61 protein-coding genes and 1 tRNA gene (2 of these 62 only partly in view) are annotated in these 57,671 nt (G+C 42.6%); 35 read left to right on the top strand and 27 right to left on the bottom strand.

The window, feature by feature from the left end; translation table 11 throughout:
• Together rpl12p and KEJ24_07370 are read left to right on the top strand one after the other, a co-directional pair.
• Positions 1-155, top strand: the end of a protein-coding gene (gene rpl12p, locus KEJ24_07375) for a 50S ribosomal protein P1 (protein MBS7647641.1). It extends 169 nt beyond the left edge of the window; 155 of the gene's 324 nt are visible here — the last part of the coding sequence; its start codon lies off the left edge, out of view; it ends in the stop codon at positions 153-155.
• 100 nt (positions 156-255) lie between these two features.
• Positions 256-669, top strand: a complete 414-nt coding sequence (locus KEJ24_07370) for a DUF523 domain-containing protein (protein ID MBS7647640.1) — start codon at positions 256-258, stop codon at positions 667-669.
• Here the strand turns inward: KEJ24_07370 and KEJ24_07365 are convergent.
• Positions 650-1,690, bottom strand: a complete 1,041-nt coding sequence (locus tag KEJ24_07365; protein ID MBS7647639.1) for a hypothetical protein — start codon at positions 1,688-1,690, stop codon at positions 650-652. The genes KEJ24_07370 and KEJ24_07365 overlap by 20 nt on opposite strands.
• Before the next feature lie 42 nt (positions 1,691-1,732).
• Entirely contained in the window at positions 1,733-2,578 is an 846-nt protein-coding gene (locus KEJ24_07360) for an RNA-binding protein (protein MBS7647638.1), read from the bottom strand.
• 117 nt (positions 2,579-2,695) lie between these two features.
• Between KEJ24_07360 and KEJ24_07355 the strand changes: the two genes are divergently transcribed.
• On the top strand, positions 2,696-3,805 hold the full coding sequence (locus tag KEJ24_07355) for a bifunctional phosphoglucose/phosphomannose isomerase (protein MBS7647637.1): 1,110 nt from the start codon (positions 2,696-2,698) through the stop codon (positions 3,803-3,805).
• 8 nt (positions 3,806-3,813) lie between these two features.
• Here the strand turns inward: KEJ24_07355 and KEJ24_07350 are convergent, their stop codons facing one another.
• Positions 3,814-4,875 carry an inositol-3-phosphate synthase gene (locus KEJ24_07350; GenBank protein MBS7647636.1) on the bottom strand — a complete coding sequence of 354 codons (1,062 nt, stop codon included), beginning with the start codon at positions 4,873-4,875 and terminating at the stop codon, positions 3,814-3,816.
• A 431-nt stretch (positions 4,876-5,306) separates the two neighbouring features.
• Here KEJ24_07350 and glyS point away from each other — a divergent pair, with 431 nt between their 5' ends.
• The 3 genes from glyS (at position 5,307) to endA (ending at position 8,364) form a co-directional block, all read left to right on the top strand.
• Positions 5,307-7,064, top strand: coding sequence for a glycine--tRNA ligase (gene glyS, locus KEJ24_07345; GenBank protein ID MBS7647635.1), 1,758 nt, complete (start codon positions 5,307-5,309; stop codon positions 7,062-7,064).
• A gap of 76 nt (positions 7,065-7,140) precedes the next feature.
• On the top strand, positions 7,141-7,800 hold the full coding sequence (locus tag KEJ24_07340; GenBank protein MBS7647634.1) for a DUF47 family protein: 660 nt from the start codon (positions 7,141-7,143) through the stop codon (positions 7,798-7,800).
• Between the two features lie 18 nt (positions 7,801-7,818).
• On the top strand, positions 7,819-8,364 hold the full coding sequence (gene endA, locus KEJ24_07335; GenBank protein MBS7647633.1) for a tRNA-intron lyase: 546 nt from the start codon (positions 7,819-7,821) through the stop codon (positions 8,362-8,364).
• A gap of 64 nt (positions 8,365-8,428) precedes the next feature.
• On the opposite strand, the gene KEJ24_07330 is transcribed toward endA, so the two are convergent.
• Entirely contained in the window at positions 8,429-9,700 is a 1,272-nt protein-coding gene (locus KEJ24_07330; GenBank protein MBS7647632.1) for an NDP-sugar synthase, read from the bottom strand.
• A 99-nt stretch (positions 9,701-9,799) separates the two neighbouring features.
• Between KEJ24_07330 and KEJ24_07325 the strand changes: the two genes are divergently transcribed.
• Positions 9,800-10,666: a geranylgeranylglycerol-phosphate geranylgeranyltransferase gene (locus KEJ24_07325; protein ID MBS7647631.1), complete on the top strand. Its 867-nt coding sequence runs from the start codon at positions 9,800-9,802 to the stop codon at positions 10,664-10,666.
• Between the two features lies 1 nt (position 10,667).
• Here KEJ24_07325 and KEJ24_07320 read toward each other — a convergent pair whose 3' ends face one another.
• Positions 10,668-12,089, bottom strand: a complete 1,422-nt coding sequence (locus tag KEJ24_07320; protein MBS7647630.1) for a cation-efflux pump — start codon at positions 12,087-12,089, stop codon at positions 10,668-10,670.
• Between the two features lie 141 nt (positions 12,090-12,230).
• Between KEJ24_07320 and asnS the strand changes: the two genes are divergently transcribed.
• The gene (gene asnS / locus KEJ24_07315; protein MBS7647629.1) at positions 12,231-13,523 is read left to right on the top strand and encodes an asparagine--tRNA ligase; all 1,293 of its coding nucleotides are present in this window, start codon (positions 12,231-12,233) and stop codon (positions 13,521-13,523) included.
• A gap of 15 nt (positions 13,524-13,538) precedes the next feature.
• On the opposite strand, the gene KEJ24_07310 is transcribed toward asnS, so the two are convergent.
• From KEJ24_07310 to KEJ24_07290, 5 genes are all read right to left on the bottom strand, one after another.
• Complete coding sequence (locus tag KEJ24_07310) at positions 13,539-16,364, bottom strand: cation-translocating P-type ATPase (GenBank protein ID MBS7647628.1); 2,826 nt, start codon at positions 16,362-16,364, stop codon at positions 13,539-13,541.
• 116 nt (positions 16,365-16,480) lie between these two features.
• Positions 16,481-18,547, bottom strand: coding sequence for a sodium-translocating pyrophosphatase (locus KEJ24_07305; protein ID MBS7647627.1), 2,067 nt, complete (start codon positions 18,545-18,547; stop codon positions 16,481-16,483).
• Positions 18,548-18,685: 138 nt separating this feature from the next.
• A tRNA-Ser gene (locus KEJ24_07300) sits at positions 18,686-18,808 on the bottom strand.
• 106 nt (positions 18,809-18,914) lie between these two features.
• Positions 18,915-19,193 (bottom strand): hypothetical protein, encoded by a 279-nt coding sequence (locus tag KEJ24_07295; GenBank protein ID MBS7647626.1) that lies wholly within the window; start codon positions 19,191-19,193, stop codon positions 18,915-18,917.
• Positions 19,193-20,179, bottom strand: a complete 987-nt coding sequence (locus KEJ24_07290; protein ID MBS7647625.1) for a phosphate uptake regulator PhoU — start codon at positions 20,177-20,179, stop codon at positions 19,193-19,195. Before KEJ24_07290 ends, KEJ24_07295 begins: the two co-directional genes overlap by 1 nt.
• Positions 20,180-20,253: 74 nt before the next feature.
• Here KEJ24_07290 and KEJ24_07285 point away from each other — a divergent pair, with 74 nt between their 5' ends.
• Entirely contained in the window at positions 20,254-20,850 is a 597-nt protein-coding gene (locus KEJ24_07285) for a DUF429 domain-containing protein (protein MBS7647624.1), read from the top strand.
• Positions 20,832-22,421: a DNA-directed DNA polymerase II small subunit gene (locus KEJ24_07280; protein ID MBS7647623.1), complete on the top strand. Its 1,590-nt coding sequence runs from the start codon at positions 20,832-20,834 to the stop codon at positions 22,419-22,421. Before KEJ24_07285 ends, KEJ24_07280 begins: the two co-directional genes overlap by 19 nt.
• Before the next feature lie 20 nt (positions 22,422-22,441).
• Here the strand turns inward: KEJ24_07280 and KEJ24_07275 are convergent, their stop codons facing one another.
• Positions 22,442-23,692: an ORC1-type DNA replication protein gene (locus tag KEJ24_07275; GenBank protein ID MBS7647622.1), complete on the bottom strand. Its 1,251-nt coding sequence runs from the start codon at positions 23,690-23,692 to the stop codon at positions 22,442-22,444.
• A 745-nt stretch (positions 23,693-24,437) separates the two neighbouring features.
• Between KEJ24_07275 and KEJ24_07270 the strand changes: the two genes are divergently transcribed.
• Positions 24,438-24,860 (top strand): hypothetical protein, encoded by a 423-nt coding sequence (locus KEJ24_07270; GenBank protein ID MBS7647621.1) that lies wholly within the window; start codon positions 24,438-24,440, stop codon positions 24,858-24,860.
• Here the strand turns inward: KEJ24_07270 and KEJ24_07265 are convergent, their stop codons facing one another.
• From KEJ24_07265 to KEJ24_07250, 4 genes are all read right to left on the bottom strand, one after another.
• Positions 24,861-25,577 (bottom strand): MarR family transcriptional regulator, encoded by a 717-nt coding sequence (locus KEJ24_07265; GenBank protein MBS7647620.1) that lies wholly within the window; start codon positions 25,575-25,577, stop codon positions 24,861-24,863. It lies immediately after the preceding gene.
• A gap of 209 nt (positions 25,578-25,786) precedes the next feature.
• A complete protein-coding gene (locus KEJ24_07260; protein ID MBS7647619.1) occupies positions 25,787-26,266 on the bottom strand; it encodes a hypothetical protein in 480 nt (159 codons plus the stop codon).
• A gap of 536 nt (positions 26,267-26,802) precedes the next feature.
• Positions 26,803-27,636, bottom strand: coding sequence for a carbon-nitrogen hydrolase family protein (locus KEJ24_07255; GenBank protein MBS7647618.1), 834 nt, complete (start codon positions 27,634-27,636; stop codon positions 26,803-26,805).
• A gap of 12 nt (positions 27,637-27,648) precedes the next feature.
• The gene (locus KEJ24_07250; protein MBS7647617.1) at positions 27,649-28,512 is read right to left on the bottom strand and encodes an NAD+ synthase; all 864 of its coding nucleotides are present in this window, start codon (positions 28,510-28,512) and stop codon (positions 27,649-27,651) included.
• A gap of 79 nt (positions 28,513-28,591) precedes the next feature.
• Between KEJ24_07250 and KEJ24_07245 the strand changes: the two genes are divergently transcribed.
• From KEJ24_07245 to KEJ24_07230, 4 genes are all read left to right on the top strand, one after another.
• Complete coding sequence (locus tag KEJ24_07245) at positions 28,592-28,849, top strand: hypothetical protein (protein ID MBS7647616.1); 258 nt, start codon at positions 28,592-28,594, stop codon at positions 28,847-28,849.
• Between the two features lie 24 nt (positions 28,850-28,873).
• Positions 28,874-29,632: a geranylgeranylglyceryl/heptaprenylglyceryl phosphate synthase gene (locus KEJ24_07240; GenBank protein ID MBS7647615.1), complete on the top strand. Its 759-nt coding sequence runs from the start codon at positions 28,874-28,876 to the stop codon at positions 29,630-29,632.
• Between the two features lie 139 nt (positions 29,633-29,771).
• A complete protein-coding gene (locus tag KEJ24_07235) occupies positions 29,772-33,176 on the top strand; it encodes a DNA polymerase II large subunit (protein ID MBS7647614.1) in 3,405 nt (1,134 codons plus the stop codon).
• Positions 33,177-33,223: 47 nt separating this feature from the next.
• Complete coding sequence (locus KEJ24_07230) at positions 33,224-33,487, top strand: winged helix-turn-helix transcriptional regulator (protein ID MBS7647613.1); 264 nt, start codon at positions 33,224-33,226, stop codon at positions 33,485-33,487.
• On the opposite strand, the gene KEJ24_07225 is transcribed toward KEJ24_07230, so the two are convergent.
• Genes KEJ24_07225 through KEJ24_07215 form a run of 3 tightly spaced genes read right to left on the bottom strand, consistent with a single transcriptional unit; the run spans position 33,479 to position 35,613 of the window.
• Positions 33,479-33,784 (bottom strand): nucleotide pyrophosphohydrolase, encoded by a 306-nt coding sequence (locus KEJ24_07225; protein ID MBS7647612.1) that lies wholly within the window; start codon positions 33,782-33,784, stop codon positions 33,479-33,481. The genes KEJ24_07230 and KEJ24_07225 overlap by 9 nt on opposite strands.
• 40 nt (positions 33,785-33,824) lie before the next feature.
• On the bottom strand, positions 33,825-34,268 hold the full coding sequence (locus KEJ24_07220; GenBank protein MBS7647611.1) for a DUF488 domain-containing protein: 444 nt from the start codon (positions 34,266-34,268) through the stop codon (positions 33,825-33,827).
• Positions 34,269-34,278: 10 nt separating this feature from the next.
• Positions 34,279-35,613: a serine hydroxymethyltransferase gene (locus tag KEJ24_07215; GenBank protein MBS7647610.1), complete on the bottom strand. Its 1,335-nt coding sequence runs from the start codon at positions 35,611-35,613 to the stop codon at positions 34,279-34,281.
• A gap of 94 nt (positions 35,614-35,707) precedes the next feature.
• On the opposite strand from KEJ24_07215, the gene KEJ24_07210 reads away from it, so the two are divergent.
• The gene (locus KEJ24_07210) at positions 35,708-35,875 is read left to right on the top strand and encodes a preprotein translocase subunit Sec61beta (protein ID MBS7647609.1); all 168 of its coding nucleotides are present in this window, start codon (positions 35,708-35,710) and stop codon (positions 35,873-35,875) included.
• A 3-nt stretch (positions 35,876-35,878) separates the two neighbouring features.
• Here the strand turns inward: KEJ24_07210 and KEJ24_07205 are convergent, their stop codons facing one another.
• Positions 35,879-36,166, bottom strand: coding sequence for a hypothetical protein (locus KEJ24_07205; GenBank protein ID MBS7647608.1), 288 nt, complete (start codon positions 36,164-36,166; stop codon positions 35,879-35,881).
• 202 nt (positions 36,167-36,368) lie between these two features.
• Between KEJ24_07205 and KEJ24_07200 the strand changes: the two genes are divergently transcribed.
• The 7 genes from KEJ24_07200 to KEJ24_07170 all read left to right on the top strand — a co-directional run bounded on the left by KEJ24_07200 (position 36,369) and on the right by KEJ24_07170 (position 43,066).
• Positions 36,369-38,189, top strand: coding sequence for a DUF2070 family protein (locus tag KEJ24_07200; protein MBS7647607.1), 1,821 nt, complete (start codon positions 36,369-36,371; stop codon positions 38,187-38,189).
• Positions 38,190-38,247: 58 nt separating this feature from the next.
• Positions 38,248-38,805 (top strand): pyruvate ferredoxin oxidoreductase subunit gamma, encoded by a 558-nt coding sequence (locus KEJ24_07195; protein ID MBS7647606.1) that lies wholly within the window; start codon positions 38,248-38,250, stop codon positions 38,803-38,805.
• A 6-nt stretch (positions 38,806-38,811) separates the two neighbouring features.
• Entirely contained in the window at positions 38,812-39,093 is a 282-nt protein-coding gene (locus tag KEJ24_07190) for a 4Fe-4S binding protein (protein ID MBS7647605.1), read from the top strand.
• On the top strand, positions 39,094-40,281 hold the full coding sequence (gene porA / locus KEJ24_07185) for a pyruvate ferredoxin oxidoreductase (protein MBS7647604.1): 1,188 nt from the start codon (positions 39,094-39,096) through the stop codon (positions 40,279-40,281).
• Entirely contained in the window at positions 40,278-41,183 is a 906-nt protein-coding gene (locus KEJ24_07180; GenBank protein MBS7647603.1) for a pyruvate synthase subunit beta, read from the top strand. The genes porA and KEJ24_07180 overlap by 4 nt, the downstream gene beginning before the upstream one ends.
• Positions 41,184-41,273: 90 nt before the next feature.
• Positions 41,274-41,591, top strand: a complete 318-nt coding sequence (gene albA / locus KEJ24_07175) for a DNA-binding protein Alba (protein ID MBS7647602.1) — start codon at positions 41,274-41,276, stop codon at positions 41,589-41,591.
• A 134-nt stretch (positions 41,592-41,725) separates the two neighbouring features.
• Positions 41,726-43,066 (top strand): acetyl ornithine aminotransferase family protein, encoded by a 1,341-nt coding sequence (locus KEJ24_07170; protein MBS7647601.1) that lies wholly within the window; start codon positions 41,726-41,728, stop codon positions 43,064-43,066.
• Positions 43,067-43,087: 21 nt separating this feature from the next.
• Here the strand turns inward: KEJ24_07170 and KEJ24_07165 are convergent, their stop codons facing one another.
• From KEJ24_07165 to KEJ24_07145, 5 genes are all read right to left on the bottom strand, one after another.
• Positions 43,088-43,261 carry a hypothetical protein gene (locus KEJ24_07165; protein ID MBS7647600.1) on the bottom strand — a complete coding sequence of 58 codons (174 nt, stop codon included), beginning with the start codon at positions 43,259-43,261 and terminating at the stop codon, positions 43,088-43,090.
• Positions 43,262-43,269: 8 nt separating this feature from the next.
• Positions 43,270-43,794, bottom strand: coding sequence for a hypothetical protein (locus KEJ24_07160; GenBank protein MBS7647599.1), 525 nt, complete (start codon positions 43,792-43,794; stop codon positions 43,270-43,272).
• A gap of 91 nt (positions 43,795-43,885) precedes the next feature.
• A complete protein-coding gene (locus KEJ24_07155; protein ID MBS7647598.1) occupies positions 43,886-44,461 on the bottom strand; it encodes a hypothetical protein in 576 nt (191 codons plus the stop codon).
• A 28-nt stretch (positions 44,462-44,489) separates the two neighbouring features.
• Positions 44,490-44,987 (bottom strand): ribonuclease VapC, encoded by a 498-nt coding sequence (locus KEJ24_07150; protein ID MBS7647597.1) that lies wholly within the window; start codon positions 44,985-44,987, stop codon positions 44,490-44,492.
• Between the two features lie 29 nt (positions 44,988-45,016).
• On the bottom strand, positions 45,017-45,868 hold the full coding sequence (locus KEJ24_07145) for an NAD(+)/NADH kinase (GenBank protein MBS7647596.1): 852 nt from the start codon (positions 45,866-45,868) through the stop codon (positions 45,017-45,019).
• On the opposite strand from KEJ24_07145, the gene KEJ24_07140 reads away from it, so the two are divergent.
• Entirely contained in the window at positions 45,849-46,364 is a 516-nt protein-coding gene (locus KEJ24_07140; protein MBS7647595.1) for a translation initiation factor IF-5A, read from the top strand. The two genes, KEJ24_07145 and KEJ24_07140, sit on opposite strands and share 20 nt — an antisense overlap.
• 257 nt (positions 46,365-46,621) lie before the next feature.
• Here KEJ24_07140 and KEJ24_07135 read toward each other — a convergent pair whose 3' ends face one another.
• The 3 genes from KEJ24_07135 to KEJ24_07125 all read right to left on the bottom strand — a co-directional run bounded on the left by KEJ24_07135 (position 46,622) and on the right by KEJ24_07125 (position 50,020).
• Positions 46,622-47,074 (bottom strand): Hsp20/alpha crystallin family protein, encoded by a 453-nt coding sequence (locus KEJ24_07135; protein MBS7647594.1) that lies wholly within the window; start codon positions 47,072-47,074, stop codon positions 46,622-46,624.
• An 11-nt stretch (positions 47,075-47,085) separates the two neighbouring features.
• A complete protein-coding gene (locus tag KEJ24_07130; protein ID MBS7647593.1) occupies positions 47,086-47,832 on the bottom strand; it encodes a proteasome assembly chaperone family protein in 747 nt (248 codons plus the stop codon).
• Positions 47,833-47,908: 76 nt separating this feature from the next.
• On the bottom strand, positions 47,909-50,020 hold the full coding sequence (locus tag KEJ24_07125) for a hypothetical protein (protein ID MBS7647592.1): 2,112 nt from the start codon (positions 50,018-50,020) through the stop codon (positions 47,909-47,911).
• Positions 50,021-50,112: 92 nt separating this feature from the next.
• On the opposite strand from KEJ24_07125, the gene KEJ24_07120 reads away from it, so the two are divergent.
• The 11 genes from KEJ24_07120 to ppsA form a co-directional block, all read left to right on the top strand.
• Positions 50,113-50,778 (top strand): hypothetical protein, encoded by a 666-nt coding sequence (locus KEJ24_07120; GenBank protein ID MBS7647591.1) that lies wholly within the window; start codon positions 50,113-50,115, stop codon positions 50,776-50,778.
• A gap of 68 nt (positions 50,779-50,846) precedes the next feature.
• On the top strand, positions 50,847-52,181 hold the full coding sequence (locus tag KEJ24_07115; GenBank protein MBS7647590.1) for a signal recognition particle protein Srp54: 1,335 nt from the start codon (positions 50,847-50,849) through the stop codon (positions 52,179-52,181).
• Between the two features lie 31 nt (positions 52,182-52,212).
• A complete protein-coding gene (locus tag KEJ24_07110; protein MBS7647589.1) occupies positions 52,213-53,541 on the top strand; it encodes a tRNA pseudouridine(54/55) synthase Pus10 in 1,329 nt (442 codons plus the stop codon).
• 17 nt (positions 53,542-53,558) lie between these two features.
• Positions 53,559-53,855 (top strand): 50S ribosomal protein L21e, encoded by a 297-nt coding sequence (locus KEJ24_07105; GenBank protein ID MBS7647588.1) that lies wholly within the window; start codon positions 53,559-53,561, stop codon positions 53,853-53,855.
• On the top strand, positions 53,852-54,205 hold the full coding sequence (locus tag KEJ24_07100) for an RNA polymerase Rpb4 (protein MBS7647587.1): 354 nt from the start codon (positions 53,852-53,854) through the stop codon (positions 54,203-54,205). The genes KEJ24_07105 and KEJ24_07100 overlap by 4 nt, the downstream gene beginning before the upstream one ends.
• A 58-nt stretch (positions 54,206-54,263) precedes the next feature.
• Positions 54,264-54,830, top strand: coding sequence for a DUF655 domain-containing protein (locus KEJ24_07095; GenBank protein ID MBS7647586.1), 567 nt, complete (start codon positions 54,264-54,266; stop codon positions 54,828-54,830).
• 29 nt (positions 54,831-54,859) lie between these two features.
• The gene (gene rsmA, locus KEJ24_07090) at positions 54,860-55,672 is read left to right on the top strand and encodes a ribosomal RNA small subunit methyltransferase A (GenBank protein MBS7647585.1); all 813 of its coding nucleotides are present in this window, start codon (positions 54,860-54,862) and stop codon (positions 55,670-55,672) included.
• A complete protein-coding gene (locus tag KEJ24_07085; protein MBS7647584.1) occupies positions 55,656-56,276 on the top strand; it encodes a methyltransferase in 621 nt (206 codons plus the stop codon). Before rsmA ends, KEJ24_07085 begins: the two co-directional genes overlap by 17 nt.
• Positions 56,277-56,385: 109 nt before the next feature.
• Complete coding sequence (locus KEJ24_07080; GenBank protein ID MBS7647583.1) at positions 56,386-56,907, top strand: hypothetical protein; 522 nt, start codon at positions 56,386-56,388, stop codon at positions 56,905-56,907.
• A gap of 127 nt (positions 56,908-57,034) precedes the next feature.
• Complete coding sequence (locus KEJ24_07075) at positions 57,035-57,550, top strand: 50S ribosomal protein L16 (GenBank protein ID MBS7647582.1); 516 nt, start codon at positions 57,035-57,037, stop codon at positions 57,548-57,550.
• Positions 57,547-57,671, top strand: the 5' end (the start) of a protein-coding gene (ppsA, locus tag KEJ24_07070) for a phosphoenolpyruvate synthase (GenBank protein MBS7647581.1). 2,347 nt of this gene lie beyond the right edge of the window; 125 of the gene's 2,472 nt are visible here — the first part of the coding sequence; the start codon lies at positions 57,547-57,549; its stop codon lies beyond the right edge, outside the window. The genes KEJ24_07075 and ppsA overlap by 4 nt, the downstream gene beginning before the upstream one ends.

The raw sequence follows: 57,671 nt of genomic DNA, 5'->3' as shown, positions 1-57,671 counted from the left end.
CTCCAACAATGATGGCTGCGCCAGCGGCAGCAGCAACTACAGCAGCTCCAGCAGCAGAGGCTAAACCGAAAGAGGAAGAAAAGAAAAAGAAGGAAGAAGAGGAGAGAGCCAGGGAAGAAGCAGCGCTTGAGGGGCTTGGAGCACTTTTCGGCTGAAACCCTAAGATTTCATTAAATCAATTTCTGTTTCTGTTCAGTAACTATTTTTAGTAAAATGTTTAAATAACGTGCTTATTGTTGGGCTTAATTGATGAACATGAAACTTTGCAGCGCATGCTTGTTGGGAGTTAGATGTCGCTACAATGGTAAAGACGCCTTAAACAAAAAAGTTGTCAGGCTTTTAAGGACGGAAGTTTTGATTCCGGTTTGTCCCGAACAGCTCGGAGGGTTACCAACACCAAGAGAACCAGCGGAAATTATTAGAAAAAAAGTGGTGACAAAGTCAGGACATGATGTTACAGAAAATTTTACACGCGGAGCAAGAGAGACCCTAAAAATAGCCAAGCTGTTCGGTGTTAAAGAGGCTATTTTAAAACAGGGAAGCCCTTCATGCGGATGTGGGAAAATTCATGACGGAACTTTTTCAGGTAGAATTATTGAAGGTGATGGTGTAACAGCAGCCCTATTAAAAAAACACGGGATTAAAGTAATCACAGAAGAGAACCTGTAGGATTAGTAGCTTGTTTTGCAGCTGTGCTGTTTTTTAAGGATTCAAGAAACATTATGGGCAACCAACCGCAGATGATCATTAAGGTTCCAGGAAATGCTCTTATCCTAAAATTCAATATGAATGCTTCAAAAATGAGGAAGGAGAATGACATTGCGGCAGCCGACAAAAATGCGATGGTTCTACCAAATTTTTTGTACATTTGCACAGCTAAAAGCCCGGCGAAAAAGAGGTCTCCTAAACCCAAGGACATAAAAAGTGTACTTCCATTAATCGTGATTTGCGGAAGCGTTGGCAATACGACAAGCATCGGCAGTCTCAGTCCGGATACATGAGTTGCCGCGGAGACCATGGTTCGAGTTACCAGCACCAAAACTATGTCTACGAAGGTGAGAAGACCAGCGAAAACTAACGTAGATTTCCACGTGAAAAGGCTTCCGATATAGAGCGTTATTAATACGGCAAAGATCAATCCGAACATGCTTAACAGATATGGAAACCATATTGGCGTCATGTTAAAGAAAACGTAAAGGGCTAAAAATAGAACTGGGGGCATGGTGGCTAAATACCAACGTGCCCCAGAGCCTCTTCTATTTTCCTCGTAAACGAGGGCTATAAAAGAAAGGCCGCATAGAGAGTATAATGCGGCAGCACCATAGGCAAGTAAAACATCAGAGAACATCGAAGAAAAGAGACAAACGGTCGCTGCTGTGAAGCTGACGACAGAAAAAGCTATGCAAAAAAGTTTAGCGTGGGCCTTTTTGACGTCTGAAAAAAGGTACGTGAATATAAAGAGAAGCAGAGAATAGGCAAACAAGAAAAAGATCATAAGAGCCAGCTGCGGTATAAACACTATAACTGAGACTGCCACACTTATTGCTGCTACGAGTAGAATGGCATCCTTAACTTTAAACTCCCTTTCTTCAAAAGTCCTTTTCAACTTACTCTCAGTCTTATCATGTAGGAGTATAACTACCACCGTAACTACAAAAAGGGTCAACGGCATTGCCAAGTCAAAGTACATGAGTCAACTTAAGAATAAACAAACATTTAAACCTTTAAAGTCTCAAAAACAATTAAAAACGGCGAGAGAGGCAATAAGCGCCTCTTCGGTTCTCACGGTTTCTGTACATTGTCCCGGAATAGTGTTGACCACAAAATCCACAACATCAGGCAAGTTCAAGCCTTCTTGTTTAACAATTTCGAAAAGTCCTGCCGTTGGAGCCCCAAAACCAATCAACACAGATTTAGCGGTACGCCACCGTTCAGCGATCTCGTCTTTAATTTCCGAGAAAAGTGCGCCATGTTTAGATGTGGCGATTTTAAGGTCAAACCGTCCACTTGTTGCGAGACTGCCAAATGATCCTTTCCAAACCGTTACCCGGTAACCCCAATAATGGGGGATTTCATTAATGTTTGCAAGACTTGCTAAAACTTGCTCGCCGACACTTACGATTTTTATTGTTATTCTTTCACCTAGGGGCAAATTAGCTTCGGGTATTAACACTGGTTTTTCAACACCAACATCTACGAAGATGCCTGTTTTTGTTTTTGCAACGGTCACGCCTTCCCTGTATTCACCAATTTTCAAGTCAGCTACTTTTTTGCTGAGAGGGTGATGCGGCGTTCTTAACGGTGGCAAAATTCCAGCATAACGCAGTTCAGGCTTCAGTCTAAACAATTTTCTCCGAAGATATTGGGGTGTCTCCATATAGCGAAGCAGTGTAGTTATCAAATCTACCTCGGCTTTTTGGTTTACCGCGAGAACATCCCGATAAATTATTATTTCTTTGATTCCAAAGATTGCAGCAGCCCTGCCTATCAAGCCTACCTTTGACGTTTTTTCCCGTAAATGTGGAACATCAGAAACTACAGAGGCAGGAATCGCTATTGAAATTTTTCTATAATCCAACACTTCACCAACACAAAAGGTGTAAAGGTTAAGTCTTGTAAAAAGTTAACTCTACCAGTTTCACACATTCTTAAAAACTAAAAAGCCTCGGCAAAACAAAATAGACGAGGGAACAGGATGTCGAAAACATCGCTTCTAGATAATTTAGCCAAAATCAAGGAAATAGATAAAGACGGAATGCTTCACTTTTACGTCAACGCACCGGAACATTATAAAAAAGCCTTTGAAATAGCCCAAAAAATTAAGGTGGACTATTCCAAGCCTAAAGCAATTATCGTGGCGGGAATGGGAGGCTCAGCTATAGGTGGGGAAATCCTCAAAGATTGGGGTCGAGACGTTTTGACAATACCTATAGAAGTCTGCCGAGAATACACGCTTCCAGCATATGCAAACAGAGAGACGATGACTTTTGTGATAAGCTATTCTGGAGAAACAGAAGAAACGCTAGGCTGTTTTTTAGACGCAATTAAGAAAGAATGCCAGATTTTTTGTATATGCTCTGGTGGGACTCTTTTGAAGGCAGCGGAAGAATTTGGAATACCGGCTCTACGAATACCTGCAGGAATTCCTCCGAGAGCCGCGCTTCCTTATCTTTTTGCGCCAATGCTGATTCTTCTGGAGAAACTTGGTTTAATTTCAACGGTAAGAGAGGGAATATCTGAAGCAATTTCAGCGTTAAAACAGATTTGCGATGAAAATGCTCCTGAAAAACCTGTAAAGGAAAACCTTTCAAAGACGCTTGCCGTTAAAGTCAACGGTACAATTCCAGTTATCTATGGTTTTGGATTTTACCGCTCTGTTGCCCAGCGTTTTAAGCAGCAATTTAATGAAAACAGCAAAGTTCCAGCTTTTTGGAATGCATTCCCTGAACTGAACCATAATGAAATTGTCGGTTGGGAAAGCGTAGAAAAACCAGCAAAATTCTTTTCTGCAGTGTTTATAAGAGACGAAAACGAGTCCCCAGAGGAAAAATGCCGCATAGAAGCAACTAAGGACTTGATAAGTGGTGCTACAAAAGGGGTTTACGAAGTTTGGGGCAGAGGCCGAGGAAAACTGGCGAAAATTTTGTCCTCAATTTTGGTGGGGGATTTCACAAGCGTTTATCTTGCCATACTAAGAGGTATTGATCCAACACCGGTGGAATCAATTTCCACGTTAAAAAAGAAACTTGAAAAAATCGGGACAAAGGACAGGATAACTCGCGAACTGCAGAATCTAACACGGTAGAATTATTGTCAGATTTTTTGAGCGATGAATTCTTCGAACATTTTTTCAGCAATTTCTAACGAGAGAAGTTGTGGTGGACGTTTAAACGCGTATGCACATATTGGAAGAATCGCTCCTTTAAGTTTGCGGTTTAAAGCTATTTTTACTGCTCTTATCACGTCAAGTAGAACTGAACCAGCATTTGGTGCATCAACTGTAGAAAGCCTCATGTCTATCTGCATCGAAACGCCGCAAAAGTATAGTCCCTTAATCCAAAAGAAACTGTCACGTCTATTCTGCAAAAAATCAACATAGTCCGTCGACCCAGCGACAACTTCAGCTTTGTAGGGCAATGCCGCCTTCACAGTCTCTGTTTTAACTGTTCGCTTTAGTTCACGGGTTCTTTCCAGCGTATCAAGAGACTCTGTTCCCCCGCCAACATCAAGCTGGTAAGTTTCGGTTACGCGCACGCCTTGTCTGGAAAGAAGCTGCAGTAGAGTCTTATGAAGAGTTGTAGCGCCTATTTGATCAGTTAAATCATCTCCGACAAGGGGCAAACCAGCATCCTCATAGCGTCTAGACCACTCTAAGTTGCTTGCGATAAAAGTTGGCGACGCATTTACAAAGGCGCATCCAGCCTTCAATGACTGGTTTGCGTACCATTCAGAAGCCTTAACAGCTCCGCTTGGGAGAAGGTTCACAACAATTTCAGCGCCACTATCCCGCAGAACTTGCGCAACATCGACCTCCGGCATGCTGCTTACTTGGATAACGCTTTTTGTGTATTCGCCAACACCATCAAGAACCGGCCCTTTGCGGACAATAACACCAGTAGGAGCTACCTCCATCAACTTGGGAGCATTATTTGGAGGAGCGAAAATGGCTTCTGCCAAATCCTTCCCAACTTTTCTACTGTCAACATCGAACGCAGCTACAATTTTGATGTCTCTAGGGTGATATCCTCCAAGAGTTAAATTCCGCAAACCCACGCATTCATCGCAATTTCCAGCATTTCTATAATATTTGAGCCCTTGTATCAAAGCAGATGCACAGTTTCCAACACCGATCAAAGCCACTTTTATGTCCGGCAAGGTATGCACCACTTTTGTTTCCACATATTACATACTGCTTTATAAAGCTCTACGCAAGCCAGTAAGTGAAGTTGTTGAAAACGTGGTTGGTTGTCGCAGTCAGTGGAAACATTATTACACGCTATTGAGATGGAATCAGATATCAAACGTTGTGAATGTCGCAAGGAGTTCAATGGTAGAGAGAGAACATGTTGAATAAAGCCTATTAGAAATTCGATTGGACCCAAAATGGCAAATTCAAAACATGTAGTGTTGCCTAAATATCTAACATTAAGTCAATAAAAACGCCAACTCAAAAACCCCTCCATAGCTGAAGATAACCGTTCTCGTTAACAGTTTCAAGCAGAAATCTCCTTTTAGAGAAACCTTTTAACCCTTTAAGGCTTATTATTAAGAAGCCTTTAGTCACTTGAGAAAAATAGGTGACAAAAGTGGACAATAAAACACCAGATAAGTTTACTTTGATAAGTGAGCTAGCGCGCCGTAGGGGTTTCTTCTGGCAGTCTTATGAAATGTATGGCGGTGTCAGTGGCTTTGTAACTTACGGTTTTCTTGGTAAGAGATTAAAACATAACATCGAAAACAAGCTCAGAGAATTCTTCGTAAATAAGCTTGGAATTATGGAGATAGAGGCTCCAATAATAGCACCAGCTAAAGTCTTTGAAGCTTCTGGCCATGTTGAACACTTTAAGGAACCTATGGTGGAATGTCTAAAATGCGGAAGACGATATAGAGCGGATCATTTGCTTCGAGAAAGAACGAAGCTAAGTGAGGCGGAAGCTGAAAAACTAAGCTTGAAAGAGTTGAAGGAAGCCATCGAAAGCCATGGGGTCCAGTGTCCAGAGTGCGGCGGAAAATTTGGAGAGCCCAACTATTTCCTGACAATGTTTAAAACCACGATAGGCCCTTATTCGGAGGCTGTTGGCTATGGAAGGCCAGAGGCTGCTCAGAACATATTCGTGGAGTTCAAACGACTATATGAAAATGCACGAGAAAAACTTCCATTTGGCGTAATGCAAATAGGCCACGCACTGCGAAATGAAATCTCACCTAGGCAGGGCCTGATAAGGCTAAGAGAGTTCACGATAGCTGACGTTGAATTCTTCTTTGATCCGGAAGAACCCAACTGCTTTCTCTTAAAAGATTTTGGAGATGAAACTTTACGGCTGGTTTTAGCTGAAAACAAACTTCGCGGTTCAGAAGACATAGTTGAGGTTACGGTTAAAGAGGCTTTAGAAAAAGGCTACATAAAGATTCCGTGGCAAGCGGTTTTCATGGCTTTGGCAAAAAGACTGTTAGCCGAATTGGGAATCCCCGCAGATAAACAACGTTTCATTGAAAAGCTTCCATGGGAACGCGCGCATTATTCACTTCAAAGCTTTGACCAGGAGGTTTACATGGAACGCTGGGGCTGGGTTGAGGTTTCTGGACATGCGTATAGAACAGACTACGACCTAAAACAACACATGCAATTTAGTGGAGTAGACATGCGAGTATACAAAGAGCACGAAAAGCCTGTTGAAACTGAGAAGAGGGTGATTAAACCATTAATGACAAAACTTGGACCAGACTTCAAGGGCGACGCTAGAAAAATTGCAGAAATGCTGATGGAAGCAAACCCGAAAGAGGTTGAAGCGTCTTTTAAGGAGAAAGGCTACTACATGCTTGGGGGGTATAAGATTTTGCCGGAGCACGTAGAAATAGCAACCTACCGAACCAAAGAGCGGGGGAAGCGCTTTATACCACACGTGGTTGAACCTAGTTTCGGCATAGACCGACTTGTTCAAGTAGCGCTTGAATACGCTTACCACATCAAAGAAGACAGAATCATCCTAAGTTTCCCAAGAGACATAGCGCCCATACAGATTGGAGTATACCCCTTAGTGAGCAAAGATGGGTTACCGGAGAAGGCTATGCAGGTTTATGAAATGCTGATTGACGAAGGATTCGCTGCGGAATACGACGAAGCAGGCTCTATTGGAAGACGCTACGCAAGAGCGGACGAAGCAGGCATACCATTAGGGATCACCATAGACTATGAAACTCTTCAAAATGACACAGTCACAATCCGCGATCGAGACACTTGGAGACAGGTGCGAAATAGGATCGTCGCTTTGCCGGAACTCTTGCATAAATATTTCCGAAACAAAATAAATTTTGAAGATTTAGGTGAACTCGTTAAGGAGTAGCTTTCGTTACCTTTTTTAACACTTTTAAATTTAATTATGCTTCAGTAGGCAAGACAATAGTTCAGTGGTGGGAAAGTTGGTACTTCCAGCCGAGACGGAGGAACGTGTCAGGCAGAGGGTGTTGAATATTTGCCAAGAACACCTACGAAAAGTTTTGGATTTAACTAGGAAAGTCCCTCAAATGATAGAATGCTTCACAAAAAACGACAAAGAAAAAGCGAAGCAGATCTACAATGAGATCAGAGCCGGGGAAGACGACGTTACCAAGGCTAGACGACTCGTTTCAAGAGAATTGGCGGAAATTGGCGCCATATTATTGAGTAGAGAGGACTTCCTGAGGTTTACGAACTTGGCTAACGAAATAGCAGACTTTTCTGAAGGAATAGCCTTCCGCCTTCTACAGGTGATGGAACATAATTGGAATGTACCTATTGACCTTAAGAAGGACCTTTTAAAACTTTCGGAAGCCGTCCTTGAAACGGTCATAAAACTCAGAGAAACAACAATGGTTCTATCCTACAGTCCAGAAAAAGCTATGGAAAAAGCTAGCGAGGTCGAAGTAGCCGAAAAAGAGGTGGACGAACTATACAGAACCTTGGAAATAAAGCTTCTAAACAGTAAACTTGAAATTCAAGCACTTTTGCTTTTGAGGGACATACTGCAACTTTTAGAAGACTCTGCGGACAAGGCTGAAGATGCTGTTGAAGCAGCTCGTGTCCTATCCTTTATAATGTGATGAATAATGCCGAAAAAAATACCAGTTGAGTTTATAGAAAATTTTTTAGTTGTCTGGAACCCGGTTGAGGGCTCAGAACTATACAAGACGGGGTTTTACGGTAAACCCTTAGGCATCCCAAAACCTAAAGTTCCAGAGTTTAATGTACCGTTGATTCTAGACTTAATGGAAGGATTATACCTCGCAGAAAAGGGAATTATAACCGTATATGAAGGGGCCAACAAACAAAAGGTAAGTTTAAAAAAGCTTCGTCAAAAAGCAAGAACACTTTATGAAGAGTTTGATGAGAAATACGTGGTCTACCGCGATCTGCGCGATAAAGAAATGGTAGTTACTCCAGGCATAAAGTTTGGATGCGACTTCGCAGTCTACAAATATGGACCTGGTTTAGAACATGCACCGTTTATGGTCTCTGTGAAAAAAGCGTCCTCCGAGTTAACTGCAACAGAAATTGTGAAAGCCGGAAGATTGGCGACCACCGTTCGTAAAAGGTTTATAATCGCCGTGCCAGACTTAGAAAGCGGAAGAGTTAGATATCTCATATTCAAATGGTTTAAAGCTTAACCATTTCTGGCACAACACTCAGCCTAGTGTTGTTCCAAGAATTTTGGCAAGCTACTTTTAATCGTCAACTTGACATTATCGTTTGGTATTCAAATTCACCTCTAACTGATTGGTGTGGGTAGACTTTGGTCGCTTTTAAGAGACAACCTTCTGCGATTATGACGTCGTCGGCTATTACCGAAACTGCACTAATCCTCGTTGGCCGTCTAAAACTTGAATGTATTGTTACGTGCCGCCCGATGATGCTATCTCTAATCTCTGCGTTATCTCCTATTATTACTCGATCCATCACGGCGGAATTTTCTATGATTGCATTATGGCCTATTCTTGTATAGTTATCTATACAAGAATTCACAATACGCGCTCCGTCACCTATTTCACAGTGCCGTCCTATCAGGACCGCACCTTTAACCTCTATTTTTCCCTGTTTGATTTTCTTTACGATTTCTTCACGGCGTTTCATAGACTCGAAGCTTTCACCTTGAACCCAAATTTTGGCTTCCTCGTCGATTCTTCCTTCGTAATCAACCACTACAGGGAATCGTCCTTCAAGCATGTCTCTCATGGCTTCTAAGTAACGCTTAGGGGTCCCAACGTCATACCAGCCTCCTTTTAGGACATAGCCATATACTGGTCTTCCAGTCTCTATTACATATGGGATAAAGTCATATCCGAAGTCAAGGCGTTTTCGCTCTCTAATGATTTTCTTAACACCGTTTTCCTTGAAGATTTTTCTTATTTCCGGCGAAACTAGGTAGAGGCCTGTGTTAGCAAGGTTTGAAGGCGCTTCTTTCGGTGAAGGTTTTTCAATGAATTTTTGGATTCTGCAATCCTTGTTTATGTCAGCGATACCGTAGCCCTCAACATCTTTTACCTCTGTCAAGGCGATTGTTATGACAGCTCCTTTTTCCTCATGAAATTCAATGAGCTCCTTTAAGTTTACGTCGAAGATGTTGTCGCCTTGCACTGCAAAAATAGGGTTTTTCAAGTTGTAGTATTCTATGTTTATCCGTGCTGAGTCGGCGCTCCCTAAGTCATCTATGTTTGGTTGATATTTTATATGCACACGTGGGGTTATACCATAACGGGCTGAAAAACCGTAACCAGACTCGAAATAGTCGTATAGATCTCGATAATTAGTGTATCCTTTAACTCCAAAAATAAAGTCTCTAACACCTTGCTGAGCCAGAGATAGAAGCGAAAACTCTATCATTGGCCTGTTCAGGAGACGCAGACAAGCCTTGCTTGTTTCAGCTGTTAAAGGTAAAAGTCGCGTGGCTTTCCCGCCAACTGGAATTATCACAGTCAACTTTTCAGGATCATAGCAGCAAGGCAAGAGATCACCAGCTTCATCCGAAGATATTTATGCCATCGTATTAAACTTTTAGAGGTTAACATCCAGAATATAGAACAACAGTGGGGCAAAGGCTCTGAAATGAAAAAACTTGTTGGTTTAATACGCCTAATGCGACCAATAAATTGCACAATGATGGGTTTCGCGGTGATTGTAGGCGCCGCCCTAGCTGACGCCCACAGTTTATTTATAAGCCCCTTATCGAGCCTTTTTTACGGCTTCTTTACGGGCTTTCTATTAACTGCAGCTTCGATGGCAATAAACGATTATTATGATAAGGAAATAGACGCCATAAACGAGCCTTCACGACCAATTCCCAGCGGTTTAGTAAAACCAAAAGAAGCCATAGCATTTGCAGTAGCGTTAACATTTTTGGGATTTTCCACAGCCATTCTAACAAATAGCAAAGCGCCACTTCAGTGTTTTACAACTGCTTTAATTTTTTGGCTTATCTCAGTAAGCTATGTCACCTTTGGAAAGAAAACAGGGTTCCCGGGAAACCTTCTAGTGAGCGCTTGCGTCTCAGCGCCGTTCATTTATGGAAGTTTAGCAATATCCAATCTTATAAAGGGAAACATTTGGATTTTTGCCGCAATGGTGTTCTTATCAAACACTGGAAGAGAAATAACCAAAGGGATAGCGGACATGCAAGGTGATATGACACGAAATGTTAAAACTATTGCAGTCCTTTATGGTGCGCGCCAAGCTGCAGTTGCTGCCGCGGTTTTTTACCTTCTTGCGGTGATGCTAACGCCAATACCACCATTGCTGAACCTCGTTTCGGTCTGGTTTATCCCAATAGTAGCAGTAACAGATCTAGGCCTTATTACATCTTCAATAATTCTTTTAAAGAACTATTCAAGGAAGAATGCGAAGCGAGTGAAAAATCAAGTTTTAGGCTGGTTTCTTATAGGGTTAATTGCCTTTATTGCAGGAAGCATTAGCTGAATCATCCTTTTGGTTCAATGTGCACAGTTACCACAGTTTCTGTGAACTTTTTCTTGATCATATCTTCAATTTTTGACGAAATATTGTGAGCTTCTTCAACGGAAAATTGCTCCATAAAACAGCAATCTATGTTTATGTAGCGTTTTCTATCGGCTATATATGTTATAATACGCTTCACACTGAGAATCTGCTGATAATACTTAATAGCCTCGAATATTGTCTGCCGGACTTCGGATTCGTCCACCGCTGGTCCTCTCTGGATAGTTGAGTCAAAGGGTTCCATGTGCACAGTTACATTTCCAACGTTTCCAATCGTCTGGGTGAGCGTTCTCTCAATTTTTTCTGCCAATTCATGGGCATCACGAACAGACATTTGGGGGTCTACCAGTGCATGCATTGTTACATAGAGTTTGCCATTGGAAAGCACGGTGTTTACCTCATGAACCGCCTTCACACCGTCGACTTTTTTGGCTAGTTGTTCTATTAACTTGTTTGTCGATGTTTTTTTCTCGGGAGGTTCAACATGCACGGTAACTTCAGCTGAACCCAGAAGACGGGTAAGGTTCTCCTCCACCCTAGAGGATACCATGTGGGATTCTTCTAGACTCATGTAATCCGGAACTTTAATTGTGGCCTCAACAAACGTTTTGGTTCCAGCCTTTCTAACTCGCAGATTCGTAACTTTCAAAACGCCCTCCGTCGCCATAATTTCCTTTCTAACTTTTTCGGCTAGATCTTTAGATACCGCATCACTTAGTTCCATTCCGCTTGATTTAACAAGCTTAATGCTAAGATAGCCTATCGTGACACTCAAGAAAATTGAAGCTAAAACATCGAATATTGGTAATCCAAGTACAGCCATCCCAAACCCAAAGAGGGCTACAAGCGTTGAGCCTAAATCAGCCAGCGAATGGTAAAAGCCAGCCCTAGTGGTTGCACTTTGTTCCTTTACTTTATGGAGAACCTTTAACCGCAAAAGATCAATGCATAAAGTGTAGCCTATGGCAGCAAACCCTGCAAGTTCCCACTCCTGAATAATGAAGATTTTTCCATAGATAATTTTTTGGACGGCCTCCATGATTAGGAAAAGAGTTGTGCCGAAAAGGATTACGCCGCCTATAAGCCCACCCAGCGGTTCAATTTTCTCATGTCCGTACATGTGTTCCTCGTCTGAGGGTTTAAGCGAAGCTTTGGTGGCAATCAAGAGAATAAACATGGACACAGCGTCCAGCATCGCGTGGGCGCCATCGCTGAGTATTGCGAGACTCCCAGCAACCATTCCCAAAACAAATTCTACCATAACAACGCTTGTGATGGCAAGTGTCGAAATGCTTAGAGCCTTGAACCTCTCTTCTCCTACACGCATTATAGTCAAGTAGATTGAAAAGACGGGAGATTTAAGGGTTGTGAAGCTTCCAGCCAAAACATTTAAAACATGAAAAGGTTATGTTATGTGGGTAATAAAGGTGCAAGGTGAACACTTTAACGTGGCTTAAATCTATTGCAGTTTTGCCAAATAGCCTAAGCTTATTTCCTAAGGCAGTTTTAAAGGAGGAAGCAGATAATGAGTGTAAGTGACATTTTGGATGGAAAACTCACTAACCACGAAGTTGAAATTAAAGGTTGGCTTGTAACGAGACGCTCAAGCGGTGGAGTGCAATTCTTAATAGTTAGGGACGGAACGGGCTTTATACAGGCAACAATCCACAGAAATGAAGTCGATGAGAAGGTTTTCAATGACGCAGACGAGCTTACACAGGAATCCTCCATTATCATAAGGGGAACAGTGAAGGAAGACAAAAGAGCACCCGGCGGCTATGAAATTCGAGTCAAAGATTTGCAAATCGTGCACTTAGCTGAACGAGAGTATCCACTTGCCAAAAAGGAGCATGGTATAGACTTTCTCATGAATTATAGGCAGTTATGGATTAGAAGCCCCAGGCAAACTGCCATTCTAAGAATTAGAGCCGAAGTTGTGAAAGCTTGCAGAGATTTTCTAGACAGCCAAGGCTTTGTTTTAACAGACGCCCCTATATTTACACCGGCCGCAGTAGAGGGGACAACAACTCTATTTGAAGTTCCATATTTTGGAGAAAAAGCCTACTTGACTCAAAGTGGCCAGCTTTATGTCGAAGCAACTATAGCGGCTTTCGGGAAAGTTTACTGTTTCGGACCAACCTTCAGAGCAGAGAAATCAAAGACACCACGGCACTTGACGGAATTTTGGATGGTTGAGCCTGAAATGGCCTTCTGCGACTTCGAGGAAAATTTAAAAGTTCAAGAAGAGATGGTAACCTATATTGTCAAAACAATTTTAGAAAAACGCCGAAGAGAACTTGAAACCCTCAAACGAGACATCAAACCATTACAGAAAGTTGAACCGCCTTTTGAGAGGATAAGTTACACAGAAGCGGTGAACATGCTACAAAAGGCAGGCTTTCCTATACAGTGGGGTGAAGACCTTGGAGCACCCCATGAAAGGTACATTTCCCTGCAGTTTGAAAAGCCCGTGTTCGTCCACAGATATCCGGCTAAAGCTAAGGCGTTCTACATGCAGCCAGATCCAGAAAATCCTGAGGTAGTGCTATGCGCAGATTTGATGGCGCCGGAAGGCTACGGCGAAATAATAGGGGGAAGCCAGCGCATTCACGACTTAAAGTTGTTGGAAAAACGCATAGAAGAATTTGGCTTGCCAAAGCAAGCCTACGAATGGTACCTAGACCTACGAAGGTATGGCGCTGTTCCGCATTCTGGCTTTGGATTGGGAATAGAACGGACAGTTATGTGGATTTGCAAGCTAAAGCACATACGGGAGACAATACCTTTTCCGAGAACTATAACACGTATATATCCATGAGGCCCTAAGCGCACCTTATTGCCATTTCCAAACTTTCCGGCCCATGAATATTTCTGGGAACACAAAGAGGCCCCAGCTGGCCACGCCTATTACATACGCAAGATCTCTTAAGCTGAGAGTAGTTAAGTGGAACAATTGCTGCGTTATTGGTATGAAAGCTATTCCGAGGGTTAATGCAACTGACGCCAAGTCAGCTATGACGAAAAATTTGTTTTCAAAGGCTTTTCTGCCCATTCTCCACACGCTTCGCTTTTCTGAACGACAGTTCCATACGACAAAGAGTTCAAACATGGCAGCCTGCACAAAAGCGGTCGTGGTAGCTTCTCTGTAGGTTAGTTGCCTAGCAACCTCATCAATAGTTCCATCTGGACGAATCCACGGGTGAGATGGCCAAACATAGTACTCTAGACAGAACACTAAGAAAGTGCCAGCTGCTTGAAGTAGGAAGGATGCTATGATAAAGGCACCCATCCCATGGAGAATCCCTTCTTCAGGTTTGCGCGGAGGCCGATCCATGACATCAACATCTGGAGGGTCTGTGGCAAGAGCCACAGCCGGAGCCCCATCAGTCACAAGGTTTATCCACAGTATCATAGCTGGCAAAAGCGGAAGCGGAAATAGTTCAGGCGAGAATATTCCACCAAGGATTGCAAACGTCCCTATTACCAACAATTCATCAAAGTTGCATGCCAAAAGGAAACGTGCATATTTGCGTATGTTATCGTAGATTACCCTGCCCTGTTCTACAGCTTTGACAATAGTTGCAAAGTTGTCATCCACTAAGACTAGATCTGCAGCCTCCCTTGTGACGTCTGTTCCACTTATGCCCATGGCAACGCCCACGTCGGCTGCTTTCACTGCCGGTGCATCATTAACGCCATCACCGGTCATCGCCACTATGTGACCTTTCTTTTTTAATGCGTTAACAATTCTGAGTTTATGTTCCGGAGAAACCCTTGCATACACTGTTACTTTTTCAACAATTTCTTCGAATTCTTCGTCGCCCATTGTATCCATTTCAGCGCCTGTTAGAACGAGGTCGCCTTCATTATATATCCCAACTTCTTTCGCAACCGCCACAGCAGTTAGTTTGTGATCGCCTGTTATCATAACCGTTTTTATGCCTGCTTTCTGGCATTTCTTATTGGCTTCTATTGCTTCTTCTCTGGGAGGATCAATCATACCTTGCAGACCGACGAAAACCATTTCATTTTCAACAGTGTCAGCATCATGCTTCTCCAGAGTTGCTGGCAGACGACGATATGCCATTGCAAGAACTCGTAAAGCACGGCTGGCCAATTGCTCATTGATTTCCAAAATCTTCTTTCTTTTCTCTGCAGTGAGTTTCTTCTCTTTATCACCCTCTAGTATGTAGGTGCATGTTTCAAGAACTATTTCCGGAGCCCCTTTCATGTAGGCATGTACCTCACCGTCTGGGGTTTTGTGAATCGTAGTCATGCGTTTCCTTTCGGAGGTAAACGGGATTTCGCCGACTCGTGGAAACGTTTGTTCCAAAACTTCTTTCTGAAGCCCAGCTTTGGCAGCCGCAACAACAAGCGCACCTTCCGTTGGATCTCCAAAAATTTCCCAATTGTTGTTTTGCTCGTTTCGTCTCAGGCTGGCGTTGTTGCACAAAGCGCCTATCCGCAATAGTAGCTCAAGACTTTTTTCAGGCTTTACGGAATCTTCACCTATACGAAATTCTCCCTTTGGTTCATAGCCGACGCCCGTCACTTCTACAAGTTTCCCGTCGACATATAATTCGCGGACAGTCATCTCACCCTTAGTTATTGTCCCAGTTTTGTCTGAACAGATAACAGTCACCGCTCCAAGGCTTTCGGCAGCTGATAACTTCCTAACAATAGCATTGCACTTTGCAAATTCTCGTGCACCCAGAGCCAATGCAATGGTAACTATTGCAGGTAAGCCTTCCGGAACAGCGGAGATCGCCAAAGAAATTGAAGACATAAAAGCTTGAATAAAACCTTCAGCCTCGAAGTGCATCCTCATTATTACTTCGAAGGCTTCAAGGGCAAATATTAAAACACAAACAGCAATTACAACTTTCGCAATTTTACTTGCAAATCTATCCAGCTTCTTCTGTAAGGGTGTTTCTTCCTCCTCAGCGGTCTGCACCATTTCAGCAATTTTACCAAACTCTGTGTTCATACCTGTTGTTACAACAACAGCTTTGCCGCGGCCGTAAACAACATGGGTGGCGGAGAAAACCATGTTTCGTCTCTCAGATATCGGTGTGTCTTCAGGTAGGACGGCTAATTCTTTGTTAACGGGCACAGATTCGCCGGTAAGAACCGCCTCATTTGTCTTGAGCTCTACAACCTCTATGAGGCGAGCATCAGCAGGTATATGATCACCCTCTTCTAATGCCAGAATATCGCCGGGCACAACCTCGCTTGCCGGAATAATGACTTCTTTCCCGTCTCTAATCACTCGGGCCTTTGGAGCAGCCAACTTTTTAAGGGCTTCAACAGCTTTCTCCGCCCTATATTCTTGAACAAAACCAGTTACAGCACACAAGAAGACTATGGCGCTTATAGTTATTGTATCAGCAAATGCCTCCATAAACTCTCCGCCATGAACCATCTCCCAATACCCGATGATAGCAGAGAAAATTGTCGCGGCGATCAAAAGTAGAATGAATATATCTTTGAATTCGTCTAAAAACATCTGAAGAGCGGTTCGCCGCTTAACCTTCCTTATTTCGTTAGGGCCATACTTTTTAAGCCTTTCAAGGGCTTCTTGGGAAGATAAGCCTTCACGGGAAACTTCAAACTCCTTTAGGATTGCATCAGCTTCTAAAGCATGCCAAGGCTTTGACATTTGAACGCCTCTTCTAGACATGCAGAGATTAAAAGACTCATACGGCAACTTGTTTATAAAATTCTCTATTCCCTCAAGCTTTCCTGAAGGCAATTTATCATAAAAAGAAAGGGAGTTTAAGCAATTAACAAGACGATCAGCGGAGCAAAAACTTCGGCTACTAGCGACATTACCGTAATCATCGTGTTGAGTGACGGCCCAGCGGTGTCCTTGAAAGGATCTCCAACTGTGTCGCCGGTCACAGCTGCCTTATGGGCTTCCGAGCCTTTCCCGCCATGTGCGCCAGACTCGATGTATTTTTTGGCATTGTCCCAGAGGCCACCCGCATTAGCCATGAACAAGGCGAAAATTATGCCAGTCACAATGCTTCCGGCTAGGAATCCAGCTAGAGCTTCTTTGCCCAATACCATCATAGTCAAAATTGGAACAATTATGGCTAATATACATGGCAGCATGAGCTCTTTAAGGGCGCCTTTCGTGGCGATGTCTACGCATTTGGCATAATCCGGTTTCGCTTTGCCCTCCATAAGCCCTGGGATCTCTTTAAACTGACGTCTAACTTCTTCCACCATTCTCTCAGCATTTCTGCCAACAGCTAAAATCAGCAGCGCTGAGAGTAGCGGAGGCATCATGCCGCCTAGGAAGACTCCAGCCACCACTTCGGGCTTCATTAGATCCAAGGCGGTTATATCAACAAGGTGGGCATAGGCTCCAAAAAGCGCCAGAACCGTTAAAGCTGCCGCGCCTATGGCAAAGCCTTTCGTTATGGCCTTGGTAGTGTTGCCCGCAGCGTCAAGTCTATCCGCAATTTCAATAACCTCTTCGCCTAGCCCGGATTGCTCAGCTATACCTTTCGCGTTGTCAGACACTGGCCCATAAGCGTCTGCTGAAATAGTCATTCCTACGGTAGCAAGCATTCCAACAGCAGATATAGCGATGCCATAGAAGGGGCTCACTCCGAACGCATCTGCCAAGTACCATGCCGCCAAAGTTGCGGCGCATATGCCGATTATCGGTGGAACAATGCTAACTATTCCGTAAGAAAAGCCAGTAAGTATGTTTATGGCTGCTCCAGTTGTTGATGCGCGGGCCACTTTTTGGGCAGGTACTCGGTCTATAGAAGTGAAGTAGTCAGAGGTTATCCCAATGATAACCCCAGCAATGAGGCCTGCAACCGTTGGTAGAAAAACTCCGGGCCAACTGTTGCCCAATCCATAGGAATACGTTAGTGCGAAAAGGAATGCGGCGAAAATTATCCATGTTGAAAAGGAGCCTCTATTAAGTGCTGCTCCGGGATTTCCTTTAATGCTGAGTTTAACAATGAAGGCGCCTATTATTGAGGCAAATAAGCCTATTGCAGCAACGATTAAGGGCAGCGTAATTAGCAGCGAGTTGCCAATTTCTGCGCCAATTATCATTGCAGCAACAATGCTGGCTATGTAGGAGTCAACCAAGTCGGCGCCCATTCCAGCTACATCGCCTACATTGTCCCCAACATTGTCAGCAATTACGGCAGGATTCCTAGGATCATCCTCTGGGATGCCTAGTTCCACCTTTCCAACAAGGTCGGCGCTTATATCGGCAGTTTTTGTGTAAATGCCGCCGCCTGCCTTAGCGAAAAGCGCCAAGGCGCTGGCTCCAAAGCTAAAACCCAAAACAATGTTAGACGCCTTAATTTCACTCCATCCCAATATAACGTTAAAAACGTAGTAAAGAAAACTTATTCCAAGAAGGGCCAAACCAACAATAAACAAGCCCATAACAGTGCCGCCGTAAAAAGCTACTGGAAAAGCCTTTTTCAGTCCTTGTTTTGCAGCATTCGCCGTTCTAACGTTTGCTTCAACGGCCGCCATCATCCCAACATAAGCAGCCGCTGTTGTACAAATTGAACCGAAAACGTAAGCCACGGCCATGCTTACGCCGCGATATACGCCCAGAGGATCCCCTTCACGAAATGCGTAGAAAGTGTAAAGCACTCCAAGAATGACAGCCATCACGACGACAAAGACTGCCAAGGTGATGTTCTGCCTTCTAAGATAAGCCTTGGCGCCCTCTTTTATGGCTCCTGCAATCTCTCGCATCCTCTCAGTACCGCTTTCCTGACTCGTAACATACTTATATAGGTAGCTTGCTAAACCCACAGAGGCCAAACCGGCTATTGGTGCAAGATAAAACCATTCCATGGTAAACCTCAGCCTTCCCTATTTACAAACCGACTGAAAGTAAACCCCCTCCATATTAAATTTACTGTCAAAATATAAGGAGAGCTTGTGTATTCATAAAACAGAAACAAACACAAATACAACTACACACAACCAAACTGGCGCCGGGGAGGGGATTCGAACCCCTGCGAGCCCAAAGGCCCACTGGCTTCCTTGTCAGAGCCCCCTTAGGCCGTTAAGCGGATCTCGAGGCCAGCGCGTTAACCGCTCCGCCACCCCGGCCTAAATTCAGAAACATACCCATTTCCTTAAAGGGTTTACGTGGATAAGCAACGGATAAAGCGACTTTTATCTTTAGCACGTTTTCCGTCCCATTCATGTAAGATTTTCATCGCTTTGCTAGCAACTTTAATAGCGCCTCCTTCGCCTTCACCAGGCTTAAATTCTCCGGTATACTTATTAGCATAAACCGCGCATATAGCGCCCTTAACCCCATAGAGATTAGCCGATGTAAAAAGCTAAGCACTCCAGCCCTCTGCGACATTGTTAAGATATTGTCTGTTTGCGCTTTAGTTATGCGGCTTTGTCCGACATAAAAGATCTTCTCTCTTGCAAGCAATATAATGCTGTTTTTCAGTGTTTGCTCGGTGCATTCTTTCACTGCCATTATTGAAGTTTCTTTGGCATAACCAAGTCTGCTATGTCCACGCTATGTGCATAAATTTGATGCAATGTTGAAACAGCCGCCAGAATATGAGGCATCGCTTCAAGACTTTGCTCTTTTGCACTTTTCTCAACTGCAGTTAAGGCTTTTTCGAGTTTCTCCCTGAAGTTTCGAACTCCTTCGGCTAACGCTACATCACCTTCAAAAAACGCCTTTAACGCATTCTCATGTGCTTCGAAAAGCAACGTGTGAAACTCCACGATCAATTTTTTGAAAGCATCGGTTAGCTTGACTCCTTTTAATTCTACAACCTTAAATGCTGTACGGACACATTCGTCTCCAATAGCTTCAACAAGGCTGGCAGCCAAGCGATAATCCAAACATTCGATGGGTTGAACTCCAAGCTTCTCGCTTAAGCTTGGATTCTGAATTATCGTTCTCAAAATTCTGACAAGGAGAAAATATAGGCGGTTTACCTCTTCGTCTCTTGCAATAACGCTTTTTGCCATGTGCACATCTCCGTTTACCAATGCGTTAACGACATCTCTATGCATGCCTGCGGCGATGGCATACCCCCTTCGCAAAATTTTCTCAGGTGGGAAACTTGAAGGTTCAAGCAAACATTGAAGGACAATCTTAGAGTAATCCTCTTCAACAATCTCTAATCCAATTAAACGGCTAACAGTTTTCTTGACTATTTCCCGCGTGTCGAAGCTAATGCTTTCCTTTGCCTCTACTCGAATAATGTCAAATCCCAACAGATACCTTCCGACGATTTCGCGGCTTAAAAATGGTCCAGGTTTTAAAGTTATGGTGCGTGGAGAAGGCGCAACGTCATATTCAGGATCTATGAGAAGTTTACCATCACTGGTTTCGCTTACAGCCACGACAGCGCCCCGTCTGAGTCCATAACGCTCAGCCCAATCTTTAGGCAAACAAACGAAAAAAGTGCCGCTTGGAGTTCGTTGAAGTTTGCGTAGAGTCCCCACTCAAACCACCATATTTTGAAGCCAAATACCAGCAAATCTAAAACAATATAAAACTATATAAATTTAGACGAAAAATGTCAAAATTGAAAGATGAAATTATAACCGGTATAGACTTAGCTGGCAAAGAAGAAAACCCCACGGGATTCGCTATTTGGAAACAAGGAACTGTTGAAACCTGTTTAATTTACACGGACAAAGAAATTCTCGACAAAATACTGCATGTTAAACCAGTAATTGTAGCAATAGACGCTCCGCTTAAACTCCCTAAAAAAGGAGCGTTAAGAAAAGCGGACAAAGAACTCATTCAAAAAGGCTACCGCGTTTTTCCACCGGGGTTATCAGCCATGAAAGCCCTTACCCTCCGCGCTGAGAGACTGAATAAGTTAATAATGGAGAAGGGCCTAAAAACCATTGAAGTGCACCCGACATCAACAAGAAAGGCCTTAAGTATACCTACAAAAGACTGGAACATAATACAGGAAATATTCAAAAGAATAGGGTTAAAGGGTTCTATAAAAATGCGAACACTTACGTCTCACGAGTTAGACGCGGTAACCGCTGCTTTAACAGCGTACCTCCATATACAAGGACAAACAGAAACTGTAGGTGATCAGGACGATGGGTTCATCGTAATACCAAAAAAGAGGTGCTGGTGGGAAATAAAACTATGAGTAATGCTCTCCAAAGGCTTCAAAAGGCAGTTGAGGTAACGATAGCTGCGGGTTACCAGCTTAACAAAGAAGCCTTCGACTTTTTATGCATGATAGCCACCACCGAAGATCCTGTGGAACTTGTAAGCAAAGCGTTAGAGCGAATAAACACTCTTAAGGATAAACCGATATTTATTGGGAGGAAAATCCTAGAGGAGTTTGTTGAAAAGCCGGAACCGGCAAAAGAAGAAGTTCTTCAGCCTGTTTTGGAGCTTATAAAACCGCCTCTTGCAGAATCTGAACAAAATAAGCAAATTTTCGGAGGAAAGCAAACCTTCCGTCCTTATGCAAAGGAGGTGGAAGCGGACATCAACATAATCGACGATCCAGGTAGCAGGTTAAGCTCAAGCGGCAATATGGAAGATTACCTAACATACTTTCGCGATAGATTCAAACGGATTGAAAAGCTGCTTCGCCAAAGAATAGATGTCAGAGGAGCAGCTTCAGTTATTGATGCTTTGAAAGCTGCGCCAAATACAAAGCTCAAAGTTATCGGCATGATCACCGAGAAAAGGGAGGTCAAACAGAAGATCATTCTAACTATTGAAGATTTGCAAGCAAGCGCCACGGTGCTTGTCCCACAAAACGCGTCCACCGACCTCATAAATAAGGCGAGAACGCTTCTACTGGATCAAGTTGTATGTTTGAGTGTTACAAAAACTCGTGGAGAATTACTTATCGTTGACGATATCATTTTGCCGGACATAGCCCCAAAAACTCAAAACAAGGCTCAGTTCCCAGTTTACGCCGTTCTCACATCGGACATGCATGTAGGCAGCGTGAAGTTTCAAAAAGAAGCCTTCAACAGGTTTGTCCTGTGGCTTAATGGCAAATATGGGAATAAAGAAATGCGAGAAATAGCTAGTCACGTGAAATACGTTTTGATTGCCGGCGACATTGTTGATGGCATAGGAGTGTACCCCAATCAGGTTAAGGAGTTAGCCATAAAAGACATTTATGGACAATATAAGTTGGCTGCCGAGTTTATTGAGCAAATACCTGATTACATTGAAGTGGTGATAATCCCAGGAAACCATGATGCCTCGAGGAAAGCTCTGCCTCAACCACCAATTTCTGACGCCTTTCTAGAACCGTTGAGAGAATCGAGAAGTGTTTACTCTGTGGGAAATCCTTGCACTATAAGCCTTCACAAAGTTGAAGTCCTTTTGTATCATGGGCGAAGCCTTGACGACGTGGTTTCAACAGTTCCAGGAATGGACTACACACACCCGGAAAAAGCAATGACCTTGCTTTTGCAAAGCCGCCATTTAGCTCCCGTTTATGGAGGAAAAAACCCATTGTCACCCGAAACTAAAGATTACTTGGTGATAGAACGTGTTCCAGACGTCTTTCATGCCGGACACATCCACACTGTCAGCTATATAAATTATCGAGGTGTCTTAGTTGTTAATTCAGGATGCTGGCAAGAGCAGACAGACTATATGCGTAGGCTAGGCCTAGTACCCACAACTAGTTTAGTTCCGGTGGTGAACTTACAAACTTTTGACGTAAAAGTTCTTTCTTTCAGATGAATAGTTCTGCAATGTTTTCCTTAATTTTTGCCGTGAATGTTTTGTGAAAGGCATTTTGGCTCATAGTCAATCAGACGCCCAAGTCTAACGTCATCGGAAAAAGCTTCTCTGATAAGCCCTCGAGTCACCTCAAGTCGAATTTTCTTTGTCCTGCCATACCTTCCCATACTAGTAACTTGAGCGTTCAGCAACCCTAGGGCGTCGAGCTCGTTGACTAACGCGCTAACTCTCCGCTGGGTTAAGGGAGTAACACCTAATTCTCCACAAAGTTCATTGTAAACTTCGTATATTTCACCAGTAATCGCCTTGTAACCATTTGCCCTAACTAAATGAAATATACTTAACATAACAAGCTTTGAATGTAATGTAAGATTCGCAAGAGCCTCTATAACACGATTATGTTCTATAAGTTTTTCAGCCTCCCGCACATGTTCCTCAGTAACCATTTTTGCACCGTTTCGCTCCGCAACCTCCCCTGCAACCCTAAGCAAATCCAAAGCCCTTCGCGCGTCACCATGTTCTGCCGCAGCTAAAGCTGCACAAAGACTTAAGGCACCTTCATTTAAGGCACCCTCACGGAAAGCCATTTGCGCCCGTTCAGCCAAAATTGTCCTAAGTTCACTAGCATTATACGGCCTAAAAACGATTTCCTCCTCACTAAGAGAGCTCAAAACCCGTGGATCAAGAAACTCTTTAAGGCGCAAATCGTTTGATATCCCAATTATAGAAACTTTACTTTGCGATAATGCTTCGTTAATTCTAGTTAACTCATACAAGAGGGTGTCGCTTCTCGATTTAACTAAGGCATCCACTTCGTCTAGAGCTATAATCATTATTCTTTTCTCCCTGTTTAAACTATTCTTAAACCTTTCAAATACTTCACCAACAGACAGCCCGGTAAAAGGCACTTGAAGTTGAATACTATTACAAAGGCTTGCCAAGACCCGATACTCTGTTCCAGCCAAACGACAATTAACATAACAAAAGCTTACAAAAGAACCGAATTCCTTTGCTTTTGCCTCTAATCTTGTTAAGACATATTTAGTAACGGCAGTTTTGCCGGTTCCAGTTTTTCCATAAACGAAAATGTTAGAACACCTTGCACCCTTCAAAACAGGCGCCACGGTTTCACCGAGACGTTTTATTTGCTCTTCACGATGAGGTAATCTCTCAGGTAGGTAATCGTGACGAAGAACTTCTCGATCTTTAAAAATTCCCATATTATTAAGAAACTTGCTGAATACTTCATCGAGAATATTTGAATTGCTCATAGATCTTCCTCTTTACAGTGCTTTCACCTTAAGTTGACTAAAAATAAGTTATACTATACAACAAACTGGACTATAGCGAAAAAACAATTAAAGAAATGGAAAAGTGCACGGATATTAATGGGAGACACCCCACCATTTCTACTGGAACTCTTAAAGAAAAATAAAAAATTCTGATTCCCTGTGAAGAGGGAATATACTCTGAAAGGTTAGAAAAATAGTTGGAAATTAAAAACTTCTTGTTTAAAAAAGTGAACAGACTCTTTAAATCTCTAAATTTTTGACTCGCTTTTCAATTTTATATCTTTAATTCTATGAACTTTCCAACGGAAACAAGGGGGTCTCCCGGTGATGTTTTTACCTCAAAATTTTACCTCAACTTCGTCCATTATTTCATTCTCAGTTTAACCGGCAGAAAACCAATGTTTTATTACTTCATTTAATTTCACAACTTTGTTAATATTGTGTGAACTTTATCTATCTCTGCTTTTTTTCTTCTGCTTTTTTTCTTTTTATTGACATATTTTTGTTTCTTTCTTGCGAAATTGGCACCCCATTGTTTCAAGTGGAAAATACAAAACAAATTGACTTTTTTCTTTTTCATCAATAATGAAAAAGATGTGAAGCTTTTGAAATAAAAATTCTGCAAATTTTCCTCTTTTCTTTATTTTTACCTTTTAAAATTATTTTTGTTTTCATAGTTTTCACCGTAATAGCTATAACTTGTGAAGTGTTAAATTGTGAAAAGATGCCAGCGAGGAAAATGCGAATTGAAATATTCGATAATGAGGGCAATAAATATAGCATAGCCTTTGAAGGACAGATTACTCGAGAAAAAGCCCTTCGTCTGCTTGACCTTGTAGAACTTTTGGGCGGCGTCAGCAATCATTCCGAAACGTATGTTCCCTTAAGTGAAACGTCAAAATATGACCAATTGTTATCTGTAATCCAAAAACACTTTCCAGTTTCGTGGTTTTCGTCAAAAGATGTTCAGTTGGCATACGAGCAAGAATTTAAACAACCAATAGGCCTAAGCACTGTTGCCACGTATCTTTCAAGGATGGCGAATAAAGGTTTGTTAATAAGATCCGGTGCCTCTAATCGTTTAAAATATAGGGTATCCCCGAACTTTTCACAGGTTACTGTAAAACAGAAGATGCCTCGACTTTAATTAGGTAGATTCTGCCTCGGTTTTCCTTAGGAGTTTTTCCATCTCCTTTTTTACACTATATTTAAATGGTATTTTGCTTGAGTCCCTTTCCAAATAGCCTTCTTCATAGAGCTTTTTCATCAACCTTGCAGTATGCTCTCTACTGAGCTTAATTCGCTCTTTAATTTCCGGAGCTGTTTTTGGCCCTTCTGTTGCTAACATTTCCAATACTGCAAGTTCCGTTTCAGTCAAGTATGCCAGTGCTCTTTCCTTCCTTATAGGTATGGCCGTGACAACCCCTAACTCAGGAAGGGCTTGAGTCTGCTTTGCTTTCTCTTCGAGCATAAAGATTTTTGTGGCTAACTCATTCTGTGATGTAACAACATCACGTGTTTGCTTCTCTACTTCATTTAAACGAGCTAAAACTTTATCTAAGTCTCCAGACATTTCCTTAACTTTATTTTCTATCGCCTTGATTTTTCCCTCTAAAGCTTCGACTCTATTGGTTGCTTCGCTGCTTTTCGCCGAAGCTGCTTCTACCTTGTAAACAAGAGTTTCCACATTTTCAATTGTGCGTTTAAGTTCCCTACTGAAACTTAAAATTATGTCATTAAAAGTTGTCTTTGCTTTTTCATACTCTAACTTAACCTTGCTAAGATGTCGATAATACTCAATGGCAAAACCTACTGTTATAGCGAAGAAGATAGCTGGAAGAATAATAAAAACAGTATTAATCACCTCACAATTCACCCCTGTGACTTAAATGTAACTTCTTTGTGATCCTAAACATGTTACGTCACACATCACATTTTTCAAAAAAGAACATTTAAGACTTGTGCTTATGTTCAGTTACTATGATGTCACACATCACACAAATCCAAAGCACCTTCATTTTTGGGTATTTTCCCAATCACTAACGTTTACGTTGAGCTTCGTGATTCGTGACATCACATGAATCCTTTTGATGGTTCAGAAAGTCGCTCTAAACTCATTTCAAGTTCCTCTTTCAGAATTTTTAGAAACTTCAATTGTTCCTCAAGTTGTAAGTTTTTGCTTGCCATTGTTTTATGGGATTCTATGTACTCTTGTAGTTTGTTCGCCACTTCAATATATGCGCTCAAAGTTGTGGTTTCAAAAATCCCTAAGTATCCCAGAAGCAAGACTGTGTATATGGACTTTATGACGTTTTCTTTAGCTTGTTTTAATGTCCTGTTAAAAGCACCGCGGCTTATTTTAGCCTTTGTTAAACGTAATCTAGCTTTTTCATCATATTTTAAAGGTTTACCTAATAAATTTTCAGCTAAAACATCTATTAACAATGTTTCAAGCTGTATTTTTGTTAAATGGCTATTTTTTACCAGTATTTTTACAATGGGGTCTTCAAAAGATTTTTTAAGTAATTCGTGCATCGTCTCTTTTAGCCTCATTTTGCTCCCAGATGCATTTGCTTAAATGGATACAATTTTGTATACGGGATATTAAAATTTGTTGGAGAATAAAATACTCTTAAGCGCATCCTATAGACGCATTTTGATCGGACTGTACGCCCTAAATCTCAAAATTTCACGAGATGTGCTGTTTTTCCGATTTAGCTAATGAAAATTCAAAATTTTGTTAATTCCCCCAAAATACTTTAAACACTTGATGTGCTTGTTAAAGATCATACTCATTAGTTATTTCCTTAACTAATCACATTTGGTATGTCTCCTGCTTATTCGGATAACAACTTGGTTACACTTCCCACTTCTTGCCTTGCTGTTTATTGGAATTTGCTGGCTGGTTTTCAGTTATTTTTCAAAGAATGCTTTTGTATACTTCATTAATTTTGTGATATCACTCATCACATGAGATCACACGTGATAATTAGCAACTTTCGCGGTTTTCACTGTGAAGTGTGATTTGATCGTGATTTAATAATGCTTCAGCATTGAATGTTACCTCATTGGTGAGAAACTTTAACTTTTTAAATTTTTTCCGCTTTTTCTTTCAACTTATAAAAGATTTCAGGGCGTAGATCCCTTAAAGTTGGCACAAAAGGTTCAATTTGGCGAATCTCTGTGTAATCAATCTCGCCAATCACCAGGTCTTCTTCGTCATACTTAGCTGTTACAATGGTTCTTCCATTAGGTCCTATTAGTTTGCTACCTCCCCAAAATTGTAGCCCATCTTCTACGCCAACAAGATTTACGTATGCCAAGAACGCTGTGTTTTCTATAGCTCTTGCGATGGTTAAATTTTCAAAGAATCCGCGACGAATTGCGGGTGAAGCTGAAATACATGCAATTAATTGTGCTCCTTCAAGTCTCGTTAGGCGGCATACTTCTGGAAAGAAGATATCATAGCATATTATAAGTCCTATGCTACCGAGTTCGGTTTCAAATACTCCTGCATGATATCCTTGCCTGAAGTATCGTTTTTCCTCAAATATGCTATGTGTTGGTAGATACATTTTCCGATATTTCCCTATAAAGCCCTTTGGTCCCACAAGGACTGCGGTGTTGTATAAGGTGGCTTGTGTTTTTTCGCTTAGTTCTGGCATGCCAAAGACTATGTGGATTTCATATTTTCGGGCGATCTCTTTTATGGTGTTTGTGGATGGACCTGGAATTTTTTCTGCTAACCTGTAAAGCTCATCTCTAAGTGTATAGCCGGTTAATGAAAGTTCTGGAAAAATCACAAGTTCTGCACCCTGCTGTTTAGCCTTTGCGGTAGATTCTTCCATTTTTTGTATATTAGCTGTCTTGTCCCCTCTTTGACAGCTTATTTGACACAACGCCACTTTGAATTTATTTTTCATACATTCACCAATCTACTGTTGAGTATGGGGGAGTCTGAAGTCAAGCCCCACTGTTCTGTATTGGATTTTTGTCGTCAAAGGCATTCGTCTCTTGTGCTCCATGTTTTTCCACCGTGTCTCCACTCTTTCCACCAACTCTTTTTTCAAGCCTAATTGTTCCGCTATTTCTTCAACCTTCATAAAGTGTTCGAGGCCGTAAAGAATGAGATCTAAAACTTCGTACTTTACGCCTATTTCCTCTTCAGCTGTTTGTCCAGGCCAAAGCATTGGTGTTGATGGTTTGTTGACAATTTCTTCTGGGACATCTATATGCTTTGCCAGTTTTCGCACTTGAGTCTTGTAAAGATCCATTAGAGGTGCTATATCCGCCGCGGCGTCTCCCCACTTAGTGAAATACCCTATCATTACTTCAGATTTATCTGAACTACCACACACTATTAGGTTAAATTTGTTGGCGTAGTAATATAAATAAAGCATTCGTGTGCGGGCTTTCAAGTTCCCATTAGAGAGCTTGTCCTCTGGATCGAAAGCCGGTATTGTTTTCTGCAAAGCCTCCAACGTTGGTGTTATATCAATAATTTCAGTTTTTATCCCGAATTTTTCTGCGACAAGCTCGGCATGTCTTATGTCTTCAGGGCTGTAGGTCTCCTTTTCTGGTAGTAGTAGCCCTAAAATTTTGTTTCCTCCAATGGCTATAGCGGATAGGGCTGCTGCTGTGCTACTGTCAACACCTCCTGAAAGACCGAGCACTATGCCTTTCGCCTTGGCTTTTTCCACGTAATCTTTTATGAAGCGAGTAATCTTGGTTTTGACTTCTTCCCAGTTCAACTCCAAGACTTGTTGAGTGAGTTTCAAGGGATGTTCTCTCCAATGCATATTGGATTAGGCAAGTATTTAAGGACGAAGATTAATAAATGATTTAAATGTGGCTTGACGAAATGTGAAGGACTGAAGTATGGGAAGAAGAAGAAGAAAAGTGATTCGTATCCCCAAAAAACGGTTGCCGAAACTCTACTCCTGCCCAAGCTGCGGAAAAGAAGCAGTTCGCGTGGAGATGTTTCGTGAAGAAGGCCGCGCAGTTGTGAGCTGCGGAAACTGTGGGGCACAGGAAGAGTTTCCGGTTAAGCAAGCCCTGGGTGAGATAGACGTATATTGCATGTTTACTGACAAATTTTACAGCGGGTTGAAGAACACAACTGCAAGGCAAAGTTGAGGATAGCTGTAAGGTGAAGCTGCAATGGTGGGTTCTGTAGAGAAGTATTTACTTGGCAAGATTCAGAGCGAAGGTGCAATTCATATAACGCTTATCGATCCAGAGAAAGTTACTCCATCACAAGCCTCGGTGATTGCTGAGAAGGCAAAAGCGAGCGGGACATCCGCCATAATGGTAGGGGGGTCCACTTTTATCTCTACTAAACATCTTGACAGTGTGGTTAAAACGATTAAACGAGCTGTTGGGCTCCCCGTCATCCTGTTTCCAAATAACGTAACCAGCATAAGCCGCTATGCGGATGCAATATGGTTTATGTCCCTTCTAAATTCCACAGACCCATACTTTATAATAGGGGCACAAGTTTTAGGGGCTCCATTGGTTAAAAAGTACAATCTAGAGCCCATCCCAATGGGCTACATCATTGTCGGTGAGGGTGGCACCGCTGGGATAATCGGGAAGGCTGTGCCAATCCCCTATGACAAGCCAGAGCTAGCTGCAGCACACGCGTTAGCTGGGCAGTATTTGGGCATGCGCTTCATATATCTTGAGGCTGGATCGGGCGCTAAACAGCCGGTGCCTCGTGAAATGATTAGACTCGTTAAGGGCTGTATAACGGTTCCTTTGATTGTTGGTGGAGGAATAAAGTCTGGGGATCAAGCTTTTGACGCGGTATCCGCTGGTGCGGATATAATCGTTACCGGCAATGTTGTGGAATATGGGCAAGTTGAAGATCGAGTTTCCAGAATTATTGAGGGTATAAAACAGAGTAAGATGCAGGCTTAATTTAAGTGTAAGTTTAAGTTTTAGAAAACATTTATGCTTCAAAGAAAAGCTATGACGACGTTCTTCTTTTTTATGTCAGCAAAAACTAAAATAAAATCCCTAGTGTAGCTTTGTAAGGAGGGATTGATTGAACAAATCTATGAGCGATGCGTATGCAAAATATGTAGAAAGCTTAGAGAAACAACTTGAAGTGTTATACGCTATAAGCCGAATGGCCCGAAAAAAAGGTTACGACCCCTCCATTAGTCCTGAATGTGAAATTGCAAGAGATATGGCGGATCTTGTTGAAGGATTAGTGGGTCCTAAGGGTGTTGCGGGAAGAATCAGAGAATTAAGCCAAAAGCTTCCAAGGGAAGAATTGGCCTTCAAGATTGCCGAGGAAATTGTCTATGGGAGATTTGGGCACATGGAGCCTGAGGCAGCAGCCGAACAAGCTGTGCGCACAGCCTTGGCAATTCTAACCGAAGGTGTCACCGCCGCCCCAGTTCAAGGCGTGGCTCATGTTAAAATTAAAACGAATCATGATAATTCAAGATACTTAGCCATTTACTTTGCTGGGCCGATACGCTCTGCTGGGGGTACAGATCAGGCGTTAACTCTTGTTATTGGCGATTTTATCCGCAGACTTTTAGGGTTAGACCGTTACAAACCTACTGATGAGGAGATTGCCCGTTTTATTGAGGAAATTAGGCTTTACGAACGCGCGGTGAGTCGCTTTCAATATCATGTTTCTGACGAGGAATTGCGGAGGGCTCTCAAGTGGATTCCCGTGGAAGTTACTGGAACAGAAACAGATCCTGTTGAGGTTTCATCATATCGTAACCTCCCTAGGATCGAAACTAATAAGGTGCGTGGTGGCGCTTTACGTGTTGTTAATGATGGAATTGTAGGGAGGGCATCAAAAGTTTTAGCGATTGTCGAGAAACTTGGGATTCAGGGATGGGATTGGCTTAAAGATATCCGCAAAATGTCCGAAAAGAAATCTGCTGGCTTTATGGACGATGTAGTTGCCGGACGGCCCATTTTCTCTTTTCCATCTAGGCATGGAGGCTTTCGTTTACGCTATGGGCGTTCAAGGAACACGGGCTTAACGGCTGTCGGCATCCATCCGGCAACAATGCTTGTATTACAGGGGTTTATAGCTGTTGGTACACAACTTCGCCTTGAACTTCCAGGCAAGGGAGGCATCGCTGTTCCTGTTGACTTTTTAGAGCCTCCGATTGCTAAATTGAGGGATGGTTCTGTCGTTAAGGTTTCCTTAGAAAATTTTGCCGACGTAAAAGATCAAATTGAGAAAATCTTGTTTCTGGGCGATATCTTGGTCAGTTTTGGCGATTTCTTATATCAAGGAAAAAGTTTGGTTCCAGCTGGATATGTAGAAGAATGGTGGGCTGCAGACTTACAAAAAGCTATTGCAACCAATTTTAACGGAAATTTAGAAGAAGCCGCCGCTTTTGTTGGGATTTCCCCCAGCAAGGTTAAGTGCCTCATTAAAGATCCCTTTACATGTAAGCCTTCCTTTGAAGAAGCAGTAAATCTTGCTCTAAAACTGAAGGTGCCACTTCATCCAGCTTTTACACCATTCTGGTCAAGTCTCGGGTCTGTTGAAAAACTAGTCCACTTAAAAAACTGGTTATCAAAGTGTGATGTGGAGTATAATGGTGACTTTGCTTGCAGAATTGTTGGCGAAACGGAAGAAAAGGTAAAAGAGGCCCTTGAGACAATATGCTTACCTCACAAGGTTATGTATGGCAAAATAGTGCTCGAAGACGACGAAGCACGAGTCCTTGCTTTTTGTTTAGGTCACAAATGCTCTGATATTAGCGTCTCTGGCAGCGAAACTGTTTTGGAGGTTATCGAGAAACTTTCCGGGGTTGCTGTAAGAGATAAGGCCCCCACCTTTGTAGGAGCAAGAATGGGTAGACCAGAGAAGGCAAAAAGAAGGGAGATGAAGCCTCTTGTGCATGTACTGTTTCCAGTGGGTTTAGCAGGAGGCCCTCAAAGGGATATAATTGAGGCTTGTGAAAAAGGGAATGTTTTCGTAGAAATTGTTAGGCTAAAATGTCCCAAATGTAATGTGTATTCCTTTAAGATAAAATGTCCAATCTGTGGCTCTGAAACCGTTGCAGAAACGGCTTGCCCCCGTTGCGGCAAAATTCTAAATGACGAAAGGGAGTGTCCAGTTTGCAAAATTCCTGCGGTTCGGTATAGAAAATGCGCAGTTAACGTTAAGACACTCCTTGAGGAAGCATGTAATATCCTGCAAGTTTCGATGCCAAGAATTCTGAAAGGTGTTAAAGGTTTAACTAACGAGACAAAGATGCCTGAGGTTCTCGAGAAGGGCATTTTGAGAGCGAAATACGACTTATCTGTCTATAAAGATGGGACCATCCGGTTCGACGCAACGAACGCTCCCCTCACGCATTTTAAACCTGCTGAAATTGGTGTTTCAATTGAGAAACTTATGCAGCTCGGCTATCATTATGATATTTATGGCTCCCCTTTGATAAATCCTGAACAAATTTGTGAGCTTAAAGTGCAAGATGTGGTTATTCCAGTTAAATGTGCGGAATATTTTGTACGTGTTGCCAGCTTTTTGGACGAGCTTCTCATGAAAGTTTATAGGCTTCAACCGTACTATAACGTGAGACGCATTGAAGATCTTGTCGGGCATCTGGTTATTGGTTTAGCGCCTCACACTTCAGTTGGCATCTTGGGGCGAATTATAGGCTTCACCAACTTGAATGTGTGTTATGCCCATCCTCTCTGGCACTCCGCAAAACGTAGGGACTGTGACGGCGACGAGGACGCTTTAATGCTTGCGCTCGATGCTTTACTTAACTTTTCCAGAAAATATTTGCCTGCGCAAATCGGTGGAATAATGGACGCTCCTTTACTGCTTATGCCTATTGTTAATCCAAAGGAGGTGCAGAGGCAAGCGCATGACTTTGATGTTGCAAGTATGTACCCCTTGGAGTTTTATGAGAAAACCTTACAGAGAGTAGAAGCTAAACACGTAAGTCCTATAATAGATCTCATAGAACATAGGCTTGGAACGGAGGCGCAATTTGAAGGCTACCACTTTACTGTACCAGTTTCAAATATAGGCCTGGGTGTCGAGGAAAGCGCCTATAAACGATTTAAAACAATGACTGACAAGTTAAATGGACAACTTTCCCTAGCAGAGAAGATTGGAGCTGTGGACGTCCGGAAAGTGGCGTTAAAGGTTTTAGTTAAACATTTTATCCGTGACATCGCCGGAAACCTGAGGGCCTTTTCAACTCAAGGCTTTAGATGTAAGTCGTGTAATAAACGGTTCCGTCGTCTACCATTGAAGGGCAAGTGTCTACAATGCGGAGGTGACCTAACCCTCACCGTTTATCGTGGAAGCATAGAGAAATACCTAGAGGCTGCCGAACACATCGCCCGGAAATACCGTTTGCCAAAATACTACACCCAAAGAATCACCCTTATAAGGGATGAAATCAACTCCCTTTTCGAAGGAAAAAAACCAAGACAAATAAGCTTAACAGATTTCACTTAAGTGAAAACTTTTCTATCCTTTATTGTTAAAAACTGATTTGGATAACGATGCCTAAAGAGAGGTACCATCCAAACGCTTACCTGAGAGAATTTAGGAATGTTAAAACAGGCCTAAAAGCGAGAACCGCGATATTGGACTTTCTAGAAAAGACTTCAGCGAGTACAAGGGAAATTTCAAAAACAACCGGCTTACCCTACAACGTTGTGCTGCACCACTTGAAACTTTTAGAGATAAAAGGCATAGTTCAGCGTAAGAACAGTCGACCAGCAACTTGGACGCTTACAGGGTTTGGGCAAAAACGTTTAGGTTAGCTTTTCAACCCAAAATGGGCATTGGCATGGTAGCTCTCCACATTTTGGACATTTTCCGTTATATTTACGGACAGCCGCTTCCTCCAAATTGACGTCTGATATGTTTGCTAAAGAAGCTAACCATGCGATAACATCCGCAAACTCATTTTCTAACGCCTTTTTATCACCTGCTTTTAGAGCTTCACCTAACTCTGCGACTTCATCCACAAGCCATTCAAACGTTTTTTCAACTCCCCTCTTAGAATCTTTATGAAAGTAGAGCCGATGCATCAAATCTTGAAATTCACGTATTTGCATACTTTTCCCAGCTGGATTTTGTATTTTTTGATTTTGTAGTTTAAACCTTTAGGTTATTAGTGAAACTTCGCTGGCCTTTTGCGACTATGTGCATTACTCTCACTCCTTGCCTCTCCAAGTAGGCGGCTATGAATCTTCTGTGGCAGTGTTTTGGGTTTGGCTCCATACACATTATACATGTCTTTTTCTGGGCGGCTATCTTCACCAGTTTCTTTACCCCTTCTTTGAAAAGTTTGGTTTGCATATGTTTCTTATAGCCGCCTTTGCGGTAGCCTCCCAACTCTTTGCCAAGCCAGACATACTCTACACCATGTTCTGAGAGCCACTTTTCCATGTTCTCCCTTTTAAAATGCTCAACTTTTGATGTTGGAAACCGACGGACGTCCACCAAAACGTGAATATCATGTTCTTTTAAAAGTTCAAGAAACACATTTAAATTGCGATCGCTGTGACCAATAGTCCAAACGGTTATTTCGTTGCTCAATATTTGAAACCTAGCGGATTTTTATGTATTGGTAGGCTTCTGTAGTATTTTCAAAACAGTAATGCACTTTTTGGTAATATTTTCTAAACTCCGCTACATCTGCTCTAACTTTTTCCGGCAATTCCTTGTCTATTATCACGCGTTTTATGAATTCAGCTATTTCAATCATTTCATATTCACGCATTCCAAGTCTTGTCACCTCTGAAACACCAAGTCTTATGCCCCCGGGATGCTGGAAGTGCCTACCTTCTTTTATATCCCATGGCAAAAGGTTTCTGTTTACTATTATGTTTGCCTTCTCCAACGTTCCTTCTATAGTGCCTCCATCGCCATACTTAGTTATATCTATCAAAATTACATGGGATTCCGTGAATCCTTTATGTTCAGCCAAAACGTTGAAACCTCGTTCATAGAGTGCTTGAGCGAGGGCCTTCGCGTTCCTAACTACTTGACGGGCGTACTCTCTTCCGAACTCAAGCATCTCAGCCGCTGCGATGGTCACGCCAGCCACTGCATGTAAGTGATGGTTGCTTACCATTCCCGGGAATGTAGCGCGCTTTATTCTGTTGGCATATTTTTCCCAGGATAAGACTCCACCGTGTTGTGGGCCAAAGAAGGTTTTATGGGTGCTGAAGCTTACTACGTCGGCCCCTTCACGTAGGGGATCTTGGAAACATTTCCCGGCTATTAGGCCTGCTACATGCGCTGCGTCATAGCCAACTGTTCCGCCCACTGCATGGATAGTGTCCGCGAGTTCTTTTACTGGATGCGGGAATGGGAACACGCTGGCTCCGAACATGACAAGTTTCGGCGGCCTTCCTTCAGCTGCTAGCTTTTCTATCCGCTGTTTTGCCTTGTCTACGTCGATGTTTAACTCTTTGTAATCCATGGGCAAATACTCCACCACTAACCCTCGCACAGCTCCTGCTGTGCCTCCTAGCTCTTTTTTACCCGTGGTTATGTGGCCGCCGCATGGTATGGACAGCGCCATCATGGTGTCGCCGGGTTCTGTGAATGCCGTATAAACGACAAGATTTGCTACAACTCCTGAGATGGGTCTGACATCAACAAACTCTGCATCGAAAAGTTTCTTCATAAGCTCAATGCATTTAAATTCTACTTGATCTATGAAGCGGCATCCAGCATAAACACGTTCTCCAGGCCAGCCTTCGGCATAACGATTCCCAAAATCTGTTGTTAACGCCTCCCGCACTGCCGGACTTGGGATGTTTTCACTTGCAATTAACGGGATACATTCGCGGAACCATTCATGATGCTTTTGAAGAAGCCACAACACATGATCATATTCTTCACGGGGAGATAACACATTAACACCCGTGCACATTATCTCCTTCTCGAATAAAACCATTTTGAGTTTAGCGCAACATTAATTACAGGGAGGGCTACACTTCAGTAATTGATAACTTGGAGAGAAATCAATGAGCAGGAAGAGGAAAAGTGAATCAGCACCCATGCCTGCTGCAAGCGCTGGATTGTTGAGGTTCTTTGAGGAGGAAACTGAAGGAGTAAAAGTTAAACCTGAAATTTTAGTAGCAGCTGCTATTGCGTTGATAGTTGTGTGCATTTTGGCGCGTGTATTTTTCTAAGGTTCAGCGACGAGCGGGTGTATGTAACACTTCTATTCTTTGAACAGCATTCAAATGAATGAATATTTCACTACGTTCCTCCCTAGCTGCAACTTGCGGTATTGGTTGGGCTATAGTTGCCCTTAAAATTATTGCTTCTGCATCTGAAAGCCATATCCCCGGCGGTTCGCGAGTTACAGCGGCAAGTGTTCCTTCAAAACCATAAGAAGGGTCCAGAATAACCCTAACCTCTTTTCCCAAATTTTTCTCCAGCATATGGAAAATCGTCAGTGGTATGTTCTGCTCGGGCATAGGACCAGCAAAATTTTAAGTAGTATTTTAAGAATAAAACAGTTACTATTTCCAGCAACAATCCGGAAAACTTTGAGGGTAATTTCACGTTCACCGTTGCATCTGCCATTTTTAAATTAACTTTAAAATTTTTATGTTCCAGTTTTGCGACACTTTAATATGATTAATAAATAATTGATAGAAAACACTTGGTTGGATCCATGTGACTGTTGATGAGTCATTCAACCAGTACTTAGACAGGGCTGTTAAACATTACTCCTCTCTATTTAAACTGCCATCTTACGGTAGAATCATTGCGCTCTCGGTATTTGTATGTTTGATAGGGGGTCTCTTTTCAATAACCTCTCTATTTCCATTTATCCAAAACGTGATCCATGGGGTGCTTTTCGGCCTGCTTCTGTTCATTGTAACAATTTTTTTGAATCATTTTCTAAAACACTTTGTTTTAAAGAAAGATCCAGTTTATGATCTTAGAAGAATAGCAACACTTTCCCTTTTTTGCTGGATTTTATGGATTTTTTTCATTCTAATTGGATTTATCTTTTCTATCATTTTTGGTTTTGGAAATGTATGGGCTGTTAGATTTTGCCTTTTAGGTTTTTCAGCGGTCTTAATTCTCCGTTTTATTGTGCTTTATGTAACTTCTTCTTCTGGACTGAAACATTTTATTGTGGCTGCCACGTTTCCACCTCTTGCCAGTTTGGTTCCATTTCTATTTCTATGGTCTAGGGCTATCGAACTCTGGAGAGTTTTCTTTTTTATTGTCTATGCATTTGGAGTGGTCCTAATCTCAAGTTTTATCTTTCTTTTTCTTTTAAATAATGTTGGTAAACAGACGGTTGGTTTTCCTTCTTTGTCCATTTTTAGAGGTTTTTTGTTGAATTGGATCGCCGACTTAAACGAGCCTTTCGAAAGTTTCCTTGAAAGCCTAGGCAAGATGAGCAGCGTTGACGTTTCAATTTTGCGATTTAATAGTAAAAGCAGTAGCATCTTTGTAGTTGTTCCTTCAGTTCATCCTGGTCCCTTCAAAAACATCGGAAGCAGTCTTCTACCCTCAATGGTTAAGATGACGTTGGAAGAGAAATTCGGCGGAGTTGCCTGTACACCTTTAGGTCTTCTCGGCCACGAGCTTGACTTGGCTTCTCAAAAGCAGAGCCAAAAAATAATTAATCATGTTGTTGAATCTGCTGATTTCATAGTTTCTGACGAGGGAGCCACTCAGTTTGTTAAAGTTAGAAATGAGTTGGCCACGGTCTGTTGCCAAATTTTTGGCGGAATAGCTTTAATGAGCTTTTCACTAGCTCCGAACACTACAGAAGACCTCTCATCGGAATTGGGTTCAATTATCCGACAAGAAGCACTTAAACGTGGATTAAACGCATGCATTTTTGTAAATGCGCATAACAGTATAAACGGAACACCCAACCAGAAAGAGGCTTTGAAGGCGTTGAAAGAAGCTGCTATAGCCTGCTTGAATGCGGCTGCTTCATCGAGTAAAGCAGCCTTCAAAATAGGCGCAGCCACTGTGAAGCCGAAAGATTTTCATCTTGTAGATGGTATGGGGCCTGGCGGCATCACTGTACTAGTTGTTGAAGTACTCGGAAGGAAAGCTGCCTATGTGGTCCTTGATGGAAACAATATGGTTTCAGGTCTACGGGAAAAGATTCTCTCTGCGCTTCAGTCGCTGGGTTTTGAGGATGGTGAAGTTTTCACGACGGATACTCATTCCGTAAATGCTGTGACCTTAAATGCTCGGGGGTACCATCCGATAGGGGAAGTTATGGATCATGAAAAGCTAATTAACTATGTGAACGAGGCAGCGCGTCTGGCATTGGAAAAACTTGAAAAAGCAAAAGTTGGGTTTCGTTCCGTCACCGTTGACAGTGTCAAGGTCATTGGTCGGGAGGCTTTAGAAAAACTATGCGTTCTTCCGGATATGGTGCTCCGCCGGGCTAAACGTGTTGTTGTCCCCATATTTGCTGTAACATTTACACTTCTAATGTTATTTTTGCTCTTAATTTAGGCTAACCCTAATAAGCAAAGAATATTCCAACTTTTCATTCCAAAGAAGGGTAAAACTCTTGCTCAAAGAGATTAGAATTCACGGTAGGGGTGGACAAGGAGCCGTAACCGCTGCACAGTTGTTGGCTTATGCCGCACATATTGAAGGTAAATATGTGCAAGCTTTTCCATTTTTTGGTGCTGAACGACGCGGGGCTCCCCTCAGAGCTTTTGCCAGAGTAAGCAATAGGCCCATTCTTACTCATAGCCAAGTGTACAATCCAGACTACGTTTTAGTTTTGGACCCACAACTCTGCATGATCGTAGATGTTACCGAGGGATTAAAAGAGGATGGAATAATCGTTTTGAATACATCCAAGCATCCCGCTGAACTTAAGCTCGGAAATTGGCGTGCAGCTACCGTTGACGCAACTGGAATAGCCCTTGAACTTGGGCTTCTCATGGCTGGCCAGCCTGTTGTTAACACCTCCATGGTTGCCGCTTTTGCAGGCGCTTCCGGTGTTGTCAGGTTAGATAGCGTTTTGAAAGCGATAAAAGAAAACTGGCGGGGTAGTGTCAGAGAAAAGAATGCACACGCAGCGGAGCTTGCCTATGAACGCTTGGTAAAGTGGTGGTAGACATTTATGGATGTTACTAAAACACGTCCAAAAATGTCCGTTGCCCCTTTGTCTTTGCCAACAGTTGGCAGTGTTGGAAAAACTGGCTCTTGGAGAACTTTTCGTCCAATTGTTGACTACTCAAAATGCACGAGGTGCATATTTTGCTGGATTTACTGCCCAGACGCTGCCATAACAAGACGTGAGGACGATTCTCCTGAAATTGATTACGACTACTGCAAGGGTTGCGGAATATGCGCCAATGAATGTCCAGTTAAGGCTATCACTATGAAAAGGGAGGAGGAATAAATGGGGCGAGTGATGATAGATACTGCAAATCATGTAGCGGCATATGCGGCGAAAGCTGCAAGAGTTAGAGTTGTTGCCGCTTACCCGATAACTCCACAAACCACTGTGGTTGAAAAAATTGCAGAGCTAGTGGAAAAAGGAGAAATGGACGCAGAATATATCTGCGTGGAGTCTGAACATAGTGCCATAGCTGCATGTATCGGTGCAGCAGCGGCGGGTGTAAGAACTTTTACGGCGTCCTCCGCGCAAGGTTTGGCTTTAATGCATGAGGCACTCCACTGGGCTTCTGGGGCGCGTTTGCCTATTGTCATGGTTGTTGTTAACCGTGCTATGGGAGCGCCTTGGAGTATATGGCCAGACTTCAGCGACTCCTTGTCGCAGAGGGACACTGGTTGGATTCAGTTTTACTGCGCAGACAGCCAAGAAGTCTTTGACACCGTCATACAAGCATACAGGCTTTGCGAAGACGAACGCATTTTCCTCCCGGCGATGGTCTGCCTTGAAGGCTTTATACTGTCACACAAATATGTGCCAGTAAAAATTCACGATCAAGATGACGTTGATGCCTTCCTGCCCCCATATAGGTCAGGATGGATCCTGGATACAAGCAATCCAGTCACATGCGTGAATTTGGTTTCGCCGGAATGGTACATGGAATTTCGCTACATGATACAAGAGGCTATGGAAAACGCAAAAATGTTGATTCCGAAAATTGACAAAGAGTATGGCGAAAGGTTCGGCTTTCGATACGGTGGGCTTGTCGACAAATACTTGTGCGAAGACGCAGAATTAGTAATTTGCACTATGGGAACAATGGGCGCTGAAGCGAAAATAGCCGCTAATAACTTGAGAAAAGAAGGCTTGAAGGTTGGAGTTGCTCGCATAAGAGTCTTCCGTCCATTTCCAGTTGAGGAAATTAGAAAGCTTGCAGAGAAAGCTCGCATGATTGCTACGATAGATCGACACATCTCCTTTGGAATGGATGGCTTCCTTGCAACGGAGGTTAAGGCTTCTCTTTATGACATGAAAAACAAACCTTCAATCGCTGGCTTCATCGCTGGACTAGGTGGGAGAGATGTAACCTTCAAGACCATTGAAAAAGTTGCCAGAAAGTGCATGAAATGGCTTGGAAACGGCAGAGTCGAGAGGGAAACTGAATGGGTTGATTTAAGGGACGTGAAAACATGACGACAATAAAAGAACTCCCTAGGGAAGAGTATCTACTTAAAGGACACGCTGCATGCGCAGGCTGCGGTCCATCAATAGCTTTACGCCTGTTATTCAAAGCCTTGGGAAACAAGGTATTTTTAGTTGTCCCCGCAAGTTGTACAACAGTCATTGAGGGACCTTACCCGTTCACATCTTTTGCTGTTCCCGTTCAGAATACTCTATTTGAGGCCGCAGGTGCTACAGCATCTGGCATCGCTGCTGCCCTTAAAATCCGCGGTTTAGATGACGTAACCGTTGTAGGCTGGGCTGGTGATGGTGGAACTACCAACATAGGTATTCAATCTCTATCCGGAGCTGCTGAACGTGAAACAAATTTTATCTATGTATGCTATGATAACGAGGCCTATGGCAACACCGGTTTACAAAGGAGCGGGGCAACACCTTACGGTGCATGGACGACAACAACCCCCATGGGTAAGAAAGAAAGGAAAAAGGATATGCCCTCCATAATGGCCGCTCATAGAATACCATACATTGCTACGGCGTGCCCCTCCTACCCCGTTGACTTTATCAACAAACTCAGAAAAGCCAAAGAAATCAAGGGCACTAAATACATCCATGTATTAACACCATGCCCAACTGGCTGGCGATATGATGCAAGCAAGACCGTAGAGATTGGGCGTCTGGCAGTCCAAACTGGAGTATGGGCTCTTTATGAAATTGAACAAGGCAAATTCCGGCTTAACCCGCCCAGCGACCGCCTAACTGATAAGTCACAACGAAAACCCGTGGAAGAATATCTGTCCATGCAAGAAAGGTTCCGTCATCTCCCAGAGGATAGTATTAAGAAAATTCAAAGATGGGTGGACGGGGACTGGGAACATTACCAAACCTTGGCTTCGCTGGAACGATGCATCTAAAATGGTGACTGTGTGGAAAAATATATGAACCTCATGGTATAGTCTGTTATATTAACGTCGCCATAAGAAGCATTAATAAGGAGGTAAAATATGGCTGAGGATAAACAGAAGAAAACTGCAAAACCGACGGCGCAAGCAAATGAGAACATAGTGCTCATTGGCAAGAAACCAGTGATGAACTATGTCCTAGCATGTCTAACCTTCTTTAATTCTGGCGCGCAAAAAGTCGTCGTAAAAGCTAGAGGACGGGCAATCAGCAGAGCTGTTGATACAGTCGAATTGCTAAGAAGAGCTTTTGTAAAAGATTTGCAGATCAAAGACATTTCAATAGGAACAGAGGAAGTTGTACGCGGAGAGGGCCAAAAGACTAACGTTTCAACAATCGAAATAACAGTTGCAAAACCATAAGCATCCAACTGATCAATACGCGTATATTCATGGGCAACGTTACGTTAGACTATTGACTTTTTCTTGCAATTTAATGAGATAACTCTATATAACGCAAGTCTCTCTAAATGTTAATCCATTTGCTGGTGAGCAGAATGACTACTTATCCCAGAATTGTTGTAACCCCTCCCGGACCAAAAGCCCGGGAAATTGTGAAAAAAGATGAAAGGCTTATTTCACCCTCCTATGTGCGCTTTTACCCTCTTGTGGTAGAGTCAGCAGAAGGTTGCATAGTTAAGGATGTTGATGGAAATGAGTATATAGACCTCAACGCCGGGTTGGCGTGCCTAAATGTAGGTCATAGGCATCCAAAAGTTGTTGAAGCTATTAAGAAGCAGTGTGACCGCTTTCTACATTATTCTAACACAGACTTTTATTACAATGAAGTTGTTGTTCTTGCAGAGAAACTTTCGGAAATCACGCCTGGAAATTTTGAAAAGAAAGTTTTTTTTGGCAACAGTGGGACAGAAGCTGTTGAGGCTGCAGTAAAGCTGGCGAAATGGCATACTAGGAAACAACTTTTTGTCAGTTTTATAAACGCTTTCCACGGGCGAACCATCGGGGCTCTATCTTTTACAGCCAGCAAACCTGCGCAAAGAAGATATTTTTTCCCGCTAATGCCCGGCGTCACACATGTTCCATATCCATATTGTTATCGTTGCCCTTTTAAACAGACGTATCCCGATTGTCATTATTGGTGTGTTGACTTCATAGACGAATATGTATTACAAAAATATGTGCCACCCGAGGATGTTGCCGCCATTATGTTTGAACCAATTCAAGGCGAAGGGGGATGTGTTGTCCCACCGCCAGAATACTTTAAACGTCTGAAGAAGCTTGCTGATAGGTATGGCATTCTATTGATAGACGACGAAGTACAATCAGGCATAGGCAGAACTGGCAAATGGTTTGCTATCGAACACTGGAACATTGAGCCGGATGTAATCTGCAGTGCTAAGGCATTAGCTTCCGGTCTACCTCTAGGTGCAGCGATTGCTAGGGCAAAGGTGATGGACTGGACCGGAGGTTCGCATGCCAGCACTTTTGGTGGAAATCCGCTGGCATGTGCGGCGGCTATCGCCGTGATAGAAGTAATAAAAGAGGAGAGACTGCTGGAAAATGCTGCAAAACAGGGAACATACATCATGAAAAGATTTGAAGAGCTCAAAGAAACTAGCGAAATCATCGGTGACGTTAGAGGGAAGGGTCTGATGATAGGTGTTGAGTTCGTAACTGACAAGGAAAGCAAAACCCCCGCTCCAGATAAGGCAAATGAAGTTATGATGCGTTCATGGAAACGCGGAGTCACCGTTATCACTTGCGGAGTTTCAACCATTAGAATCATACCCCCACTAACTATAACAAGAGAACTCGTAGACTCAGCTCTAGACATAATAGAAGATGTCGTAAAAGAGGTTGAACAAGAAAAACGGTGATCAAACCGCGACATCTAGTCGTTATGTTTCTCTTTTCTGTGGTTTTGGCTCGCGTATCAAAAATAGTATTAGAATAATTGAGGGCGAGGCTAAAACAGCGGCCAATAGGAAAGGTAGCTGAGGCGAAAATTTTTCACACAGTACACCTCCTATAGCACCGCCTATAGCCATGGCAACATATGTGAAAAAGTTCATAGATCCCGTTACTTTTCCACGTATTCTTGAGAAACCAAATCTGCAAACAGTGATTGATATGACGAGAATCCCAAAAGCATTGAAAGTCCAGCAAGAGGCATTGCCATGAAAAGTGTAAAGTAGTTTCCGTAAACAAAAAGAAGCATTGCCGGAATTGTTATTAAGTGTGCTGCTATCAAAGGGATTTTTCTTCCAGTTTTACCTATCAATTTTCCGGCTGGAATAGCCGAAGCCACCATACAAATAAAAAGCGCTGTCATTACGTACCCCCATCTAATGCGGGCAAGCTGAAGTGCCGGATCTGCTTGCGGCGACATCCCTTGAATTAGCGGCCCTCCTATCTGCAGCTCGTAGAAAGCATAAACTAGAAAGAGTGTTTGAATCATGGAGAAGGATGAGCGTGTTATCATTTCGGAAAGGAATAGAAAAAACATTGAGGCTAAGGATATTATTCCAATTATTAATGGACTTCCATCAAGTTGAATAACATAGTCAGAATAATATGTCCTAGGGATCTCTTGGGCAAAATCCATTAAAATCCAGCTTATGATAAGGACTAGGTAGTTTCCTCTAAAAAGGAGAATTCCCCTTTAAGCTTAGCTTTTAAAGGCATTTTCTTATCATTTAGAAGTTAGCAGGCTTAGCTATAACCTCCCTTATCTTTAGATCAAAAAATCTGCCACTGTTTGCCGGCTTTATTCGCAGAGCAGTGTCAGCTCCTCTACCAGTTCCAGCCACGGCCAAAATATCCTTGTCCACCGGTATTAAACCGGCATCAGCAGCCATTAATGTGATTTCAACACATACTTTTGTCCCTTCCCCCATAAGTCTGAGAGTGTTGGCAATTAACTCAAGAGGCGCAAGTGTTCCGAAATCCTTACGTATTGCCCGCTCCGCGCTGCTTAGTGCATGGGTACCCGTGAAAATCTTTGCTCCATTATGTAAAATTTCCTTTTTAAATTCTTCTTTTAACTCTGTTTCTCCGGGTTTTTGGAAACCAAAGCAATGGGTAACCACTACGACATTATATCCCTTTAAAATTTTTGCAGCTTTTGCTCCTGTCTCACCAGTTGTAGACGCAACTACGATATCTTTTATTCCTTCTTTTTCTGCGTACTCTTTAACGGCTTTCAGTAACGTATCCGTATTATGTTTTCCAGCCGCTTGGAAATATATGACATTCCTTTCATTAAAGCTCATTTTTCTTTTCACCTACTTTCCTAGATTTTTAAGAGGTCTTTCTTAACGGTTTCCTTTTTAATTCAGTTCCACATACATAACATGTCTTTGAGTTATAGTCCGGAGAATATTTTCTATGGCATGCAGGGCAATACCTAACCCATTTTAAAGGTTTACGAATTCCAAAGGTCACCAGTGAAGCGAACTCTATGCCTAAATGGTGAGCCACATTTTGTATAGAATAGTCGTCCGTGGCAATAATAGGCGCGTACCCATGCATTTTTAACTGTAAGGCTAACGCTAAAACTTGCAAGTCTGTTTCTGAAAGAAAAGCGAAGTCTCCTATGAGGCTGGCTAAAGTCTTAATTTTTTCAATGAAAGTAGTGCTTGGTTCTCTTACTTTCAGTTTTCCACTTTCGATGGCTGCATTAAACCTCGCTAAAGCCATGGGGCTTCCAGCAAATTCCTCTTTAACCTTTGGCACAGTGTATTGGTCTTCATCTATTGAAAATGGGTCAAACCCGGCAATAAAAGCCGAAGTATCCAAAATAACCGCTTTTTTCTTCGGCGTTGCCGTTAGATTTTTCCTCCGACTCCACGGAAAAGAAGTCTACTCTTCAAACGATTGTAAAAGTTTTCCTGAAATCTTATGAATGTGGTTTCATTTTTTGAGCGAGTAATTGTTATGAAAGTATTGGAAGTCTCCATAACCTCTCTGTAGGCTCCATCAATGACTATCAAAAACTTTTTAGGCCTGAGAACCTCCACGGTGATTTTTGAATCTGCTGGGAAAACTATTGAACGCAATACGCTTAGAGAGCATATAGGTGTTAAAACAAAAGCGTCAACGGACGGATCTAGCACTGGACCCCCAGCTGAAAGTGAATATCCTGTTGATCCTGTAGGCGTAGCTATCATTACACCGTCCGCTTGGCAGTCCAGAACATGCTCTCCGTTTTTTGAAATTCTGGCATATAGTAGTTTTACGGGCTCACCGACAGTTATTAGCACTTCATTTAAGGCATCTGGAAGTTTCCTCTCGTCATATGCCACGGAGAGTTTTGCACATTTTTCAGTTATAAAGTCGCCTTTTAAGCATTTGTCAATCGCATTGAATGCCATTTCAGGTGAAACCTCCGTTAGAAACCCACGGACTCCCATGTTTATTGCCAATATCGGCGGTTCTGGTTTAGGAATCGCAACACAAGTTCGCAGGATTGTGCCGTCCCCACCAATAGTTATTATGAAATCTGTTTTCATGTTTTCGAGGCGGATGAAATTCCAATTCTTATTCTTTAGTTTCTCCTTTAATGTATCTTCGATGTAAACCTCCAGCCCCATTTTGGTTAAGTATTCTGCTGTTTCTTCTGCAAGTTTTATGGCTTTTCTTCTATCAAAGCGTGCAACAATGCCAACGCTTTTGAACAATTTTCTCCCCTTTTTGTTCAAAGGTAATTTTAATCTTGCTACCTTAACTTATATATGGGTGTTGTTTAAAAATTGCTGTGGTGAACAGCAAGCTGGTGATAACGTGAGCAAACCAGTCGATGTTGGAAGCCTCCGTGAAGGTGGATATATAATTGTGGATGGGGAACCCTGCCGCATAGTTGAAATAACAAAATCAAAACCTGGAAAACACGGTTCGGCAAAAGCTCGAATTGTCGCAATAGGTGTTTTTGATGGTGTGAAGAGAAGCATTGTCAAGCCAGTTGATGCTACAGCGGAAGTTCCTATAATCGAAAAGAGAAGCGGGCAAGTCTTCGCTGTGACACCCTCTAGTGTGCAAATAATGGATCTGGAAACTTATGAGTACTTGGATGCTCCTTTCCCTGAAGAGGAAGACTTGAAAGTAAAGCTTACGCCTGGTGTTGAAATTGAGTATTGGCGTATACTTGGCAAGGTGAAAATTGTCCGTACAAAATAGTTGAAGGTTAAGTCGTTTATTCCACTATTCCAATTTCAGTTTTTTGGGCTCCATAACAGAATTAGAAGAATGTTTCCATCGTATGGCTTTTTCAACAGTCAAAGGTGTCTCACCAGCCTTTGAACCTAGAATTTAGGCTGTTGGTGTCTAAGATTTTTCATTAAGCTTATTTTGCTGTCTATTCTTTGTTATGTTTGAAGCCGATGACGCGAGAAGAGCCGTCTGAGCAATGATGACTTTTGAGGAGAGCTGAGGCTTCACTTGATAGGAATTTCATATTCATGTTTTCTTGGTAAACGTATTTCTAAAATGCCTCTCTTGAACCGTATTTCCATGCGGTCCATGTAAACAGGCACCGGGATTCTCGTTCGACATTGGAATCTTTGGAATTCACCCTTATAATGGGTTATGCCGAAGTCATAAAAACTTACTTTCCTCCTCATTTTTGCTGAAACTTCGATGGTGTCTTTATTGACTGGTTTCACTTGTATAGTGTTCTGCTCCGCATATGGCAAGTCAACGGTTATTATAACTTCGTCACTGGTTATCATCACATCGCGAAGAGGCTCCATTGTGCATGTTCTACAATTCCAGCTTGGCCTTTCTAGAAATGTTTCTCTGACCCTTTCCGCCCAATCTTCAAGACTTTCAAAATACTCGTCTATTAAGTCAAAAATTGAACGTCTTCTTCTAAAACTTTCCTCAGACATGCGTGCTCCTCCTATGAAATATAGAGTGGAATGTCGTACTCCTGTGTCTTACGTATCTTCGCTAGTTCTTGTTGTGTTCTCTTCATCATGTCTCTTGCCTTCAAACGTATTTCTTCACCTTTTTCCAGAAGTTTTGAAACATCAACTTTCACACCAGTAAAGTTGGCCAACCGTTCAAGGGCTTTAGCTGCAGCTTCTGGATCAGGGTATTGGAAGAAACATTGAGCCAACAATGTTAAAGCTGGCAGCCCTAAGGTTGCACAATATTGCAGCATCACTGCTTGAGGCCCCACCATATAACCTTCCCGCAAAATTTCCACACCTTTGTCTTGCGCCATTTTCAACATGTCTGGACTTGAGGCTGCAGCGAAAACTTTTAACTCCTCAAGATCTTGCCTATCCTGAACTGGTATGCCGCTTATGGAAATCATCAGTTTAACCCCTTTACTTTTGCCCCAGTCAATTAGGGCACGCATTATTGGGTATATTAACTCTCCTTGGAGAGCTGTTTCAGAAACTGCCAAAAGGATACTATTGTTTCCGAAAATCCTGATTGGTGAATGGGGCAAGCCTTCATGTAAAACAATTATCGGCGGCAAAAGCCGTGAGTCCACGTAAGCAACTTCCTCTAAACCAAGCTCTGAAATTAGATGAGATGCGGCTATAACACCAACTAGGCCGACGTCTGGAAAGCCGAAAAGCATAACTGTCTCTTTAGGAATTTCCTTCTTCTCAATAATCTTAATTTCTTCATTCAAGCTTTCTTCCTCTCCAGAAGTCTTTGTTAAAGTAAATGTAAAAATCTTACGGGAAATACCCTATCATACGCGCGTTTTATGTTACCTTAGCCTTAAACTCTTCCACTCTGGCTAGGATCTTTTCTATTTGAAAGTGTGCTTTCATTTCTTTTTGCCAGTCCTTTGGAAGTTTTCGCTTAAATCTCCCAGCTGCTCGCCTATCCATGATAACTATTATGCCTTTGTCTTCAGGACTGCGTTGGAGCCGTCCAGCTGATTGAGCTAGCGCATTTAAGCATGGTATAGTGTTCGCATATTCCATGGCTTTATCTCCAAACTTCTCTTTGAAGTATTTATACAAGGCTTTTTGAAGTTCGGTTTTCTTTGGAAAGGGTAGTCCAACGATGATGACGGCTGAAAGCATGCTTTCCCCCTCCATGGTCATGTCTACCCCTTCACTTATTTTTCCACGAGCCACCCCGAAGACTATGCATTTCACGTTTTTCTGCAAAAAGTTCAATACATCTAAAATTTTTGTTCTCTTTTCTTCCATAAGCATAGGTACGTCTAGCCTTAATAACTTGACAACGTCTCGCATAACTTCATATGACGGAAAATAGACGGCAATTCGGCCTCCAACTTTTTGAATTATCTGATCCAAGTGTGCGGCGATGCGTTTCCACTGGATTTCGTTTCTTTTTTCAAACTTTGTTGTAACTGCCTTATCGACAAGGATAAGCCTATTCTCTAGTGGAAAAGGGCTTGGAAGCTCAAGGCTTCGGCAACGATTTCTATCTAAGCCCAACACGTCCATATAATAATTCATGTTCCATAAGGTTCCAGACATGAGAACAGCGGAGCGCAAATCGTTTATCACGCTCGCAGCTAAAGAAGGATCGAGACACTTAATTCCAAGTCGCACCCGTTTTTTTCCGTCTTTGTCAATCTCAACTTTAATGTATTTTGCGTAACTTGAACCCGTTAGGCTTGTCCAATCAGCGAGAAATTCTGCACAGCGGGAAATGTAAGAAACTGGGCTTTTCCCCATTTCACTTCTTTTTAAGCGGACAACTTCACCCTTGTCGGCAAGCTCTTGAATAATCTCAAGAAACCTGTCATGGTCTATGTCAAGCTTCTTTGCTAAGGCTTCTATGAGAGTTCTCCCTTCAATAATGTGTTCTACGTCCAATCCATAGTTTCTAAAGACTTTCTTTCCAAACTCAACCATAGTAGCGTATAATACGTCTAGGAACCCGTAATCATCTATTTCGAAGGTTTTTGCTTCTTTTTTGGCAATTCGCACAGATCTCGAAGAAAGCTCGTCTGAAAATATGCCCGCTGCATAATAGGGTAAGCTGTGAGCTTCATCAAAAATGCAGTTGGCTTCCTTCACACGGATACCCGCTCTTCCGAGAATGGACCCACGAATAGCCTCAACCAGTATATAGTTATAGTTGCCTACGACGATGTCTGCATAGCGTGTCAAAATCCTTGTAACCTCGTAGGGACACAATCCTTCGTCACGACAGACCTCGTAAACCTCATCTGGCAGGGCTGGACCGGTTTTCTTTATTTTTCTAATAATGTTGTGGGCTTGCCAGCTGGGCCTCCATCCATCATATGTTTTTTCAAAGTATTCACATGTTCTGCCGAAGGTTCCCTCTTTTAAGCCTTTACAGTAATATAGGAAGTCCCTGTACCGTATATCCCTTAGTTTCGGGTCTTCAAAAGCATGTGGGCACATTTCTTTTTTGCTTTTAAAAATCGAGGCTACAAAATTCGCGCCGCAACGTTCCCTTATGTTTTTTAACTCTCTGGAGTATATTTCTAGCTGATTTTTTGTTCTTGTTAAGACTATAAGTCTTCCCAACGTGGGGTTTAACTCTTCAGCCACAAAATAAGCTGTTAAAACTGAGATGGACTTCCCAGTACCGCATGGTGAACAAAGCAAACCTATTTTTCCATCTCGCATAACTTCATAGACAAATTTTATGGCATTAAGTTGGAATGGGCGAAAGGCAGAGTACGGAAAGAACTCTTTAACTAGACTTTCAATTTTCCCGTTAACCAACGCCTCTTGACTTGCCTCTTTAGTTAGTGATGCTCCGCAGTTCATGCAGTAGCGGTTTTTCAAATATTCTTTAATTGTATGGGTTTTGCCGCATCGACGGCAGATATAGTGTTTTTCCATTTTGATGTTTTCACTCAACTTAGTAATGGCCTTAATGTTCCTAAAGAAGGTTACCGCATTTATGTTTAAGTGAAAGCCCCTACTACTTTTGAAAAGAGGTGCTTTAATCATTGTCTAGAGAGTTTAAGCCAACCATCTTTGTGGATGTCCGCGAATGTATGGACGTAAAGGACTATCTAAGAGAATTTGGCTGTAAAGTTGTAGAGAAAGCTCTTGCACCAGCAGACTACGTGGTAGCTGAAAACTACGCCATTGAAAGAAAAGAGATTCACGATTTTTTCCGCTCGATATTTGACGGTAGACTTTTTGAACAAGCTGAGAGGCTGACAGAAACATATGAAAACGCTTGCCTCGTGGTTGAGGGCGACTTAAACGCTGTGAAACTCATCCAGACACCTCAGGTTTTTTGGGGCGCCCTTGCCAAAGTCATGGCTGACCATAACATCGCGGTGGTTTTCACACCAAATGAAGAGCACACGGCAATGTTTCTATGCATGTTAGCCAAAAAACTGCAAGAAGAGGAGAGACGAAAAATAGCGGTTAAACATAAGCCAAAAGCATACACGCTTCGGCAAAGGCAACTTTTAGCTGTGCAAAGTCTACCAAAAATAGGTCCGGAAAGAGCGGAAGCCCTTCTCAAACGCTTTGGAAGCGTTAGACGAGTATTTCAAGCTTCAAAGAGGGAGTTATTGTCCGTTAAAGGTCTTGGCGAGAAGACTGCTCAAACTATCGTTGAGTTTTTGGACACAAAATATCCTGGACTTGAGCAACAATGAATGTTTCCGTTTTTATCAGTTTAAAACCTATTTAAATGGGGAAGCATCTTACAGTTTGGAGAATCCTGATGGCTTTAGAGAGGCTTGGGTCGTCGCTTCATGAAGCTCTGCGAAAGCTTTTCAGAGCCGCAGTTGTTGACGAAGCTGCTGTTAAGGAATTGGTCCGCGATGTTCAACGCGCTCTACTCCAAGCAGACGTAAATGTACAACTTGTTTTAGATATTTCTAAACGTATAGAAGAAAGAGCCCTAAAAGAAAAAGTTCCACCGGGAATTTCGCGTCGCGAGCATGTGATAAAAGTTGTTTATGAGGAGTTGACGCGTTTTCTAGGTGAGAGACCAGTCCCGTTGAAGGTAGAGCCTGGCAAGAGAAAGGTTTTAATGCTTGTAGGCATACAGGGCTCCGGCAAAACCACTGCTGCAGCTAAGCTTGCCCGATACTTCCAGAAAAGAGGCCTTAAACCAGCATTGATTTGCGCTGACACGTATCGCCCGGGCGCTTTCGACCAGCTTCAGCAACTGGCCAATAGAATAAACGTGCCAGTTTACGGAGATCCAAAGGGCAAAGATCCAGTTAAAATTGCTCTTGAAGGCTTAAAACAATTCAGCGACAAAGAGATAGTCATTGTAGACACCGCTGGGCGTCATAAAGAGGAACACGAACTTATCAAAGAAATGAAAATTCTTGAAGAAAAAATAAGACCTGATGAAGTTATGCTAGTTATTGATGGAACCATTGGACAGCAAGCCCTCGCGCAAGCCAAAGCCTTTAGCGAGGCAACATCCATAGGTTCCATACTTCTGACAAAGCTGGACGGCTCAGCAAGGGGCGGCGGAGCCCTCTCAGCTGTCGTGGCCACTGGCGCACCGATAAAGTTCATAAGTACCGGTGAAAAAATTGAGGACATCGAGCCCTTCGTTCCATCTCGTTTCGTGGGCCGACTTCTCGGCATGGGTGACATTGAAGCCCTTATCGAGAAGGTGCGAGAAGCTGAAGTTAAAGTCCCGGAAAAAAAGGCCAAAGCCTTTTTGAGCGGCAAGTTCACCTTGACCGACATGTACGAACAGTTTGAAGCCATGCGGAAAATGGGGCCTTTTCAGAAAATTTTGAAAATGCTACCGGGTATGTCCTACAATGTTCCAGAAGAGATGCTTGAACAAGCGGAAGATAAGCTGGAAAAATGGCGCGTTATAATACAGTCCATGACTCCTGAAGAAAGGGAAAACCCCAAGATATTCGATGCTTCACGCATCAAACGGGTAGCACGGGGCTCCGGAACCAGCGAAAAAGATGTTAAAGAACTTTTAAAGCAATATGCTATGATGCGTAAAATGCTGAAAACTTTGCGGAGAAAGAAACGTCTGCCTTTCCTTGGAAAAGGCTTACCCTTTGATGTAGGGTAACTTAAAAAGCTGCAGCATAAGGGCGAGTTTCTTGAACATTCTGGAAAAAGCCTTGCAGATGCTTGAAAGGTATCCCCTTTGCGACCACTGTTTGGGTAGGCAATTTGCTTTCCTAGCGCATGGAATGGAAAACGAGGAAAAAGGAAAAATGTTGAAAACTTTGTTGTTAATGGAGGCTCAAGCGCTAGCATATGCGAAAAAAGCCGAAGGCCCGCGTATCCTTAAGATTCTAGCGACCAATGGCTTCTTAAAGTCAGCCGAAGAGGTTCTGCATAAAATGCGGAAACGATTACCGAAAAAAGCGTCTGCTAGCACGTGCTTTCTGTGCAGAAACCGTTTCAGTACAGTTGATGAACTAGCTAAAAAGGCTGTTGAAAAGCTAAGCGAATACGAATTTAACACCTTCATGATCGGTGTGGAGCTGCCGGTTGAAGTTGAAGAATGTGAAGACGAATTTAAAGCGATGTTCAATGTTGAACATGGCGAAAATATACGACTGGAATTTGGAAGACTTTTAGGTATAAAGGTAGCTTTCTACAGCGGCAAAAAGCTGGACTACCACAAGCCCGATATTGTTGTGATTTTAAACCCGATAACAGAGGAAATACGCTTTCAAGTTAACCCACTTTTCATAGCGGGGCGATATAAAAAACTTGTAAGAGGTATACCCCAGTCAAAATGGATTTGCACGAAGTGCCAAGGAAGAGGCTGTGAGAAATGCAATTGGACTGGGAAAATGTATCCCGAATCCGTGGAAGAACTGATAAGCCCACCTTTCCTGGAGGCCACCGGTGGTATCAAAGTATCTTTTCACGCTTCTGGAAGGGAAGATGTGGATGCTCGTATGCTCGGTAAAGGGCGGCCGTTTGTCATAGAAATATCGCAGCCCAAAAAACGTTTCATCGATCTCCAAAAACTTGAGTCCGTTGTGAATGATTATGCCAAGGGCAAGGTGCAAATTTCTGATTTACGATTTGTGAGTAAGGATTTTATTAGAAAAGTGAAGAAAGGTGAGGCTGCTCAAAAAGAGTATCGTGTCATCATAGAGTTTGAGAAAGAAGTTTCCGATCAAGAATTGGAATTGTTGGAGGAAAAACTAACAAACACTTCTGTTAAACAGAGAACCCCACTTCGTGTTTTGCATAGAAGAGCGGATTTAACTCGGGAAAAGTACATATATGAGGTGAAAGTAAAAAGATTGTCGTCTAAAAGAGCTGAAATGAGGATTCGCTGCCAAGGAGGACTATATGTAAAAGAGTTGGTGTCTGGTGATGAAGGCCGCACATCTCCAAGCGTTTCGGAGATTCTCGGCCAGAAAGCGAAGCCTATAAAACTTGATGTTTTAAACGTAATTATGTAAGGTTGGAGGAAAATGGATTGAGAAAGTCAAAAGGGTATCGGTCGAAAACCCGCAAACTCCTCAAAAAGAAACCTAGAGAACGTGGAAAAATAAAGCTTGGTAGACTGCTCCAAGACTACCAGCCAGGCAACAATGTAGTCATAAAGATCGACCCAAGCATTCAGAAGGGTATGCCTCATAGACGCTATCATGGAAGAGTTGGCACAATCCTTGGAAAACGGGGACGAAGCTATATCGTAAGCGTTACGCAAGGCGACGCTGTCAAAGAAATCATTGTAAGACCTGAACATTTGGAACCTTATGGAGGAAGTTGAAGGCGTTGGAAAAGGCTGAAGGCGAAACTGTTAAAGAGAAAAGTATAACGATTCCTCAAGTCAAGAAAATTTTGGAGGATCTTGGAGAAGAAAACCTCGACCAATTCCAAAGGCGTGTTCTCGATTATGCCTCCAAATTTTCTAAAGTGGATGTTGAAACTGCCAAAATGCTTGTTGAGAAACTTGTTGTGGAGTTTGGTTTAGAAGAAGTTGAAGCCGTTCAAATAGTTAATTGTATGCCTGCCAGTGTTGAGGAGCTTAGAATTTTCTTAGGCGGCGGGCGCAAAATAATTGAAGCTTCAAAATTAGAAGCCATAGTTAAACTTTTAAACGAACATAGATTGAAATAGTTTCTTCAGTCCCTTTCCAGTTTTAATAAAGAGTGAAATTTATGAAAGGGTAGATGAAATGGAGAAGAGATACGAAGAGTACGCTTACGTTCTAGACTTTCTTCCTCACGGCCGTCCGGGAGTTAGGATTACTGGAAAGGCTGGTTACCGAACAGGGGCTCTTGTTCAGCTTGTTGGTGAGGATTTCTTTACGCTCTTAGAAGCCTTGGCAAAGGAAGGAGTAACCCTTAAGCCTCACGATCGTGTTTATGTAGGTAAAGAAGCCCGAGAAGAGATCACTTACATCATTGGTCGCATAGGCTATGATGAACTAACAGCAGCCGCGAAGGCAGAACTCCCATCTGTGGTTAGCCGCATAGTACTGAACCGTGAGAAATGGTTTGTAAACTTCTTCAATACGGCTCAAGCCATTACCCCGCGGATGCATGCCTTGGAGCTTATTCCTGGCATTGGCAAAAAATACATGTGGCAAGTTATTAGAGAACGTGAAAGAAAGCCCTTCGAAAGTTTTGAGGATCTTCAAAAGCGCGCTCAAATACCTAATCCTGTTAAACTTTTAACCAAAAGAATTTTGGAGGAGCTTGCCGGCGAAAGCAAATATAGACTTTTCACAAGGGCACGTTAAAAAGCAAGTTTTCCTCGGCTGAAACATTTATGAACCTTTTAGAAGAAACGAAGCTTCTTCTTCGAAGATATCGAATATTCCCGAAAAAACGTTTAGGCCAGCATTTCACGGTTGACCCTTCAATTTTTCATCGAATGGTTGAATATGCAGCTCTCTCAAGCGACGATGTAGTCTTAGATGTTGGAGCAGGCTTCGGCTTTTTAACTCGCTATTTGGCTGCAAAATGCCAGAGGGTTCTAGCTGTCGAATTAGATTCAAAAGTGGCGGCAATACTACGGTTGCGTCTCAAAGACTTGCCAAATGTGATCGTGATTGAAGGCGATGTGTTTAAGGTTCCACTTCCTCCCTTTAACAAGGTTGTCGCGATACCGCCTTACAGTATTTCCTCACAGCTTATCCGATGGCTTTTTAATAAATCCTTCCATTGTGCAATTCTTGTTTTACAGAAAGAGTTTGCCCGTCGACTCGTAGCACCAATGGGAACTGAGGACTATGGATGGCTCACCATTTTAACATATTACTACCTTGACGTTGAGCTTCTTGACGAAGTACCTAGGTACGCATTCTATCCTCCACCGGAGGTAGATTCTACAATTCTGTTGTTAAAGCCTAAGCATCCACGACCTTTCTCCTTGAAAAATGAAGAGTGGTTTGAACGTTTTGTACGGGTAATGTTTACGCAACGAAACAGGAAAGTGAAAAACGCCATACGAGCATTCGCTGAGAAAGAACTCGCTAAAGGAAGTTCACCGATAAGTAGTTCAATTCCCTTTAAAGAAAAACGTGTTAGAGAACTAGCCCCGGAAGATTTCGGTGTGTTGGCGAATGTTCTTGCAGGCTAAAACAGTGTTTTTCGGCAACTATACTTTCCAAGTCTGGCCAGATGTGTATGAGCCTGCAGAAGACTCCTTTCTTTTTGCAGAAAATCTAACTGTAGAACCCGGCGAATACGTTTTAGATATGGGTGCTGGATGCGGCATTCTTGGCATTATCGCTGCGGAAAAAGCTTCATATGTAGTTGCTGTGGATATAAACCCAAACGCGGTACGTTGTGCAAAGGAAAACGCAAAGCTAAATGGAGTGAGTGGCAAAATGTTCTTTGTCCAAGGAGACTTGTTTGCTCCCTTGAGGGTCAAAGAAAAATTTGACCTTATACTTTTTAATGCGCCGTATTTGCCATCTGAGTATTGGGAAGGCAGCACGTGGGCTGAGCGTGCATGGGCTGGTGGAGCTAACGGAAGAGCCATCATAAACAGATTCCTAAATGACTTTCCAAGACATTTAAATACCGAAGGCCGTGTCTTGCTAATGCAGTCAACCCTTACCGATTTAGAAAAAACCTTTAGAACATTAAAGGCTGAAGGCTTTAAGGCGGAAGTGATTGCGAAACGTGAGCTTCCGTTTTTCGAGACGGTGGTGCTTATTGAGGCAAGTCGGCGAAACTAGCGAAGTGCTTAAACATTTATCTTTTAAACTTGACGGAATTTAGTTGAAAAAGTATATAACTAGTATGGTTTACTATTGCTAGAAAAGCGGCTATGGAGTGGCATGTAGAATGTGCATAATTGGGAAGGATAAGTTGAAGGAACTTATAGAGAATTATAAGTGTATATACCCTTATGACTACAACCTGTTAGACGGAGACGGCTACATTTTAACAGTCAAAGACGAAACAACGCTTCACTATCTAGAGCACAAGAACTTGATATCTTATGAAATAGTGTTTACGCCTCCAAACTATGTTGCACATCTAACAGCTAAAAGCAAGTATGGCCGAATGGGCTTATCCTTTCTAAATGCGGCGAAAGTTCACAGCGGTTTTGTTGGCAGACTTGCCCTTGAAATCGTAAACCTAAGCAATGATCGTTGTCCAATAACCATTAAGCGGGGAGACCCATTCATGCACATTGAATTTATAAAAAGAGAAGGCGACCCATCTCCCTACGTAGGTGAGTACCAGTTTCAGTACCTAACAGACGAAGAAGTGAAAATGTATATTCCAATCTTAAAGAGGGTTTTCCCCAACTATGATGAGCTTGCCAAAATATGGTTTAGAAACAAGCTCCCACGGTTATAGAACTTATAGACTATCTACGCTACAGAGAAGGATTTAAGTTTCGAAATTTTAATCGATAAACTGTGATTGACTTCACAAAGTGTTTTTAAATAAGCTGTTCCTATGTGGTATTTGAGAGGAATATTTGATGCGCGCGCGCAACTACAGAGAGGTTAGGGGGCAACCTTACACTAGGAAAGAGTTTGTTAAGGGTTTCCCGCAACCGAAAATAACAAAGTTCACTATGGGAGACCCAAACGCTAAATTCGAATACGAGGCTAGACTCATAGCCCTGGAAAGAGCCCAAATTAGACATAATGCCCTAGAGGCTGCCCGGGTGGCGACAAACCGTCTCTTAATGGATAAGCTTTCCAACAATTACTTCTTGCAGGTCCACCCATATCCACATGTCATTCTTAGAGAAAACAAGATGATCTTTGGGGCTCATGCAGACCGACTGCAAGATGGTATGCGAAGAGCCTTCGGAAAACCAATCGGAACAGCTGCACGAGTAGAGCCCAACCAGACAATTATTACCGTTAGAGTCAACGCCAACGGCGTTGAAGTTGCAAAAGAAGCCTTAAAAAGAGGCGCCGCAAAGCTTCCGATACCCTGTAGAGTAGTTGTTGAAAAAGCAGAGGTTAAGGAAGCGAAAGCCTCATGAGAAATTTGAAATCAGACTTAGTTGTATGGTTTGAAGCCCTCAGAAAAACCGATATACCCCTTGTTGGCGGGAAAAACGCAAATCTCGGCGAAATGCTAAACGCTGGAATACCAATACCCCC

The organism is Candidatus Bathyarchaeota archaeon, from assembly GCA_018396705.1.
In the GTDB taxonomy this organism is placed as follows: Archaea; Thermoproteota; Bathyarchaeia; order Bathyarchaeales; family Bathycorpusculaceae; genus DRVP01.
Note: the sequence above shows the minus strand (reverse complement) of the source record. Positions and strands in the feature narration are given on the sequence as shown.

Coding starts and splice junctions, on each gene's coding strand:
- KEJ24_07190 (MBS7647605.1), top strand. CDS start 38,812: ATGGATGTTACTAAAACACGTCCAAAAATGTCCGTTGCCCCTTTGTCT.
- KEJ24_07295 (MBS7647626.1), bottom strand. CDS start 19,193: ATGGCAGTGAAAGAATGCACCGAGCAAACACTGAAAAACAGCATTATA.
- KEJ24_07275 (MBS7647622.1), bottom strand. CDS start 23,692: ATGAGCAATTCAAATATTCTCGATGAAGTATTCAGCAAGTTTCTTAAT.
- KEJ24_07270 (MBS7647621.1), top strand. CDS start 24,438: ATGCCAGCGAGGAAAATGCGAATTGAAATATTCGATAATGAGGGCAAT.
- KEJ24_07285 (MBS7647624.1), top strand. CDS start 20,254: ATGTCAAAATTGAAAGATGAAATTATAACCGGTATAGACTTAGCTGGC.
- KEJ24_07325 (MBS7647631.1), top strand. CDS start 9,800: ATGAAAAAACTTGTTGGTTTAATACGCCTAATGCGACCAATAAATTGC.
- KEJ24_07215 (MBS7647610.1), bottom strand. CDS start 35,613: ATGTGCACGGGTGTTAATGTGTTATCTCCCCGTGAAGAATATGATCAT.
- KEJ24_07160 (MBS7647599.1), bottom strand. CDS start 43,794: ATGGATTTTGCCCAAGAGATCCCTAGGACATATTATTCTGACTATGTT.
- KEJ24_07095 (MBS7647586.1), top strand. CDS start 54,264: ATGGAGAAGAGATACGAAGAGTACGCTTACGTTCTAGACTTTCTTCCT.
- KEJ24_07365 (MBS7647639.1), bottom strand. CDS start 1,690: ATGTACTTTGACTTGGCAATGCCGTTGACCCTTTTTGTAGTTACGGTG.
- KEJ24_07170 (MBS7647601.1), top strand. CDS start 41,726: ATGACTACTTATCCCAGAATTGTTGTAACCCCTCCCGGACCAAAAGCC.
- KEJ24_07240 (MBS7647615.1), top strand. CDS start 28,874: ATGGTGGGTTCTGTAGAGAAGTATTTACTTGGCAAGATTCAGAGCGAA.
- KEJ24_07310 (MBS7647628.1), bottom strand. CDS start 16,364: ATGTCAAAGCCTTGGCATGCTTTAGAAGCTGATGCAATCCTAAAGGAG.
- KEJ24_07355 (MBS7647637.1), top strand. CDS start 2,696: ATGTCGAAAACATCGCTTCTAGATAATTTAGCCAAAATCAAGGAAATA.
- KEJ24_07085 (MBS7647584.1), top strand. CDS start 55,656: ATGTTCTTGCAGGCTAAAACAGTGTTTTTCGGCAACTATACTTTCCAA.
- KEJ24_07155 (MBS7647598.1), bottom strand. CDS start 44,461: ATGAGCTTTAATGAAAGGAATGTCATATATTTCCAAGCGGCTGGAAAA.
- KEJ24_07370 (MBS7647640.1), top strand. CDS start 256: ATGAAACTTTGCAGCGCATGCTTGTTGGGAGTTAGATGTCGCTACAAT.
- KEJ24_07210 (MBS7647609.1), top strand. CDS start 35,708: ATGAGCAGGAAGAGGAAAAGTGAATCAGCACCCATGCCTGCTGCAAGC.
- KEJ24_07250 (MBS7647617.1), bottom strand. CDS start 28,512: ATGCATTGGAGAGAACATCCCTTGAAACTCACTCAACAAGTCTTGGAG.
- porA (MBS7647604.1), top strand. CDS start 39,094: ATGGGGCGAGTGATGATAGATACTGCAAATCATGTAGCGGCATATGCG.
- KEJ24_07115 (MBS7647590.1), top strand. CDS start 50,847: ATGGCTTTAGAGAGGCTTGGGTCGTCGCTTCATGAAGCTCTGCGAAAG.
- asnS (MBS7647629.1), top strand. CDS start 12,231: ATGAGTGTAAGTGACATTTTGGATGGAAAACTCACTAACCACGAAGTT.
- KEJ24_07140 (MBS7647595.1), top strand. CDS start 45,849: ATGCCAACGCTTTTGAACAATTTTCTCCCCTTTTTGTTCAAAGGTAAT.
- KEJ24_07075 (MBS7647582.1), top strand. CDS start 57,035: ATGCGCGCGCGCAACTACAGAGAGGTTAGGGGGCAACCTTACACTAGG.
- KEJ24_07205 (MBS7647608.1), bottom strand. CDS start 36,166: ATGCCCGAGCAGAACATACCACTGACGATTTTCCATATGCTGGAGAAA.
- KEJ24_07230 (MBS7647613.1), top strand. CDS start 33,224: ATGCCTAAAGAGAGGTACCATCCAAACGCTTACCTGAGAGAATTTAGG.
- rsmA (MBS7647585.1), top strand. CDS start 54,860: ATGAACCTTTTAGAAGAAACGAAGCTTCTTCTTCGAAGATATCGAATA.
- KEJ24_07305 (MBS7647627.1), bottom strand. CDS start 18,547: ATGGAATGGTTTTATCTTGCACCAATAGCCGGTTTGGCCTCTGTGGGT.
- KEJ24_07080 (MBS7647583.1), top strand. CDS start 56,386: ATGTGCATAATTGGGAAGGATAAGTTGAAGGAACTTATAGAGAATTAT.
- KEJ24_07165 (MBS7647600.1), bottom strand. CDS start 43,261: ATGAACTTTTTCACATATGTTGCCATGGCTATAGGCGGTGCTATAGGA.
- KEJ24_07255 (MBS7647618.1), bottom strand. CDS start 27,636: ATGAAAAATAAATTCAAAGTGGCGTTGTGTCAAATAAGCTGTCAAAGA.
- KEJ24_07245 (MBS7647616.1), top strand. CDS start 28,592: ATGGGAAGAAGAAGAAGAAAAGTGATTCGTATCCCCAAAAAACGGTTG.
- KEJ24_07225 (MBS7647612.1), bottom strand. CDS start 33,784: ATGCAAATACGTGAATTTCAAGATTTGATGCATCGGCTCTACTTTCAT.
- KEJ24_07180 (MBS7647603.1), top strand. CDS start 40,278: ATGACGACAATAAAAGAACTCCCTAGGGAAGAGTATCTACTTAAAGGA.
- KEJ24_07260 (MBS7647619.1), bottom strand. CDS start 26,266: ATGAGGCTAAAAGAGACGATGCACGAATTACTTAAAAAATCTTTTGAA.
- albA (MBS7647602.1), top strand. CDS start 41,274: ATGGCTGAGGATAAACAGAAGAAAACTGCAAAACCGACGGCGCAAGCA.
- KEJ24_07235 (MBS7647614.1), top strand. CDS start 29,772: ATGAGCGATGCGTATGCAAAATATGTAGAAAGCTTAGAGAAACAACTT.
- KEJ24_07135 (MBS7647594.1), bottom strand. CDS start 47,074: ATGTCTGAGGAAAGTTTTAGAAGAAGACGTTCAATTTTTGACTTAATA.